Source organism: Vulcanibacillus modesticaldus (assembly GCF_001730235.1).
Taxonomy (GTDB): domain Bacteria; phylum Bacillota; class Bacilli; order Tepidibacillales; family Tepidibacillaceae; genus Vulcanibacillus; species Vulcanibacillus modesticaldus.
On the sequence record NZ_MIJF01000013.1, the window covers coordinates 1 to 57671 of the forward strand.

Below are 57671 nucleotides of genomic sequence, written 5' to 3' on the forward strand. Positions count from 1 at the left end.
AACATGAACACTGCGTATTTTATGACAAGAATTGCAGATAATACGTGGTAAACGAGCATGTATAATGGTTTCATACTGAAAGAAATTAAGATGACGCCATGTTCGATCCTTATCAACAATATCATGAACTGGATTATGAGCAGCCCCACAATGAGGGCAAGTAAACTTAGCTCCTCGTTTAAAATTTAAATAAATATGAAGTTGTTCTTGTTCTTTATTAAATTCTTTATAACTAACAAACCATGGATCTTTTATATCTAATGCTTCTTGAAACATATCTAAATCTTCTTGAGTGTGTAACATTGACCATACCTCCAATATTATTTTCATAGATTATTACCAGTATGGTCTATTAGATTTTTTTTAATCCAATATTATTTAGCGAGGAAGCAAGTTTTTTTATGCTTTCTATCTGGTAGTACTGGTACTATTTTCGTAGTTTGTTACGTTAATAATAATTTGTTGTTCGCCAGACGAATTACTTTCCTTTATTAACGAATCGATAAGGTCTTGTTGATTAGGTTGAAAAGAATAAAGACGATCGATTTTCTTTTTAGGATATAGTAAACGTTCTAAAATATCTAAAGTATCATCTTCTGAACCTAAATCAATTACAGTAATCCTAGTTTGTTTGCCTCTTATCCAACTCCAAAAATTAATCCATCTTATAACCCATTCAATATTAGCTTGGCTATTTTTTACTAGAATAAAGTAATGTAGTTTTGTTTTCTTTCTCATTTTAGGTCGAAAATGACTACCTCTAACCTTTAAGTACAAAAAAAGAGAAGTCAAAATTCCTAAATAAAAATAAAACATGGTGCATCCTCCTCATTAGAGCATATGCAACCATGTTTACTTTCGTTCATTCGAGATTAACCCACCCATTTTTTATAGCGGTAATAACAGCCTGGGTTCGGTCCTGAACATCCATCTTTTGTAATATGTTACTCACGTGATTTTTAACTGTCTTTTCACTGATAAACAATTTTTCACCAATCGAACGGTTACTATTTCCTTCAGCCATTAATTGTAATACTTCTATTTCTCTTGTAGTTAAAATTGCCCGCCAATCCACCGCATTTTTAATGAAAACCGGTTTTTCCGGTAATCCTTCATTTTGCTCCTTCAAACTTAAACGACGATATTCATTTATTACTTTCCCGGTTACTTCCGGATGGATATAGGCTTTACCTTCAGATATTTCACGAATCGCTTCAACTAACGTCTCTGCATCCATGTCCTTTAATAAATATCCAGAAGCTCCAGCTCGCAATGTTTCAAAAACATACCCCTCATCATCATGGATCGATAGGATCATAATTTTGGCTTCAGGATATAACTCTTTTACTTTCTTAGTCGTTTCCACACCATTTAAATGAGGCATATTGATATCCAAAAGGATAACATCTGGTTTAATACCGTTATAGTTATTGAGAACACCGGTTCCATCGGAAAATTCAGCAATGACTTCCATATCCTCTTCTAAGTTAATGATCCGTTTTACACCTTCTCGAAACAGCTGATGATCATCTGCTAAAATAATTCTAATCTTATCCTTTTGACTCATTGCTACTTTCCCCGCTTTCCTTTACTGGAATCTTAAATATAACTGTTGTACCCTGATTTAAAATTGATTTAATGTCTAATTCACCCTCAAGTAATTGGATTCTTTCCCTTATCCCTATTAAGCCAAAGTGGTTTTTATCTCTCATTACTTCATCTTCGATAAATCCTACACCATTATCCCTTATCATAACTTGGACAAAACTTTCAGCACACTCTACGTTTACTAGAACTTGGCTAGCATTGGCATGTTTAATAACATTATTGATGAGTTCTTGAATTAAACGAAATATCGCCACCTCTAATCCAGATGGAAATCTTCTCTCTCTTCCCGTAATTACCAGTTCAATCGGCAATCTCTCTCTTTTAGAGACCTCAGGGATGAATTTTCGTAATGTAGGAATTAATCCTAAATCATCTAGAACCATTGGTCTTAAATCGAAAATAATCTGTCGTACATCGGCTAAGCTCTGTCTGATCATTAGTTTTAAATCCTTTAATTCTCTTCTGGCCAACTCGATTTCATTGTTGTTCATCAGTCGTTCAGCGATTTCTGTCCTGAGTACTACATTTGCCATCGATTGTGCCGGACCATCATGGATGTCCCTCGCAACTCTTTTTCTTTCTTCCTCTTGAGCTTGGATAATCTTTAGCCCAAACATCTGCCTAAGTTGATTGGACTCTACCAACTCCGACATTTTGACAAAATCATTGGTTAAGTAATCATAAACAACGCTAATTTGGGTAATCAGAGATTCAGCACGCTCGATAGTTAATTCAATATTTTTTATCCTAACTTGAAGATCGTGTCGAACCGCCCGTAAATTCACTTCTCTTTCTCTAGCGATGAACAAATCTATCTGAAATTGATTGGCATCCTCATAAGCCTTTTGAATGTCACTTTCAGAATAAACTTTGAAGTTTTTACTAACTTTCACCAGTTGACTTCGGGATTTCTTATATTTTAATTCTAACTCGTCAACTTCTGAAATTACTTGTTTTATATCTTCATTAATTTGATCAAGCTTTTTTATTAAAGTTTCTTTTTCTGCTCTAGCATCTTCCGCAATCTCAAATATCTGTTCCTTACTCTTTTTAATAGATTCAATCGTCTTATTCAAGATCTCTTCTAATTCAATCTGTTCAGTTTTTTGCTCTACTCCCATTCTCTACACCTACATCTATTATTTATCTAATCTTAACATATATCTTCTTTCATCTCTTAATCTAACTGTACTAAAGAGGATTGATTTTATAGGTCTTTAGACCTATTTTGATGCAAACCTTGCTATCATTAGTATATAAAAAATAAAAAAGTCCTCATAGTAGAAGACTTTACCACCATTTCATAGATATAACATTTTATTGCATTTTTATAACTTGTTAAATAACTCTAATTTTAGGAACTACTTTTTCTAATATTTCTGTTATTACTTTACTACGGTTGGTCTCACTCTCTTTTGCTATCTGATCAATCTTCTGAATTAATTCAGGGTCTAGCCGAATACTTATCACTCTCTTTGGTACCGACTTTTCCTTGCTCTTACTTATAACTAACATCTTATCTTCCTCCATTCTCGATTTATTAACTTCTATCTTCACCGTAAATCTTTTTCTATCTGTATTTTACATGTATTACTTTAAAAATACTGTCGGATTGAGTCAGCATTTTAACACTAATTTTGTCGATAAAAAAATCTCCCCATCATTAGGATGGAGAGATATAATATTGATCACTATTTTATTTGGTATTTGCTAAAGCTTCCTGCTTTAATATTTCTGCCTTGTCTGTACGCTCCCATGGTAAGTCAAGATCGTTGCGACCAAAATGTCCGTATGCTGCTGTTTGACGATAGATTGGTCTACGAAGTTCTAGTTCTTTAATAATTCCCGCAGGACGTAAATCAAAATGTTTGCGAACTAGCTCTACAAGAACACTTTCCTCAACTTTACCTGTACCAAAGGTATCGACATTGATGGAAACTGGTTTTGCTACACCGATTGCATATGCCAATTGTACTTCACACTTATCTGCTAGACCTGCTGCAACGATGTTTTTAGCTACATAACGCGCCGCATATGCTGCAGAACGGTCAACTTTTGTTGGGTCTTTACCTGAAAAAGCTCCACCACCATGACGGGCATAGCCACCGTAAGTATCAACGATTATCTTACGACCTGTTAAACCTGCATCTCCTTGTGGACCACCGATAACAAAGCGACCTGTTGGATTGATTAAATACTTAGTGTTTTCATCAAGCAATTCAGCTGGCACAATTGGTTCCACTACATATTTAATTAAATCCTCTTTAATCTGTTCTAAGGACACTTCAGGATGATGTTGGGTGGAAATTACGATTGTATCAATACGTACTGGTTTATCTCCTTCGTACTCCACCGTTACTTGAGTCTTACCATCAGGACGCAAGTAATCTAATGTGCCATCCTTACGAACTTCTGTCAAACGACGAGCCAATTTATGAGCTAAAGAGATTGGCAATGGCATTAGTTCAGGAGTTTCATTACAAGCGAAACCAAACATTAATCCTTGGTCTCCAGCTCCAATCGCTTCAATCTCCTCATCGGTCATTTGTCCTTCACGTGCTTCTAAAGCTTGGTCAACCCCCATCGCAATATCTGGAGATTGTTCATCAATTGATGTTAATACAGCACATGTTTCAGCATCAAAACCGAATTTAGCACGTGTATAACCAATTTCTTTAATCGTTTCGCGAACAATCTTTGGAATATCAACATAACAACTGGTAGTAATTTCTCCAGCTACTAAAACTAATCCAGTTGTTACAGATGTTTCAGCTGCCACTCTAGCATTTGGATCCTTTTCTAGGATAGCATCTAAAATAGCATCAGATATTTGGTCACAAATCTTATCTGGATGACCTTCTGTAACGGATTCAGAAGTGAATAGGTGACGACCTTTAGCAAGTGTCATATTTTAAACTCCTCCTTATCTTTATTATACTCATCTATAGCAAACGGTACTCATTTCCCTCAATTCATTCTCAATCAGATCAAAACCTCTTGACTTAAAATATAAACGTTACTAAGAGGAGTTGCTTGATTAAAAAAAGCCTTTCCCTCAGAGGAAAGGCTTGAAATTTGAGCTTTACCTCTTATCTTCAGAATGAATCCAATTCATTCTACAGGTTAGCACCTTATCATCTTTTCTTGTGATGATGGTTGCCGGGCGTCATCGGGCCTGTCCCTTAGCCTACTCGGGATAAGAGTATCCGTACAAATAGATATATTAACTAAAAGAGATATCCTTGTCAATATAAAAATGTTAGTCATTAATAAAGATCAAGTTTGTTGCTGGATCATACTGAACATCTGCTCCTAAACTCTCACTCAAGAAACGCAACGGTACAACTGTACGATTATTAACAACCATTGCTGGTACATCTAGTTGGACAATTCGACCGTTAACTTTTGCTTTGTTATCACTGATAACAAATGAAATTGTTATATCACCTTTTTTAATTGAAACTGTTTTCGTTGTCGGATCATATGTAACTTCTGCTCCTAAAGTTTCCGAAATCGCTCTAAATGGTACCAAAGTACGGCCATTGAGAATTTGTGGAGGAACATCAAATACTGGCTCTTTACCATTAACATAGGCAGTTAATCGCTTTTTGTTCAATTTTTTGTACAACTCGATTAATTTCTTAGCCTCTTTTTTGTCACCTCTAGTAAAAGCAAAGATTTGTTCTTGTGATAGTAAAACATCTTCCTGACGGTCCATTAATTGATACACTTCTCTTAGCTTCCTAAATGCCTCAATTTTGTTTTGGATTTCCACTTTTATGTCTTCAACTTTTTCGACTTCTTCTTCAATTTCTTTTTGTTCAAGCTCTTCTTCAATCGTATCTTTAAATGAATCGATTAACTCTTCTAACTCTTCAATCTCGTCTTTAGATAATTTTCTTTCTGCTAAGCCCTCATTTAAATAACTGTAAACTCGCTGTATTGATTCATCAGTATTTTTAGTTGCATTCAACTCCTGTAATAAAGGTGCCCACTTCTTACTTACTCGACCTTTTAATTCTCTAATTTTCTTTTGTAGTTTTTCTCTTTGTTTCTCTAATTTACGTTGTTTTTTTTCTAATCTTTCGAGTAATTTCCTATTTTTCTCAAGTTCCTTCTTAATCTTTTTTGCTTCCCATTCTTTCCAGCGACCGTCTTTCATTTCATCCATATCATCTTCTTCAATTGCATCTTCATCTTCATCAGCGATTTCATCTTCTTCAATCGCATCTTCATCTTCATCAATAACTTCATCTTCTTCGATTGCTTCTTCATCCTCATCTACGATTTCATCTTCTTCGATCGCATCTTCGTCTTCATCGATAACTTCATCTTCTTCGATTGCTTCTTCATCCTCATCTATGATTTCATCTTCTTCAATTGCATCTTCATCTTCATCGACGATTTCATCTTCTTCGATTGCTTCTTCATCTTCATCGACGATTTCATCTTCTTCTATTGCTTCTTCATCTTCATCAATGATTTCATCTTCTTCGATCGCATCTACTTCTTCATCAACGACTTCATCTTCTCCTATTACGCTATCTTCACTTCCATTATCTAATATAACTTCATCTGCAGTTACTCTTGTTGTATCAGTATTAAGTTCTTCAGCTTGTCCAATAATCGAAATCGTTGGAGTAAAAACAATGACAAAACTCAGCAAAATCATAATAAATGATTTCTTCATTTTTTAATCAACTCCCTTACTTGTTTATTTTTCCTATAGTAACTAGTACTAATATTATAATAAATTTTAGGGGGTAATTAGCAGAATTTTGTCAAAATAATACTTATGTCCTACAAACATTTAGGATTATATGCATAATTTCTTCATAATTCCAACATAATAAGGGTAATTAGTATGCCCAAACTAATTACCCCAAGATTTTCGTGAAATTATTTATTCAATTTGAAAATATTTATTCAGTTATTCCGTTTAATAATTGCTCAGCGCTTTGAACAAGCTTTCTTGTCATATAGCCACCAACAGCTCCGCAGTCTCTAGAGGATATCTGTCCCCAATAGTCTTCGCTACCTTGGTATACAGGTATGCCTAATTCTGCTGCTATTTCGTATTTCATGTTATCCAAGGCTTGATGCGCTTCTGGGACCAATTGCTGTTTACCCCACTGTCCCTTTGCCAAAATGATCACCCCCTAATTATTTGCTAATCATATTTTTTGAAAATAAGTACTGATTTACCCTGCAAAGAATGTGGTATTATTGTTTAAATTAAGCATCTCCTATGTTATCCTATACGTAAGTAATTATTAATAAATAGGGGTGATTTGGGAATGCTAACACCTGAAGATATATTTGAGAAGGAGTTTAAACGTGCTTTACGTGGTTATGATATTGATGAAGTAAACGAATTTTTAGATCAAGTTATCCAAGATTATGCTCGTATAATTGAAGAAAATAAAACGTTAAAAAAGGAATTACAACAATTTAAAACTTCTACAACTCGCCAAAGCTTTCATTCCTCTGTCAATGAGAAGATCACTATTGATGATTTAGTGAAGAGAATTGAAGCTTTAGAAAAGAAAACAAGATTTTTATAAAAATAAACCTCTGTCTATATCTTTTTAGACAGAGGTTTTGGTAATTTATTGGTTTTCTAGATCACCTTGTAAAATTTCATAAGTCCCTCTAATCATTACATAAGAAGTACCTTCAACTACCCTGATCCCACGTCCATCGCTCCTGGGAATGATTAACTGATGATTTAGTGCAACTTGCTGACCGATAGCAATATCTTCTCCGGATGTTACATCTGGAATTCCATTTGAGCCATCACCAAAGGCAACGACCTTACCAGTGCGTACAATTATTTCCGTACCGGAATTACCGAGCAAAATATCTCCTGCTAATAACTTCTCAACCACTATCTGTGCTGTATTTCCAGAATTATTAAATTGAAGTTGAGAAATTTGCTGATCGACATAGCTTTTGGTTACTACCGGGTCATCTATTGATCCTGGTTCACCAATTCCTCCTGCAAATGCTGTTGTAACTAGTGACCCTGCGATCACGATGGCCGCTAATCCCAGTTTATGTGATTTTTTCATTGTTGCCCTCCTATCTTACCACATACACTTATTCTACTAATTCGATACGGATCTGTAATATCCTTTTTTTATTCATTCATTACGAATGCCCGTAAGGTCTTTTACAACTTCAGAAGCAATTATTAGTCCAGCAACCGAAGGTACAAAAGCTACGCTTCCAGGTATTTGATGCCTAACAACACAAGTTCGATCTTTCCTTGTGCAAATACAACTTGTTTTACAATCTCCATCATAAGTTTGTGGTTTAAGGGGCTTTTCTTTTGAGTAAACAACTTTTAAAGAAGGTATCCCGCGTTTACGAAGTTCACGACGCATAACTTTTGCTAGGGGGCAAATCGATGTTTCATATATATCTGCTACTTCAAGCATTGTTGGGTTAAGTTTATTTCCTGCTCCCATAGCACTTATGATCGGAATATTCCTCTTTGTACAGCGTTCAATTAAATCAAGTTTTGACGATACCATATCGATGGCATCGATAACATAATCATAATCATCAGCTAATAATTGTTCAGCACTCTCTGAATTATAAAGCATTTGAATGGCTTCAACTTTTGCTTTAGGATTGATTGATAAAATGCGTTCTTTCATCAATTGGACTTTTGATTTTCCAACTGTTCTTCTAGTTGCATGAATTTGTCGATTTAAGTTTGTTAAACATACATCGTCATCATCGACGAGAACGAATGAACCAACACCACTTCTTACAAGTCCTTCAACAACAAATGTGCCAACACCGCCGATGCCAAAAATCGCAACTTTACTATTAGCTAAAGTTTCTAATCCTTTTGGTCCGATAAGCATTTCTGTTCTAGAAAAAGCATGTAACATATAATCTCCCTCAATTTCAAAAATTTCGAATCTATTTTACAACATATAGAATATACCGTAATTTTTATCTATTTTCAATAATAAACCTCTGCCAAATAATAAGTTAAAGTAATATACACAGGACCAATTTACTATAAAATATTTTTTATAGGAATAATAATTAGCTCTCCCGATTTGAGACCACTTTTTACTTGAGTAAATGTACCATTACTGACCCCAACATCTACTTTCTTAATTATAACCTTGTCTCCCTCAATTACTTTTACTGCTTTACCATTCTCATAGTCAAAAATACTTATTGTGGGAACAAGAAGAGTATCTTCTACTACATCTACTAAAATTATTGTTTCAACCATCATTCCGATCTTAATTTCATCGTCTTGTGGAAAACTAATCTCTACATCATAAAAAGTATGACCATTCTTAGTTACTCCTTTTTCTGAAACATGAGTAACTTTACCTTCAATCTCTCCCTTGCTATATCCGGGTATTAATAGAGTTGTCTCCTGTCCAAGTCTAACTTTTGTAATATCTTGTTGGTCTAATTTAGTTACAGCTATCAAATTATCGTCAACAATTCTCAAAATTTTAGTATTAGGGGTGATATTTTGGGATGGCGCTACATTTAACTCTTTTATTACACCCTCAATGGGAGAAGTTATGACTAAATCATTTAACAGCATTTTCAATTCTTTTATCTTTAATTGAATACTGGTGATTACCTGTTTTTGAATCTCTACTTGGTTTAGCAATTGTATATCATCTATCTTTAATAGGGGGGTTCCTTTCTTTACAAAAACACCGTTATCTATATAAATTTCTTTAATTTTCCCTGTTACATTGGAATAGATTTTTATCTTTTTCGGTGGAACAAAACTACCTTTTTTAATCATGGTACCTAATTGTGTCTTGATATGGGCTGTTCCTTTCATTCCTGGTTTTAATAGCCCTGGATTTTTAACTTTAACTAACGTATTATGGACTATCATTCCACCTTTATTACTCGAGGTATTACTTATTTTTTCAATCGTACCAGTTACTGAACCAGAAAAATCGTGTAAATTAATTTCTACTTCTTGTCCTACCTTAATTCTATTAAGGTCTGAACTATATAAATCCATTTCAAAATAGATGTTTTGCTTATCTATAATCGTCAACATTTCCGTATTACCGTTAATATACACACCTTTTTCTAATGTGTATTCCACAATTCCATCAATTGGAGCTCTGATGTTTGTTAATTGGTCAATTGAGGTATTACCAATCTTATCAATGGTAGTTTGTAATAGATTAGCCAATTTTAATCTTTCTACTTTTAATTCACTATATGCTTGTTTGAGCCGCAACTGAAGGTTACTGTCATCTAGTTTTAAGATAGGATCACCTGCTTTTATCCTATCTCCTTGTTGAACATATATTTCCTCTATGATACCCGGGATTGACGATGTAATCTCTTTTTCTTTTGCATATTTTATTACTCCCATATTATCTAATGTTAGATAAAGATTATCCTTTGCAACCTTACTTACCAGAAAATTTCCTTGTTCTGCATTTGCTTGCAGATACCAGTAATATGAGGTGGTAAAACTTATACTAACTACTAAAAATAAAATGAGAAATAGATACCAACCTTTATTCACTCTCTTGTTCTTCCTGTCCATCCTATCTCCCCCAAATATTCGTATCTATTGATGTTATACCATAAGTATACACAACCATTCATTAGTAAATGTTTCTAGATCAAAAACAAAATACAATCTTTGACTTATCCATGTTTATTAAAATTCAAAAAAGCCCTCCTACGTTTGTAGAAGAGCTTTAACGATAATCGATAATAATTATTTTGTTTGATTCGATGTTATAAACTCTTGATAGTCCTCAATAGTTCCTCCTAGTACTTTCTCAAGATTGTTCTTAACAGACATTATCTGATACTTACCATCTAGAAGATTATTTTCAGCTTGGGTTAAAGCTGTTTGAGCTGATAGAACTTCGTAAATTGTCCCAAGACCAGCCTCATAACGTAATTGGGTAATATGTAAGGATTCCTCAGCTTGTTGAACACTCTTTTCTAAGCTTACCAATTGGTCACTTGCTTGATTAAGCCCAACTAATGCTTGATAGATTTGCAAATACATTGAACGTTCTAGCGCCAATAGGTTCAATTTTTCTTTTTGATATACGATTTCCTGGGCCCGAATTTTATCTTCTTTATTTCCGTAATAGGAATAATGTTCATCGTAGATTTCATATCTTTTTTTCTCAAAGTTTACTTGATCCTGCTTTATTAAGTAATCAATCCGATTTTCAAATGCAAAGGATAGTAAAGAATCCATTTGTTCAGTTGTAATTTTTGTATCTAGAAATTCTGGCTTTATCTGCTCAACTTCAAATCCATCAAAATCTTTGATACCTAACAAAACTAATAGACTCTCCTTAGCTGTATGGAGTTGCAACTTAGCACTTTCTAACCCATTCTTGGCCTGTGAAAGGGCTATTTCACTATCTAAAACAGAAGTTTTGGCTACTAATCCTTGAGCAAATTGCTCCTTTGTAGTCCTATAAAAATGTTCCGCTCTCTTCAAATTTTGTTCAGCAAGTTGAATACCTTCAAGGGCTTTAGTATAAGAGATCATTGAATCCGTTAGTTGATGGTAGAGGTTTTGTTTTTCTAATTTTATTCTTTTTTCAGCTAAATCTATCGCATTTTTTGCTTGATAGTAAGTAATTTCTTTATTAATCTTCATTTGGAGTTTGGTTTCTGGACTCCTAACCATCAGTATATTCCCCATACTATCCACATATGGAATCTCATCAGTAGGTTCTAAATCCTTAAGGTCCTCAACTTCTTCAAATTGCATTTTTGCCTGTTCTAAATCATATTCTGCTTTTTTAATATCTATACTGTTTAATAAAGCTAATTGATAAGCCTCCTCAAAAGATATGCCATCTAGGATGTTCAATCTCAAAGGCTGTGATTCTGCCGATTGGTCGTCATCTTCTTTAAGTTGATCTACTTGATCTGTATCTTCTACTACTAGTTCAACCTGATCGTCAATGATTGCATCGGAGCGAAAGAATATTTGTAATCCTCTTTCTTCAGCTTGTAAATACATAGGAAAAGAGAAAAATACTATCAGTAACCCGAGACCTACAAACTTTAGTGTCCCTCTCACCTTCAACCCTCCTTTACAATACTTTTATATAAATACTAATTCTCCCAATCACTGTAAATTCCTTTAATTATTTTATCTACACCCAAATCCTTACCCTGTTGGATTAACTTATTAGCTTTATCCAGATTGCCCATCTTCTGATAAATATAGGCACTCCATGCCAGTGAATCCCTTTTAATCCTAGCATCTTTTACTTTGGTCAATGGTAAAAGCATCTCTAAACCTTCCTTATATTTTCCTTCTACGACTTTTGTTTGGCCTACAAATAGACGCATGGTTAAAGAAGGCTTATAACCCTTATATTGCAACACGGGAACCTGTTGATCTAAATACTCTCTCCGATTTACTACTTCATTATAACGATCATAAATTCTAGAAATCATTTTCTCAAACTTATCTTGATTATTTTGCTGTTTATAATATTTAGCAAGATTGAAAGAATAGATTATATCTTGTTCGTACAACTGCCAACGCCATGGTCCATTTTTAATTCCAACATCTAAGACATCTAACGAGTTACCTAAAAATCCGATTTTAGCAAATACTTGAGATAGCTGTAACATGACGGTAGGATTCTTCTGCTTCATCGCATTTATTTTTAAAGCTTCAGCTAATATCCTTTGCTTTACCTTATTATTCTTTGTTTTTTCATAGACCTGCAGATATAGATTTATTTTTTCAAAACGGTATTTTGTTTCATATGGATTAGCATTAATTGCTTTAGCTATTAGAACTTCTGCCTCACTTATCGGTATATTAACAATTTTTTTGACTACTCTATCTGCATATATAAATCTACTAGCCATAACCGTACTGGTAAGTGACATTATTACTATCAATACTAAAACCGTATATGATACAGCTTTATCCCACTTAAATTGAAAATTCAAAGGATAAGTTAGTAATCCTAACAATATCATTACTAATACCAGAACATATGCATATGACATGTTAAAGTCGATATAACTATGCACTAAAATCAATCCCACCATAAAGCCAAATGCTAACACCCGATTATATTCTTCATCGTTCATAGACTTACGTGCTTTAATTATTGATAATAGAATCAATAGAAGTAATCCTAAAAATAATATTAACCCTACAATGCCTATTTCTACAGTAAGCTGATAATAAAAATTATGGGCTTGGCGAGAGATATATGGATAGGATTGATAACGTTCAAACTGCTCTTTCCATGCTCCACCACCAGCACCGAAGAATGGCCGATCTTTGATCATCGTAGTAGCATCAGTTACAAAATTATTTCGTTCAACCACACTTCGTGTTTCAAGATTAATATCTGAGATTCTTTTTTGTAGTTGGTCTGGTAATTTCTCGATTACCTGAGGACTGGTAATGGAACTAACACCAATTATCATCACTACGAAAATTATAATTGGGAATATAAATCTATTAGCTGATCTAGTAGAATTAAGTATTTCTGCTTTATTAATTATCATCGAAATAAGTGAATAAATTATTCCAACAACTAATGAACCAGTTATCAATATTAGAAAACCTTTAAAATAATTACTTTCTTTAATAGTTACATTCAAGATTGTTAAGGTTAAAATACTAGTTAAACCAATCAATAAAGAATGAAATATGTATAAGATCTGTTGTTTAAATCGTAAAAATAATAATCCAACAAACCAAACAAGTGCAAAAACTAACCATGCCCCTCGTGAATATGTAAAGATTAAAGTAATTAATAATAGATAAGCAGTAAACGAATCAAAAATAAATGCTTTTTTCTTCCCTGTCGAGCGTATTAATACAGCAATTAACACAGCTGCTAAGATTACAGCATATGTATTGGGATATTGGAATACTGAACTAATCCGATAGCCTAAAAAAGCATCCTTAAAATCTGTTAATTTATATGCTGCCAGCCAACCAAACACTGCTGTCCAAGTACCCATCAATAAGATAGAATACCAAAGAAAATCTTGCATCCTTCTATATTCCTTAATTAATAAAACAAGAATAAAGAATTGAGTAGCCATCAGCCATCTGAAAAATTGCTGATATGCCAGTAATTGATTTTCTGCAAAAAGTGCTGTTATTAAATATAAAAATGTAACTAAAGAAAGCAACCATACTACAGGTTGTTTAAACACTCTTCTGATCTGCTCCCAATTAAGGAACATGAAAAATAGAAAGATTATAGCTACTCCCGTTTCAATCCAATAAAAATCTTGATCAAAAAACATTCCTCTATAAAGGTTCGATATTAAAATGAAAATAGCTATAAGGGTTGCAGGTATTAAAAGACTAATTTTTTTGGAATAAGTCACTTCAGTCCACCTCATTTATCTAAAACATAAGAAAACTATACGATAATTTTACCATAATCACTCCTTAAATTAACCCATTCATTAAAAAAACTCCCCTCATAAATAGAGGGGAGTTTTGATAATTGTTAGTTATTACTTAGTACGCTCAATTACGATAACGTCAGCTACTTCTTTACCACCGAATAAATCTCCGGAAGAAACTACAGTTCCCTTATAGCTGAACTCTGGAGTTTGTAAATCTTGATCGTACTTAGCATCTTGTACGTTGAAGTACGCACCTAACTCATAAGTTGTAACAGTTTCATCACCAGTTGTATCTACTGTCTTAACTAGTACCTTAGTAGTACCATCAACAAATACGTATTCATTAGCACCATTGTCTAAGGAGAACACGTTACCATCAAATGTTACAGTAGCATCACTTAATGGAAGAACAGTAACCATATCGAATGTGCCATCAACTGTTACTTCATCAGTTAACTTAACAAATGGAGTAGCAGATGAAAGATCTGGTAATGTAGTATCATTATCAACTGTATAAGTTACTTCTGTTCCATCAACATTTAATGTTAGATAAGTGTATGTTACAGTATCTTCTCCCTCAAGAACTTGCTCTTGAGATGTAGCTACTGCAAAACCGTATACTGGATCAAGTTGATCATCAGAAGTTGAAACAACTTCAGCTGTTAAGAAGATATAAGCTAAGCTGAATGCATCATCTGCATCTACTACGTATTGTACTTCATCGTATTCAGATAGATCAGCTAAAGTTAAAGTCTTAACTACAACTTCATTAGTCTCATCGTCAAATGAGATTTGCCAAATCTTAGTATCAGATGTTACGTTAAACTTACCATAAGTATCAAATGTTACAGAAGATGTACCTACACCATCTTCAGCAATTGTAGCTGTTTGTTCAAATGTAAAGTCAGCTGCTGAACCGTAAACAGAATCTACAACAGCTTTTCCGTCAGCATCAATTGTAAATGTGTATAGACCATTTAGAGCATAGCCAGTATCAATATTATCAACGTCTGAAACAGTTGCACGGTAAGTAACTACGTCTCCATCAAGATTTGCAACTTTGATGTCTACAACTTGAGTGATCTTGTTGTTTTCATCTAATACATTGTACTCTTCACTGCTTAAGTAGTATCCTACTACAGTTGTGTTTTCAGTTGTTTCTTCAGTTACTTCTACAGCTTTAACAATTACATCATCTTTATCTAAAGTAACTGTGTATTCAGTACCCAAGCTAAGTACAACATTTGATTTATAAGCTACACCATTAATAGTGTACTCAGAATCCTTAATACGAGTTACTTTACCAGTAACACTCTTCTCTACTAAATCAACCTTAATAGCTGTTTTAGAAGTGTCGCCACCTGGGAAACTTACATAAAGAACTTGACCTTCTTTGATATCATCAAATGTAGCTGATGCACCATTTAAGGTAATAACAGTATCTTCATCTACATAGAATCCACCATCAGTGTAATCAACATACTGATAACGGCTAGTTTCAGTAGTTGATGCTACGAACTTACCTTCTAAGTCATAACCATCTACTACTGCAAAACGTACAGCAGTACCATCTTCAGTGCTTAAGAAAGCTTTAACATTGTCACCTTCAACTAAAGTGTAAGAATCATCTTGTACACCATTATAGAAGATTGTTGCACCACTGAAAGTGTACTCAACGTCATCAACGATTAACTTACCATTTTCGTCAACAGTACCATTTACTACATAGTTTGTAGCAGGTGCTAAGTAAGTAATCTCATTATCATCATTCAATAGATAATTAACGTTTTGACCTAGAGCCCAAGCACCTACATAAGCATCAGTAGCAAATGCAGTAGCTGTTCCGTCAAGAAGAATCTTACCATCAGCATCTAATTCTGGCTCAGTTACTACAGCAGTTTTAAAGTCAGCACCTAACTTATCGTTTACAAAGATTACATCATTTGAATTAGCATCTTTAACTACGTCAAACTTATCAGCATCAGCATCATAAGCTACTACTTTTTGATCTAGTGTTGCTGAAGTTAATTGAGCAACAAGACCACGATTAGCATTAACTGCTGCTGCGAAGTCTGTACCTTCAAATAATCCTAATTCATTAGCTTTGATTAAGTAATCAAAAGGCCAGTTACCTGGTAACTCATCGTTGTAACCTAATGCACGAAGTAATACAGTTACAACTTCTTGACCAGTAATGTTCTTCTTTGGTTGGAATGTTCCATCTGGATAACCTTTAATGTATCCGTAGCTTGCTGCTGCTGCTACATATCCAGCGTACCACTCATCTCCATCAATATCAGAGAAAGCTGAAGTACCTTTTAAAAGATCAGCAGCTGCTTCCTTTCCAGTTGCGATAACGATAATTTTTGCGAACTCAGCACGAGTGATGTCGTTAGCAGGTCTAAAGGTTCCATCTGGATAACCATTTAGAACGCCAAGTGCTGTTAATTTAGCAACAGCATCTTCGTAATCAGTACCTGCTACATCACTAGGCGCTGCAGCCATTGCAGGCATAGCTAATGCAAATACTAATACGAATGCTAATAAAGCATTAACAAATTTTTTCATAACCTTTATTTCTCCTCCTCTAGAATTGTTTGGTTGAGAGTTATTTGCATATTTATTGCTCTTTCCTCCCAAGCCAGTCACCCCCTCTCTTGAGTTGAGCGTTTATTTCTTTATATTTATGTCTACGGTGTTAACCGTAGAAACTTGTAAACTATGTAATGGAAACTGATAAAACAACGGATAATTGGAAAACTATGTATATTATAAAAAACCTACTTTTCTGATTATACAATGAGATATCGCCTTCGTAAAGGGTAAATATTCCATAAATGTGGTCCAACTTTCCATAAAAGTAGGACAAGCTATCTATAAGATTACTATGTTTTTTTACAACTAATTAGACGTATTTTTTATAAAAAAGTTTCGCAGACTATAATTTTTTTTAAAATTTTATCGTTGAAAATTTTACTTTCTCAAAATGTTAAGGACCCGTTGCATCGGGTGATAGTTTTCGATAGGATTAATTACATAGAAATGAGGTGTTGAAGTTGTTAGAAAGATATCTGACGGTTAATGAATATGGCGAAAAAGCGATCATTATTCGTAAATCTGAATTTATCGGTTATGTTAAAAATGTAACTACTGAAGAAGAAGCGATTAAGTTTATAGATTCGATCAAAAAAAAGCATTGGAATGCTACACATAATTGTTCAGCTTATGTTATTGGAGAAAACGATGAGATCCAAAAGGCTAACGATGATGGTGAACCTAGCGGGACAGCTGGTAAGCCGATATTAGAGGTCATCAAAAAGAATGGACTAAAAGACACTGTAATAGTTGTAACAAGATATTTTGGTGGGATTATGTTGGGAGCCGGAGGCTTAATTCGTGCATATGGACAAGCTGCTAATGAAGCAATTCATGAAGCTGGGATTATCGAGCGAATTTTGCACACTGTAATTTCAATCACTGTAGATTATACCTGGTTAGGCAAAATAGAGAACGAGCTAAATAATAAAAAATATCAAATTGAAAAAATAGATTATCTAGAAAATGTCACTATTTATGTTTTAGCGGAAGCAGGTAAAGAAGAACAACTTGAAAAATTAATTACTAATCTCACCAGTGGTCAAGCTAAAATAGCAAGAATAGAACAAAAATATGTCGATATCCCTTATTCCAAAAAAGGAGCCTAGAATTATCTAGACTCCATTTTCATTACATTTATTATAATATATTACCTAGTTTACTTAGGTATTTTTTTCTGTTGTTTTAAGACATTTATTACAATCCTAGCTGCTTCAGAACGTTTTAATTCAAAGGTTGGATCAAAACGATATGTTTGCTTCTTCTGCCCTTCTAATAATACGTTAGGCTTACCATTCATTAGCCCAGCCTTAACAACTGCTTCAACAGAAGGAGCTGCATATAAGTTTATGAGATTGGCATCAGTAAATAATTTTTGTAATTTACTTCTGGTGCGTCCTATTTGTTTTTCATCAAGAACTGAACTGGTTTTCAAATTAGCAGCCCTAGCAATCATTACTGCCGCATCCTGCCTTGAGATAGGTTCATTCGGAGCAAAGGTACCTTCCAATTGCCCTCTTACAATTCCATACCTAGCAGCTGTTTCTATATATTTGTATTCCCATAGAGCATTTCCAACGAAACTTGGATTTTTGAAAACATCATAGAATGTCCCTTCACCTTCATAATCAAGTGGCAACTCAAACACCTTTACAAGCAGGGTAACAAATTCTCCCCTGGTAATGTTTTCTTCAGGAACAAATTGATCAGAGAATTTATTCACCATAACACCCTTTGAATATAAGATATCCAGGTCAATTCTGGCCCAACTGTGACCTACTACATCGTCGAAACTCTGATTCATATACATGACACGGAAATATCCAAAACTATCAATTGGGGCTGTTATCGTTTGTTTTTTGGTATCAACGACACCACCAATGTTTTGCCACTCGTAGATATTTTTATCCGGATTATATGTGTAATGGTAAATGGTCAGATATGGCCACGCATCAGCGCGAATATTAGCATCATATTTTAAGGTAATGGTTCCTCTAGCTGTTGGTACAATTTGATCAGCATAATATCTTTCATAGAAAATATCATCAGAGTCGTAAGGTAATTTTCCACTACCATAAATGATGTCATCAACATCTGAAGCATTTTCTCTTAATGTACCTGCATCAATCCAGATTAATTCACTTGCTGGTCTAAATCTTCCAGTTGGCTCTGCTAAATAGTTTTTACCGATTTTGGCTTTACTTGATATTGATGGATAAAAGTTATCGATCCTATTACCATCATCATCGTAATCCTTTTCTAACTCGGAAGAGATTGGATGACGGAACTTATCTACACGACCATAGGTATCCTCAGCAATACCAAATAATATCTGTCTTTGATCACTTAAATAAGGATTAATCGTACTATCATCATTTCTTCGTAACATGGTACCTTTAGGAAATTCTAGCTGAACCAGACCATCAAATACTTTTACTCTTTTAGCAATCTTTGTCTTGTACTGGGCACCTTCAAAGATCGTATCAGCATAATAAACCTCTATTTCACCATCTACAGATTGCTCCCCACGAAGAACTGAAAACTTGATCTTGTTTCTACCCGGCTTTAAGTTTCTAACCTCGTAAACAAATCCTTCCACACTATTACCAGTACGATCGATTATCCAATCCTTCTTAGCTGGTTCTTTTTTGAAGTAAACAGCATCTGCTCCTTCGGCTAACATTTCTATCCGTACAAAGTTACTATTAATAACATTGGAACGTCTTAAGTTTGGATAAATAATTTCATAAGGTAATGGTTCCCTAACTATCTCATAAGTTTTGCTACTAATAATACCTGAAGCATTTGTTACTTGAACCTGAATAGTAGTAGTGCCTAATGTAGATAAATCTACTGTTAAGTCAAAGTTTCCTTCGGATGCAGTTCCGTTTAAGTTTTGTTTCACATTATAATCATAGAATTCATCTTTATTGTTGTTAAAGTTTGATGAGTCATTAAAATTAGGATGTAACCAAGTTCCGATTTTCTCTGTAGAAACACCATTTTCGTCTTTGCGATATATTTTTACAGTTATTTTTGATGCTTCAACGAAAGTACCTAAGAATTTTACAGACTTCTCTCTTGTTGAATATTGACCTTCCTTCATTTCCTCAGTATTTACAAAGAGGTCAGCAATAGAAGGCTCGATATCCAATATAAGCTGTGGTGCTTTAGTAGTGAAAACAAAGATTTCCCAGTTTGATTCAGCAATAATATCATTGTTTTCATCTACGATTTTAAATATTATTACATTTTTACCTTCAACCAACTTTCCACTGATATCCACAGAGAAGGTATTGTCAGTGTTTCTGGTAAAAGGTACTGGAGTATCTCCCATATACGCTTTTACTTGGTTGTTAATAGGAACATTTACTAATCTTCCGTAAATCGTATTTAGAGAGTAATCAGTTAATATCTGTCCGTTGTAAATATTATCTACGATAATATATTGCATTGGTATATAAGTTAAATACCTGGTAACACTACCGATTAGCTGTTCATTGCCATTTATATCAACTGGCACAAATGTTAACGAGTGTGTACCTTCAGGAAGCCAAGAGATTATAAATTTATCATCATAAGAAAATGTGACTACATCGTCAGCTGTCAACGGATTAACAAAGGTAATAGTCTTACTATCAATCTCATTATAATCAGTACCTTCTATCTGCGGTACACCATTAAGGTATACATTTAATGAACCATTACCAACCGTATATTCTGTTGATAGATTTACAACAGTTTGGCCCGTGGTTGCTCGATAGTTTTCTACTACTTTGTTGGTGTCATATATTAAAGTAACTTGCTCTCCACCTGCTAGAGGATTTACAAACGTTATGGTATTATTATCTGTCTCATTATAATCAACACCATTTGTTTGTAAGGATCCATTTACATATACTTTGAGAGAATTCGTATTAACTGCATAACCTGAAACAACATTGAAGTTGGTCTGTCCAGCAGTTGCAGTATATGTTTCAAATAGGGAGTTAGCATCATAGATAAAGACAACTTGATCATTTGCCGCTAAAGGATTGATAAAGGTTACAGTTTTATTATCTGTTTCATTATAATCTACACCTAGTTTCTTTAAGGCACCGTTAACGATAACTATCAAAGAACCATTACCTACTGTGTAGCCTTTTGATAAAGTAAATACTGTTTGACCTGCAGTTGCTGTATAGTATTCTGCCTTATTATTATCATTTGGTAATAACTTAGTAGAATCATAATAGATATGAACATCTGAAAAGCTTGCAGAAGTAGTATTTGGTACCATCTGTAATCTGATTGGTAATTCATTTACCTGTGTATCATCAATTAGAGCGATTCCAGAATCGGCAAACTTCACTTCTTCAATAAAAGGTAATGTTGTATTTACATAATCAAAATAATATGTAGGCTTAATAACTTGTCCTGTCGCATTATTAAACTCGGTGATAATACTTTGTTTTTGCTTTGAAGTATCGATTGTAATGTTTTTAATCGTATAATTGTACACTTTATAGTTACTAGTTGACCTTGTATTATCTAATGCAATAGTTGCACTTAATGAAGGATTTCCACTTGTAGTTACTGTCAATGCATCTAAAGAGAAGGTAACAGAATCACTACCACTTTGATTAGGAATCTTGATTACGGCATCGGTAAATAATAGATTGCTAGGATTTACAGGATCAACGTCCACTTTTATATTTCCTTGCAAATATACTTCATTGGTGTCCCCTACAATTACTGGTTGCGTAACCAAATCTTTTAATTCACCAAAAGTACCATCTGCATTCATATTAGCTATTTTATTTTCAAAAGTAAAAGGTGTGCCATCGTTATAGACAAATGTCCTACTTAAAGTCATCCTTTGGGTATCATTGGTAGCAATAATTTCAAATTGTTGGTCTCCACTATCAATTTTGATATCTGCTAACCTCGTAGAATCAACTGAATCTACTTTAAACTGAAAATATCCCGTTTGGGAATTAAAATACCCTGAATATGGTGCAGAACTTCCTAATACTTGGATTTCTACGCTGTCAGCATTTGGTGCAGTACCCGTAATTACTAAGTTAGTTCCATCGTTAATCGGATCTTGTGGAACAATCATCCCATCAACAAATATTTCATCATTAACTTTTAAATCAGTAATGGTTGTCACCGGATAATAGTACACCCATCCCGGTCTAGAAGAAGTATCCGCATTTACTGAATAGATGATTATCTTATTTAATCCTTCATTTAAGATAACATTCCTAAATTCAAAAGAATTATTTCCAGTTATAAATGGAGTGTTCTTATCATACACTACGGTGATCTGTTCCCCATTTGGTTTAACACTGGTAACCGTATAATAGAACTTCTCCACTTGAGCTGGATCGAAGTTATAAAACTTTCCTTGAAGTGTTATACTCTGTGATGTCTTCCTAGTTACCAAACTTAGGTCTTTTAAGTCATTATCAATATCATTGTTGACATATCCGCTAGCATCAGGCGCATATAAACCGATGATTTCTATTGTCGGAGTTGATGCAGCTTGCGATTTTATTGGAGGCATTAAACCAACCATCAATACAATAATAAGCATCACAGATAATAATTTTTTTACCGAATTCACCTTTTTCTCTCCCCTCGTTGTCAACTGATTGTTCGTATCTTTTTCCCGAACTATTGTATATGTATCCTAATAGTAATATCGGCGATAGTTATTTAAAAGTTTATAGTGTTATAAAAAAACATCCTGCCAAATGTTGGACAGGACGTATAGAAACTTAATGATTAAAGATTTTCTTGTTTTTGCTCGTTCTTGATAAATATTTTCCGAATACTATCCAAAATCGGACGGTATGACTTACTCACCAAACCAATAGCTTCAACAAAAAGTTCTAAAGCTAACAGTAACAATCCTAAGATCAATAGTGCCCCCCAAAGGGTAGCCTGGCTAAAATAGATGGCACTAGCACCAAACAGCATACTTACAAAATAGATAAAGATAACCGCTTGACGATGAGATAAACCCAATTGCAGTAAACGATGATGTAAATGGTTTTTATCGGCTTCGGAAATCGGCTTATTATGCACCATTCTTCTAACGATTGCAAAGAAGGTATCTGAGATCGGTACTCCTAAAATCAAGATTGGCATTACAAAAGCAAATAAAGTAACATATTTAAAGCCTAAGATAGACATTGAAGCCAGCATGAAACCTAAAAACAATGCTCCTGTATCACCCATGAAAATCTTGGCTGGATGAAAGTTAAAAAAGAGAAAACCAATGATCGCTCCCAACAACGCTACACTAAGTAAGGATACAGTATTGTTAGCAATTAATAACGACATGATTAAAATCGTTGCCGTAGCTATTGCAGATACTCCTGCAGCCAAACCATCTAATCCATCTATTAAATTAATGGCATTGGATATACCAACAATCCAAACAATCGTAATCGGAATACTTAGCCAGCCAAAGATGAAGATACCATCAAAAGGTAGATTAATAAACTCAACTTTTAATCCCGATGCTACCACTACAATTGCCGCAATTAGCTGACCTAATAACTTCACTTTGGGTGATAATTGATACCTATCATCCAAAGCTCCGGTTAAGACAATGATCGTACCACCAGCTAAAATACCCCACGTCAAAATGTTTTTGGGACCTATCAGCAGGAAGGAGATTAAAAAAGCTAAATAAATTGCTAAACCTCCCAAACGCGGCATGATTCTACTATGAACCTTGCGATGATTAGGTTGATCTACTGCTCCCCAATATATCGCTATTTTTTTTACAAACGGTGTAATAAACAATGCGGATAATAATGAAATGATAAATCCGATTGATAATATAATGCTAATAGTATTTCACCCCTATCTCACAGATTTTATCTTGTAGATCTATACAAACGTTAATTTTTTAGTTTCCTAAGAACTTCTTTTATTAAAAACTGGGGAAGAACCATCATTCTTCGCCATCTAGAAGGCATAGAAATTAAACGATACAACCATTCTAATCCTAACTTTTGCCAAATTACTGGAGCGCGTTTTACCTTTCCAGATAAAACATCGAAGCTTCCTCCAACTCCCATGACTAAAGGAATCTTTAGCTGTGGCTGATGCTTACTGATCCATAGTTCCTGTCTAGGGAAACCTAAGGCAACGAATAGGATATCTGGCTTTTTCTCTGCAATGTCATTTAAGATCATCGCTTCAATATCTGAACCATCCTTAAAGTAACCATGATGTCTACCAACAAAGATGGCATTAGGATAATCATTAGCAAGCCTTTCAAATGCTAACCTATTGACCTCATCATTAGCTCCAAGTAAATATACTTTAAGCTGGTGTTGGTCTGCTTGAGACATCAAACGATGCAATAGGTCGTAACCGGCCACTCTTTCCGTAACAGGGTCATTACGAAGTCTTGAAGCATAAACCACACCAATCCCATCCGGAACTACCATATCAGCAGATTGTAAAATCCCTTTATATTCTGGTGAATTATTGGCATACATTAAGATTTCTGGATTAGCTGTAACAACATGTGTAGTCTTTCCAGATAAAATTCTTCTAGTTAAATACTCTTCTGTTTCCGTTAAACTAAGTTTGGAAAATGGAACATCCATGATAACAGAAACAGGAAAATCTCGATACTTCAGTTGTTTTTCTTGCATAATTTAACACCATACTCTCTTTATTTAGACGTATTGCTTCGAAAAAAGTTGCAGATAGTTCATTTTAATTGTTTTTTGTGTAAAATTGAGCAATCATTTTAGCAGGACGCCAGGCCAGCTCTTTTAAAGCTGGTAACCTTTTCTCTACTTCTTGACGATTGTCTTCTATATGGGCTAGTACATATTTTACCTGATCTAATAATGTTTTGAAATCTAAATCGTCAGTTGTACCTACTGGAGTCTGATTTAGCTGAGCTAAAAACTGATCGATTTTGGGATCATATGAAATACCAATACTAGGAATACCCATAGCCGTAGCGATAATTAAAGCATGTAACCTCATTCCAATCATCAATTTACTTTCCCCAATAATCCCCATTAAAGTACGAACATCATACTCATTCAGGATTTGTGCTTCTTGGGCCATTTTGCTTAACACATATTGGGAAGCTTCACGGTCCACCGGCTCATGCATTGGAACAAAGACCACCTGTTCCCCCGCTTTAACTAACTCATCGGCAACTTGAGCTATTATGTCCAAGTATTTGGTGTTATTTTTCCAAAAACGCACCGATATTAACACAGGTGAGGCTGCAATCTTTTCCTTCTGCAATATTTTTTGCACTTTTTGCTTAGTAATCGGTGATAAATTTAAAACCGGATCTACTACCACATCTATTTTATCCGCTGAAATCTTCATTTCTTGTAATAATTTTGCCGATTCCCGATCTCTAGTTGAAATGTATTTAGCCTTATTAAATCCTGAACGGATTACTGGATAAAAACCCTTCCGATGAACCGGACCAATTCCTTGAGCATAAATAAAAGTCGGCTTTCCCAATAACTGTGCCAATTGAATTATTCCCATATAATAGGGAATTGTCAACTTACCCGTTGCATCTTGCAAAAGACTTCCTCCACCACTGATTAGTCCATCTGCTTGCCTCATAGATTTCCAAATATCTATTAGACGAAAGCGGTGAACAGCCTCAACTTTATATAATTTTGCAGTTTTTTCAGGATTGGCCGATAAAACAACTGGTTTTATAAAGGGTGCTTCCTTTTTTAAAGCCTCAATAATCGACTGTAATACAGCTTCATCTCCCGCATTATCAAATCCATAATATCCAGATATCAATACTCTTTTCACAACGAGTTTACCTCCGAAACCAATTTAATCCACAATGGTTTTATGATATTCCAGCCGATGATTAGAATTATTCCCACAACCAATCCAAGTCCTAACCCAAGGAACGTACGAATTACTGAAACAACAAACGGTGTATGAAGGTGGGTAAAGGTACTTACAATAGATAGTTGACCCATAGCTGCTGCGACCAATAGGTAAGCAGCACGTTTATAATAATATGATAAGTAAAGACCAAATAGCAATAAAGGATACCCGATAAGAAATTCCTTCGTCCTAGGACGAATATCTAAATAGGTTTGTAACATTTTTCTAAAACTTAATTCTAATGATGATACAGTAGCACTATTACCAGAACGTGCTAAATAATAAAGAATCATTCCGCCCAATATTCCTAGAATCAATAAATAATAATTTTTAAAATTACCTTTCAACCAGGTAATTAATGGCTCATTAAAGGACCACATCACCAATATTAATGTAAGCAATAATGGGGCTAAATAAAGGACAGAAACCCCTCTAAACTGATCTAAATAAAGTGAATATTTAACATGACTGAACATCGCAGCAACAATCCATGCTCCAAAAAAGCTGATTAGTGATGTGATTAAATATACCTTTAATATATGAATAAAGGAAACCTTTTTATTATACACCTTTGATTGTTGTAAGCTATAGTAGATAGCTATTACAGGAACAGCTACTGCAGTAGCCAAAGCAACAAATTTGAAATATAGTGATTCTAACCCTAAAACCTTAGCTATTACTATTCCAAGCATTCCCAAGATAAATACTGGCCACTTCATAAACGAGAAAAATATAGCAACCATTACACTGATTATGGCTATACCTGCAATAAGCGTCAGCCAACGGGCAGTACCCATCCAACTTTTCTCCTGATAACTAAATCCAGAGGCTTTTCCCAATGTAAAACCTTCTTGTTGCAAACGATTTGCTATATTTTCGATAACAAACACCGTTTTATCAATAATCTTTTCTGGAGATTCTTTAAGAGTTATATAATCAAAACTTTGTAAAGGAACGTGGTTACTATAAGTCATCACGGCATGGATATAAATCAACCGAATATTTCTCTCGGTTACCGCTAACTCCACCTGTTCCTGTAAATCCATAGGATTATTTACAAGTTTCATCGTACCTTCTGACAGGGAATGAACCCTAGAGATATTAGACCAAGCTAAATCAAAGGCTAGACTTTTAATTCCGGCTTGTTCCTTGATTAATTCCACATTCCCTAACCCAACTTGATTTAGATTCAATATCTTTGCTACATCATTTAAGTAGGAAGGAAAACCAGTTACCTCTTCCCCTTGAAATATGATATAGGTAGGTTTAAACTGTACAACCTGTTCTATTAAAGCTAATGTTCTTTCTTTATCTGAGTAACTATTAGAGATTCTAGGTACAACATTGAAACCATAGGATTTAACCTTTTCCACCAATGTTGGGTCTATCCCCAAAGAAAGCTGCTTTACTTGACGATATGGTACAGCAAGTTCCAAACCATTGAAGCCATTCCAAGTAAATTCAGTAACCTCTCCCTCTTTAGCGAGAAATTGTTTTATTAATGGAGTCCAAACATTTTCTAACTCTTTATTCTTAAATAATATATATGTGTGATAAGGATTAATATCAAAGTCGAATTGAATGGTGTTTAATGGGGATAGCAATTCTTTTCCACTATACACCCAAACATCACCAGTATATTCACCTCTTAACTTTAATCGTTCTAAAGTTGTTTCATAGATGGCAATACTTTTTACATCACCATTGATTTCAGATAAAATCCCGTCCTCAACCTGCTCTGGATTTTCAGAGTTATTTGCTAAGATAAAGATATCATCATAATCCATTACAAGCTCGACTTGGTTTGCAGTTTTTTCCCAAGTTATTCTTTCATTAATCAAGAGGATCGATGCTATAAATCCAATTATAACAACAACGATTAATGCTTTATTTAATAGCTTCTCCATAAGTCCTCCTATCCTTCACTATTCTCCTTGACCTTTTGATAATTTTTCAGAAAGTAGATCATGTAATCTTGCCCTTTCTTGGTCACTTACAACATAATACCACAAGTTAAGTTCGCCAAAACGCTTAGACTCTCCATTTACCTTAAGAGAACTAAGATTATTACTTGTAGCATCTCGATAGGTTGTAAGTATTTTAATCATATCCGCTTTAGGAATATCTGTTTTTAAATGATCTCCCACTATATTCATTAACTCAAAAATATATTTTGTAGTACGAATATCTAAAGTTTTGTCTAAGACAGCTTTGATAACTTTTTTCTGTCTTTCAATCCGTCCTAAATCCCCAAGCTTATCATGTCGGAATCTAGCATACCCTAATGCTTGTTCACCATTTAATACTTGAAGTCCAGGCTGTAGGTCTATATATAGATTACCAGCCACATCGGTATATTTCATCCTCTTATCAACATTTATTTCGATGCCACCAATGGTATCGATCACCTTTTCAAAACCTTTGAAATCAATTGTAACATAATAATCGATAGGAATATTGAAGAAATTCTCGACAGTTGCGATAACTGTTGGAATCCCATACTGCATTGAATGATTAACCTTATCCTTATATCCTTTACCAACGATTTCAGTATAAGTGTCTCGTGGCAAAGAAACCTCGGTAATTGATTTGTCCTTTGGATTTAAAACCATAAGCATAATCGTATCGGTACGGCCAACCTCAGTTCTATTACCATCCACTCCTAATAATAGGATAGATAGGGGTTCTTCTAATACATTTTTATCTACGTTAGAAACAACATTTTTTTCATTATTGTTAGGTATTCTTTCAACCTCTTGGTAAGAATTATCTAATGTATTCCACAAATAAACAACTACTACAGCAAAAACGGTCATAATAGCTAAAATAACGATCAAAAAAGATTTTAATACTCTTTCTAAACGTTGTTTATTTTGAGAGTCCATATCTTCTCCACCTTCGCCTTAAACAATTAGTACATTATATATTAGACTTTTTTTTAATCCAAAAGTTTCTAATTACCATTATTCTTCTCAAATTAATCAATCTATACTTAATATTACATTAAATATCTTGATATTTCTTCTTTCTTTTTTTGGAATTTTTATTTGAGCTAAGTGGTTTAAATTTTTTCGAGGTGTTAATAATGAAAAATAAAAAAGGTAGGGATCATTTATGAAATGGCTAATTTCTTGGGGACCGGTTATATTATGGATGGCTTTTATCTACTTCCTTTCTTCGTTACCAATATAATAGAAAGGTAGGTGATATTGTGGATACAATGTTTCTAATAAGAAAATTAGGACATGTCACAGTTTATCTAATACTAACTTTACTTATCCTTAGAGCAATGAAAAAAAGAAAGCAATCACATATGCCTAAAAGCACATATGTAATTGCTTTTGTGATCGCCATTATGTATGCTATCTCTGATGAATATCACCAATCCTTGACGGGTTTTAGAGATGGGAGATTGATGGATGTTGGTATTGATGGAATTGGTGTGTTGTTGGGGATGTGGGTGTATAGTAGGTTTATTCAGAAAGTCTATTTTCGGTGAATAACATTAACCTCGGGTGTAATGTTCAGTAGCTATTTCTTTAATATATCTAAATAATCCCTTTTTAGAACTTGGCTTAACTATCGATCCTTTGTTCATTAAAAATCTAGCTAAGTATAATCCACCAAAGTATATTAAAATCGCAATTATCACAGAGTTAATTGTAGAATCGATAACTTCTTTTCCCCAGAATATGTAATATACAAAGTATATAAGAAATACATAACTTAAGTGAATAACTTTGTAAAGATTCCCCACATCTGTCTTGACTTCTAGTTTAGCTCTTTCCCAATCCTCTTTCAAAAGTTCAGAAATCTTATAAATAAACTCTTTTTCTTCCATTTCAACAATATTTTCATTTTCACTATTTTTCTTACAATTATTATCTGCACACTTCTTAATGATATTTTTCATTAATTCGATTATCTCATTATCATGTTTATCATGTGGGTTCAAACGCACTTGTAATTCATACATTATTTTTTCCTTATTACATGGCTCTGCTTCGATAAACTTAACAGACTTTTCTCTGATATCTTTTCGCCAGTTTTGACGTTCTTCAACTATATACCTTGCAATATGCTCCTTGTCTTTAACTTTTATAGTATATAAAGCTGTTACTAAAGATGCCAGTACAGAAGAACCTAGGGCTATTGAAATTGTTTCTATATTCATTTATTTCTCACTCCATGTCGAATATATTCATAAATTAGTTTTCTTCACTTATAGCTACTTCTTTATGTACAGGAGCTTTTACTTCTCTTTCAATAACTCTTACTAAATAATTGAGAAAATCCTCTCTTAAATCTTCTCTTCTCAACGCAAACTCCACTGTGGCCTCTAAAAAACCTAATTTATTCCCTACATCATATCTCTTTCCTTCAAAGTTATATGCATACATCGCTTCTCTGTGTGCTAACTCTTTCAAGGCATCAGTGAGTTGAATCTCCCCACCTTTACCAGGTTTCGTATGTTCAAGTATCTCAAAAATAGCAGGGTTTAAAATATATCTTCCAAGGATCGCTACATTTGATGGAGCTTCTTCTACAGATGGTTTCTCTACTAAATCATTTACTTTATAAACCCTTCCTTCTATGTGCTTTCCTTCAACAATACCATATTTACTTACATCTTCCTTGGCTACTTCCTGTACTCCTAGGATAGTTGTTTTATATTCGTCATAAGCTTCAATCAGCTGTTTCAAACATGGTTTATCTCCATGAACAATGTCATCACCCAAAAGAACAGCAAAAGGTTCATTACCTATAAAACTCTTAGCACAGTAAATAGCATGTCCTAAGCCTTTTGGTTCCTTCTGACGGATATAGTGAATATTCACCATATCTGAGATTTTTCTTACTTCAGCTAATAAATCATGTTTACCTTTATTTTCTAATTCAAGTTCTAATTCTATAGATTTATCGAAATGATCTTCTATGGATTTTTTATTTCTACCAGTTACAATAAGTATCTCTTCAATGCCTGATGCTACTGCTTCTTCTATAATATATTGCAATGTAGGTTTATCAACAATTGGTAGCATTTCTTTAGGCTGAGCTTTTGTTGCGGGTAGAAATCTTGTACCTAGTCCCGCTGCTGGTATTATAGCTTTGCGTACTTTCATTGGTATTTACCCCCTAACCAAATCCTAATAATTTTACATTATCAATTAATCACTATACCCATTGGGATTATTACTGTGCCAGTTCCAAGCATCAGTAATAATTTTTTCTAATGAATCAAATCGAGGATTCCATCCTAAGATAATTTTAGCCTTTTCTGATGAAGCAATTAATATCGCTGGATCTCCAGGTCTTCTTTCTTTTACTTCAGCAGGTATAGGATGTCCTGTTACTTTTCTTGCTGTTTCTATTACTTCTTTTACTGAATATCCATTACCATTACCAAGATTAAAAATATCACTTTTATTTCCTTCTCTTAGATATTCCAATGCTAAATAATGGGCCTTTGCTAAATCCATTACATGAATATAATCTCTGATGCAAGTACCATCATTTGTAGGATAATCATCACCAAAAATATATATTTTTTCTCTTTTTCCTAACGGTACTTGAAGAATAAGTGGTATCAAATGTGTTTCAAGGTTATGAGCTTCCCCTATTGCTCCACTTTCATGGGCACCTGCTGCATTAAAATATCTGAGTGAAACATATTTAATCCCATAGGCTCTATCAAACCACTTCATCATCTTTTCAATAGCCAATTTGGTTTCACCATAAGTATTAGTTGGATTTGTTTCATCATATTCAAGTATAGGAATGTTTTTGGGTTCTCCATATGTAGCAGCAGTTGATGAAAATACTATTTTATTTACATGATTTTTCTTCATAACTTCCAATAAACACATCATACCGTACACATTATTATGGTAATATTCAAAAGGTTTTTCCATACTTTCTCCAACTAAAGAATTGGCTGCAAAATGAATAACAGCTTCCACATTATGAGTCTTAAACACTTTATCTAATTCTTCTTTATTCCTTATATCTATTTGATAATAATTATTAACTTGAGCAGCTTCTCTATGTCCACTTTGTAAGTTATCTACTACTATTACATCTTCATTATTATCTAAAAAATACCTTAATGTATGAGAGCCGATATAACCTGCTCCGCCTGTTATTAGTATTGACATATAAATTTATCCTCCATCTTAAAATTATTTATTTAGCTAATTACAGACTTTAAAATTTAATTTATCTTCTTCATCTATTAGGATAATGTCTCTATTTAACATAGCTTTTTGGTCAAAGATATATGGTCATTTCACAGGTAAGATACTTCTTTGCTAGGATAAGCATAATTCCTTCCCTTGATATTGGATTAGTTCCACTAAAAATTTTAGTTTCTATGAATTTTATAAACAAAACTAACCCCTATTCTAAACAAACTATTACCTTTTAACTATAAACCAAGGATTTAGTAGGTTCTCTTTGTTGTATTCTAATTTTTCATTTGTTTCAACATCGACAACAATACCATTTGCTTGTTCAACGATGGCTTGTCCTGCAGCCGTATCCCACTCCATTGTTGGAGCGAACCTAGGATAAACATCTGCTTTTCCTTCGGCAATATAACATAGTTTCAGAGAACTTCCAGCCGAAATAATTTCTACTTCACCAACTTCTTTTCGTAATTTATTAATGTAATCCTCAGTTTCTTTTGACATATGAGAACGACTAGCAATTACAGTGGTTATTGCTTTTTCTTTTGAAATAGGAAGTTTCATAGAATGGCTGACTAATCCTTTATCACTTAATATATCTCTACCATTTAGCAAAAACTCTTTACAATTAGTTAACTTATATGAGCCTAAATCCTTCTTTGCAAAGTAAACTGTATCTAATACAGGTGCGTATATAACACCTATAACGGGTTTGTTTCTATGTATAAGTGCAATATTTACTGTAAATTCTCCATTACGCTTAATGAATTCCTTAGTTCCGTCCAACGGATCTACTAGCCAAAAATAATCCCAGTTTTTTCTTTCATCATAAGAGATACCCTTGCCCTCTTCACTTAATAATGGTATTTCTGGATATAATCGTTTTAATTCACTAGCTATCAACTCATGTGAACGTTTATCTGCTAAAGTCAATGGTGATTTATCTTGTTTACTTTCAATATTGAAATCTGTATTATAAATTTTTATGATCTCATTACCTGCTTTTATCGAGATTTGAACAATATTAAATATATTAATTTTCTCTAACATTCTTTACCCTGCCTTAGTTTTATTATAATTTCAACACTAAATAACACCATACACTTTTACTTTAAATTCTCTAGATACTAATAAATACCCTAAAATGTTAACGAATCCTATTGCAATCATACTTGCAAATGCTGCTCCATTTATACCGTACCTCGGGATGAGTAAAAAATTTAAAACAATATTTATTACACTTGCAGTAAAGTTCCCATACATCTGTAATTTAGGTTTACCTGTCATGGCAAGCATTAACCATACACTTCCTACTGCAGCATTAATAAATTGACCTATACTCCTTAATACTAAAGCAAATTGCCCTGCTACGATATCTTCACCAAATACTAGCAAAATATATTTACTAAAAATCACTATGAAAATTAACGCTACCAAAGATATTAAACTTAATATACGTGTGGATTGCATATAAATTTTTCTTAATTCTTCAAGTTTTCCCTTATGATAAAGTGAAGAGATTTGAGGAGCAAAAACAGTATTAAATATGACTAAAATTACCGAAGTAAGGTTAGCAACTTGTACTGCTATTTGGTAGATCCCAACGCTTTTCTTATCTATCATCGTTCCAAGCATTATAATATCTATTCGATCCATCATAACTCCCATAATAGCAGCAATAACCAGAGGGAACGAATATCGTAAAAAAGTCTTATCATAAACAATTTTATTAAATCTATCTTTATTCTGGTAAAAATAAATAGCAATTGAAAAGATAAATGAAAAATAAACACCTAAAGCTATACTTTTAGCATTTTTTCCAATAAAAAAATAAAAGACTATTACTAATAAGATTCGTAACAATATAGAAATAAATCCATTAACAAAATAATATTCTTTAATTTTTCCTGTTGCGCGATAAACACCAAAATAAATCTGTTCCATTGAAAGCAACCATACTAATGGTAACATCAATCGAACAAAACTATCTGTAATAAAATAAAATGTTAATACTACTAACAGAAGCGATAAAATTGCGTTGATAAAAAAACTCAGACTCACATACTTATTCCCATTCTTAGGGATATAATAGATCAGACCATTATCCAATCCAGCTTTTGCGAAAATCATAATAAAAGATACTAGTGTAAAAGCATATGTGTATTCACCAAACGCTTCTACACCATATAATCTAGTAGCAACTAACGAAAAAATCATAGTAAACAATACATATGATACTTTTCCGAAAAAAGATTCTATTATTTTTTTTATAAAGTGATTATTTATAAGAAACTTTTCAAATAAATTTACTCTAATCAAATCCTTAACCCCTACCACAAAATATATTTTATCTAATACAACTAGTTACTTTTATTATTTTTTAACCACTTATTTCTAAAATGATTTATTTCTTCTTCACTATAAAAATGCTTCATATACCTAGAATTATATAGGGTATCTATATATTCTTCACTAGGAGAAAATTTCTTCTTAAAATCTTTATATAGATCAGCATACCATTTTTTACTTGAAATGTTTACATTTTTAAGTTTAAAATCTTCTATTTCTAAAAAATCACCAATCTGTTTTTCCAATTCATTTAATTTTTCCATTTTAATGACCAGTAAATTTATATTATCTTTTTTTATGATAGAAAAACCTTTTTCTTTATCGAAATTATAATCATATATATCAATATTAAATGCTCTTTTAAGTTCTTTATCAAACCAATCTACCCCATATTCATGATTAAATTTATCTATATACATTTTGTAAATCATTTCATTATTAACATTTTCCTCATATCTATTATCAAAAAACTTAGCAATCTCAAATATCGGAATATGAATGTCTTGAAAAAACATAGATATATTTCTTGATATGGGTTCTCTAACCAAAGTAATTATTTTTATACGTTTATTTCTCCTTAATATATACCTTTTTAAATACGCAAATATCTTATATCTAATTCTTTCTTTTAAAGAAACATAGAATTTTATTGATTGATAATTTTTAAAATGGTCATATGCATTTTGAGAATATAAACTATGAATATGTATTACATTTTTCGAATAATTTTTAATGCTTTCTTCTATGCTCGTTGAACCTACCTTTCCCATCTGGTAAATGATAATTGCATCATCACTTAAATATTTTGATAATCTTTTCAGTGTTTTTATCATTTATATCCCTCATTACTTAAAATTCTTCGATAAAATTACCAATTACACCACTACACTTTGGTACATGATTTTTCAACGGACACCTATATGGCTCCTTGATTTTAATATTTTTTTCTTTACTCCCACATATTAAATATTATTTGATCTTCTTGTAACATAGTTTTTAGTTTTAAATACATAGAATCAAAGCTTTCATCATCTAAATGAAGATTAATATTTGTCTCTTTTCCTTCATAATCCCCAAGCCATATCACCTTAATTTCATCTGGTTTCATCACATTTTTTAGAATATCTATGTCATTATTATTAATATCAGTAGCTGAAACTATTACAATATGGCCCGCATCTAACATAATATGTGAAATTTCTGCTAATCTCCTTATATGTTCCTGCCTGTTTTCCATGCTATTTTCAACTTTGATATCTGCACCTAATCCATAAAGTAAATTACTCATCCCTAAATAATAAACTAATCTGCCTTCTGCAAACATTCTACTTTCAACATACTTAGCAAATTCTTTTTTATTTACATCTTTATTTCCTGTAATTAATACCAAGGTTGGTTTTTGACCAAAACGTTCCGCTCTTTGACGCTTTGAAATATGACTATTTTCCCACTTATAATTTCTTGTTAATACTTTTTCTCTTATCCACGTTTGTTCATCTTCTAGGGTTTCTTGAATAATTCCTCCACCCGAGATTTCATAGTCATCTATTATGACAAAACGACTAGTATTAGCTAAATCTTTAGTTAAATCAAAAGCAATTGGTTTGATCGTTTCAATAATAACTTCAGCTACTTCATGGCGTTTTACACGATTACTTTCTTTACTAACTAATGAAGAAGCATCTAATACTCTAACAACTTTTTCAATTTTTGCTTGTACCTTAGCAGTACCATTTTTTAAAAAATATTGCCTTCCTTCTACTAAATCGTTTACACCTAACCAAAATAATTTCGTACTGATACGTGTTGCTACTTGAGGTTTCAACTCATTAGATTTGCAGGCAAGTTCGCCTCGAGTAATGTATATTTGTTCTGTGAGAGTAAATCCAGTAGCACTCCCTGCATAATCTTCAGTTTTAACCGGTCCATTAAAATATTCAATAGATTTAATAGATGATTTCTTGCCGGAAGGATAAAATATTATTTCATCACCAACTGAAATCTTACCGGTTTCAATTGTACCAGCAACAATCCGACGATTATCTCCATTATTTGTAAACTTGTATATATCTTGAACAGGCATTCTAAACACTTCATCAATTGGAAGCTTACTATTATCCATAGCATCTAATACTTCTAATACAGTCTCACCATCAAACCAAGAAAGATTATCAGTTTTCTTTACTATGAAATCTCCATGGTACCCACTTACTGGGATGAACTTATCTACATTAACGCCTATTTCCTTTAAAAAGGCATTATATTCTTTTACTATTTCGTAATAACGTTCTTCGTCATAACCAATTAAGTCCATTTTATTTACTAACACAACTATTTGTCTAATGCCTAACATAGATAATAAATATCCATGTCGCTTGGAGTTTTCTTGAACTCCTTCATTTGCATCTATCACTAACAGCGCTGCCTCTGCTCTAGATGCTCCAGTCACCATGTTTTTCAAAAATTCTATGTGACCAGGAGCATCAATAATGATATATTTTCTTTTTTTTGTTTTAAAAAATACTCGAGCTGAATCAATTGTGATCCCTTGGGCTTGTTCATCCTTTAATGCATCCAATAAAAATGAATATTCGAATGGTTTTGAGTTTCTTCGACAAGTTTCTTTTACTTGCTCTAATTTACCTTTAGGCAAAGAATTTGTATCAGCTAAGAGTCTTCCAATGATCGTACTCTTCCCATGATCAACATGTCCTACGATAACTATATTCATATTTTCTTCAGATAGTTTATCTGCACTCTCTTCTGTTAATACTTCCTTTTCAAGATCAACTATTTTAGTCATTTATTATTCTGCCCCCTATATCACATATATCCATCTTTTCTTAGTTCCTCTAATCCACCGCCATCTTCTTTGTCCTGTTCTCTTCCTGATCTTTCGGCAATATTAGCAAATTTTCCGGTTTTTAACTCTTTTACTATGTCATCAACTGTTCTAGATTCTGAATCCACAGGACTTGTACATGGCCAACATCCTAGAGAGCGGTATCTTTTGTTATTGCCTTGATTAAAATATAAAGAAACTACAGGTATGTTTTCTCTTTGAATATATTCCCATATATCTAACTCAGTCCAGTCTAATAAAGGATGAATGCGTACATGCGTCCCTGGAGCAAAATCTGTTTTGTAATAATTCCAAAATTCTGGAGGTTGCTCTCCTATGTTCCAATCATTTTGTTTATCACGAGGAGAAAAATACCGTTCTTTAGAACGACTGCCTTCTTCATCTGCACGCACACCCACAATGACACCAGTAAATGGTTTGGGGTTTTCTTCCAATTCATATTCTCCGGTGTCTTGATTCAGACGGTAACGTTTACCTGTGCCACTTAGGGTATCTTTTAAGGCTTGTGATTTTAAGTTTCTACAACATTCTATTCTTGAAACATTCCCATCCGGAAAAGTTAACTTCTTTGCTAATGCATCTTCGTTTTGTCCTACAATCATATCAATATTCCACTCTCTAGCAAATCTATCACGATACTCTATCATTTCTTTAATTTTGTAATTTGTATCTACATGAATTAACGGGAATGGTATATGACCATAAAATGCTTTACGTGTTAGCCAAACCAGTACAGTACTATCTTTTCCTATTGACCATAACATTCCTAAATCTTTAAATTGACTATACGCTTCCCTAATGATATGAATACTTTTATTTTCTAGTTTTGTTAAATGATCCATAATTAATATCACTCCAAGATAATATTAAAATCTAAACTTATCCCATACTCTTTCATGAGCATAATATAATACCATTTTTAATATAACTTCTATTCCAGCTACAGCACCGGCGATTTCTAATTTACCCGTAGCGGAATAAACTAATCCTAAAGTAGTTAAAGTGGCAACGACTCGCCACGATATTGTTTTTAAAACACTTCTTTTTCTACTAGATATACTTTCATGTTCTTTTACATGTAAGTCTTTTGATAATTCCATAATTTCTCCTTTACATCCACCTTATTTGTTTGTTTAAGTAATTCAAAACTAGTTGAGTACTTTCTTCAATGGACAACATTTCCGTATCAATAACAAGATCAGGATTATTAGGTTCTTCAAATTTATCTGATATTCCGGTGAAATGTTTAATTTCACCATTAAATGCTTTTTTATATAAACCTTTTGGGTCTCTTTTAGCACAAACTTCAATATCAGCTTTAACATATACTTCAATAACATTTTCTTTTCCAATTATTCCTCTGTATAATTCCCGCATTTTTTCTAAAGGTGTAATAAAAGAGACTAATGTAATAATACCTGCATCATGAAATAATTTTGCAACCTCACTAATTCTACGTATATTTTCTATTCTATCTTCTTCTTTAAAACCTAAATCCTTGTTTAAACCAAATCGAATATTGTCACCATCTAAGCGATAAATTAATTTATTTTCCTTAAATAATTGCTTTTCGACCTCAACAGCAATGGTTGACTTCCCGGAACCAGATAACCCTGTAAACCATACTACTTTTGGGTTTTGACTCAGTAATCTATATCTATCTTCTTTTGTAATATTACCCGAGTGCCAAGTAATATTTTTATCTATCAAAATGTCCACATCCTTAACTTAAAATGAATTTGAATTTGTATATTATTGTAGATATATGTCTGTGGATAATAGTTCAGACATATTTTACGTATATAAATCATATAATCTATCTTTTGTATCATTCATCATCTAATAACTACTAGTTTTGTATTAAAATTCAACTGAAAAACATTATGATATTAATTCAACAATTTATTATAAACAGCTAATGTTAATTCAATCGTAGAATTTATATCAAAATCCTCGGCTCGCTTAGTACATTTAAAGCTTATATCTTCGTAAAAATCAGGATTATTTAATAGTTTTTCTAATATATTGCCAAGTTCATCTGAATTCCCAGACTCAAAGAGCAGACCGTGACCACCAACAATTTCTTTAAGTCCTTCTACCTTACTAGCAACAAACGGCTTTCCTGATGCCAGTCCCTCTATAGGAAGCTAGACTCAACCCTTCCCAATTCGAAGAGAGTACCACTATATCACATGTTTTAAGTATTCTATCCACATCATTCCTAAAACCCAAAAAATGAACTCTACGATCAATTTCTATTTTTTGTAAAAATTTCAGTTTTGCTGCTTTAATGATCCTTCAAAGTCATTATTAGATGGAATAATAGATTTACTCAGTTCATATTCTTTAATCCAGTTATTAATAGCATTAACATGTAAGCCCATTGTTCTCACTACTTCTGCCTGTTTTAAACCTTGTTCTTTCACCATTGAAATTACATTCAGCTTAAAATCCTTGGTATATCGCTTTCTTTTGCTAATTTTTTACACTCTCCTTGATTTTATTAAATTATCACATCAAGGTCGTGTCCACTATCTATGCTAGCAAAATCTATTTTCAATTTGCTATACCTTTCTTCCTTGCTTTTTTCCTATGATAATATCTCATAATCATATTTGGTACTATCATAGCAATCAGTGGTTTCAAAGCAAGTATCCTTTGAAGATAAGGAATATTCAATCTCTTGCATGCATATAATCTTGCTCTAGTTTCAGCAATTCTAAATTTTTTCTTTCTTCGATTGTATGAATTTCTATCTTCTCTGTAGTAAATTAATGGTTCTTGAATGTTATGTAAAATATAATTACGCTCAAAAAATTTAATCCATAAATCATAGTCTTCAAGTCTTTGTCTTGTTAATTCATTAACTGAATAACCTCTTACTTGATTTAGTTTATCTTTTTTCATAATTACAGTAGGATGGATAAAAGGCGCTCCAGTAACCATACATTTTCTGTCAGGTATCGCTGAAGGTTGAAGAAGTCCCCATATGCCTGTTTCATCAAATAAATAGGCACCTGAACCACATGCATCGCAATTATGAGTATTCATATAACCCACTTGCTTTTCAATTCTATCTTTTACCATGATGTCATCTCCATCATGGCGCATTATATAATCTCCAGTACTTATTTCTAAACAATTATTTAATGTCTTAGCTAAACCTATGTTTTTTTTATTCTTAATTAATTTTATTCGATTATCTTTTTCAGCATATTTAAGTGCAATTTCATATGTCCTATCTGTAGAACCATCATCGCACATAATTAATTCCCAGTTATCATAAGATTGATTTATTATTGAGTCAATAGATTCAGTCAATGTTTTTTCACAATTGTAAATTCCCATAATAATTGAGACTTTTTTTGTCATTATTACCACCTCACATAAGATGAGTTTTATATGGAATTAAATCAGAATAGTACATTAAAGATAAAATAAATACTACTAAGAAAACTACCGTAAAACAGTATTGATATAATAATCTTTCTTTTTTTTCCATTTGAGTTAAAATATTAGGTAATAACAGAACCAGAACTATACTAAAATAATATTCAATCCTCGCTATAAAAACATTAGTAAATCCAATAATCATAAAAAATGATGATACTATTAGCAAAGTTTTATCATACTGATATTCTGTTTTTTTAGTAAGTATTAAAACAAATAATATTATTATAATCCTTAATACAAACAAGAGTTTTAATCCTTTTCCAGCAGGTCGAGATTCAAAATAATTAATATATCTAGGATTCAAATTATCTAACATACTAAATATAAAAGACATTCTTTCAAAAATTATTGTAGATATGATACCTAAAACAATTATAAAAACAAAAAATTTAAATGTTGGCTTTATCTTTTTAACCACTAACTGAATAAGCATAGCTATAATAGAAGTTGAATGAAAAAATGATCCTATTATATTAAGCAAAACAAATTTTTTTCTGTTTTCTTCTATATACTGATTAGCATAAAAATTAATAGCAATTGCTATCCATTGCCTAATTATATTAAAGGCTCCTGTATAAAATCCTAAAAGAATAAAAAGTAATATTGAAAAAGTAAAATTTTTAGATTCTTTTTTTATTCTTGAATAAATCGGAATATACGTTATAATTGCACTCGTCCAAAAAATCCCATAACTACTACTCGATATGTTTTTTGTTATCCAACTTAATAAATAGTAACCAAACTCTTGCTTAGTAGAATAGTAATCTTTTAGACTAAATACCTTTGATATATAAGTATTATAAATATGATAGTACATTCCATAATCAGTACCTACATTAAATCTAATTCCTGAAAAAATTATAAGAACTAATAATATAAATATATCTAAAACTGTCCATTTTTTTGTTAAACTTTTAGTTTTGATTATTAAAGCTATAGAATAAACTATTAAAACAATAAAAAAATATAATGACATTTTCCCCTCCATCTGGATTTGAGTCAATATTTTGGACAGGAAAAAGTTAAATCCTGTACTAAATGTTTTAATTGATCTTCAATGGCTTGACATTTTAAACTAGTATGATAATTCTTGGTTAGAAGTATATGATGAATTTTAGGATCACCATATCGTTTCTTACTATCTTGATAGATTTGTTTGATTCTTTCCGTCCGTTAATTTTTTATTTTCATGATCACGCTTTGACTGTGATTTATGTAATAATTGGTAACATCTACTTCTTGAAACCCTAAGTACTTCACATATCATTTTAACTTGGTGTTCCAATTCCTTAATTAAAACATTACTTAAATACATCTTCATTTATTTTAAATCTATTTCTTGTTTAGATAGCTCAAATATATATCTTTCATCTCTTTTGTTACCTGCTCAAGCGAATACGATTTAATAAGTTCTAAACTATTTCGACCAAAATTCTCTCTTAATTCTTCTAATAAATAAAATTCCTCAACTGCATTAGCAAACCCATCTACATCGTCTATACCGACAACATACCCATTTTCACCATTTCTAACTAAATCTCGATTCCCTCTACAGTTTGTAACTACAAGGGGCAATCCTGTTGCCATTGCTTCCATAACATTAACTGGTAGGCCTTCTTGTCTTGATGATGAAACAGCAATGTCAGCAATAGTCATAAGATATGGTACATCCTTTCGATATCCTAAAAAATGAATATATTGTTCTAAATCTAATTTTTTAGTATGTTCCTTATATTTATCTATTAAATCTCCTGTACCTACTAGCAATAATTTTAAATCGGGAATTTTCTTTCTTAATATATTAACTGCATTTATAAGTAAATCTTGGTGTTTTCTATAGCTCATTTCAGCAACATAAATTAAAATAAAATCATTTTCATCATATCCGTACTGTTTTCTCAACTCTTTCTTCTCTTCAAATGTTGGAGGGGTAAATTTATTTAAATCAATACCGACACCGGGTATATATCTTACGTCATTTATTTTTAATCGTTTCTGAGCTAAAGTGTAGTCCTCATTATTTATTGTAATAATACAATCGGTAAAACGACCTAACCATTTTTCAATATTATAATAAATTAGCCAGTTTTTAAGTGGTGCTCCTTCAAAAAAATGTAAGCCATGAGCTGTATATAACACTTTAGAACCATTTTTTCTTGTTTTTCTAGCTGCCAAACGAGTTATAGCCCCGCCAGAAGGTGACTGACAATGAATAATATCAAAATGAATATCATTAAATAATTCTTCAAGCTGTTTTAGAGCTTTTATATTACCAATACTAAAAGGATTCCTATCAAAATCAATTTGATGTTTTATTACATTTGGATCTTCAAAATTGTCTATTTTATCATTAAAGTTTGCTGCAATATGTACTTCATGTCCCATATTTAATAAAACCTTATAATCATAGTGCCCAAAAATTCTGAAATGCCGACCAAGATGTGCAGTAACCAATACTCTTGCCATTGTAATATTCTCCTTTAATATGTATTAAGTAATGTCATAAAACTTTAATATCGAAACCAATTTTAATACGATAAAAATTAATTTTTCTTAAATTCATAAAATCTTCTGCTCATTCAAATTTTATTTGTTTGGCCAGTAATGATATACTGAATTAATACTTACATACTGAAATCCACTTGCATTATAAAATTTAATAGCTAACACATTATCAACTTGAGTTCCTACTTTTATTAATTTTATTCCTTTTTCATGTGCAAAAAACTCTAATCCGGCTATTAGTAATTTACCAATATTCTGACCTCTAAATTTATCGTCAACGGCAATCAGTTCAATAGTTGCAAATGAATATTCTAAATTCATGGAAAATAATAAGTAACCTGCAATTTCACCATTTCTCTGAACAATTACAAAGTATTTTTCAGGTTTATCGAAAGCACACTCAGTCCAATGAACATATATATTTCGTGCCTGTTCTTTTGGTAAATAAGGATCATTAAAAAATCGTGAATATAAAAAGGCCTTTTGTGCTATATTTAATATATTTTCATTTCTCGGAAAAGAATTATAAACATTCGTAAATTCATCTACTATGCTTGATTGTTTATTAATTGGCTTAACAAATTGAATATTCATATCGGTTAAAAAAGCTTTTGTTTTTTCACCTATCCAAATATTATTTTGGTTGATATTACCTAAATTAGTGATTGTAACAAAATCATATTTATTACAATAATCTAAAATTTCATATTGTTCTACTTCAGATATACTATCATTTAGAACAACCTTTGCTGATTTAATACCAAAATATTTTGTGTCCCAATTTAAAGGAAATGCTTCAAAAGATTTGCTATTAAGCTTTGCTATATTGTTCATTTTCATTAATGCTCACCTTTTACACTGTCAGATTGGGAAGTAACATATACCCCTTTCCGCAATATAACTCCCTCTATTGTTTTGAAAAATATTTTAAAGTCAAGACAAAGTGAAATATTATCAACATAATAAATATCGTTTTTTAATCTTTGCTTCCATTCCACAGTATTTCTGAAATATGCTTGGTTATATCCAGTAATACCTGGTAGTACTTCAAGTTTTTTTCCTTCATCTCTTTCATAATAATTGATATGTTCTGGTAAATCAGGTCTTGGACCAATAAAACTCATATCTCCTTTAATTACATTAATTAATTGAGGTAATTCATCTAAACTTGTTTTTCTAAGTATTCTACCTACTTTTGTTAATCTTGGATCGTCATCTGAGTTATACGTAGATCCATCTGCATTTCTCAAATCTGGTGCATTTACCTTCATAGAACGTAATTTATACATTTTGAAAACTTGTCCATCTTTCCCAAGTCTATTGCCACAATAAAATATTGGTCCCCTATCTTCTAATTTGATGAAAATTCCACAAATTAAAATTACTAATGAAACTGGAGGTAATAACATCAACGAAAATATAATATCCAATATCCTCTTAACATATTTTTTATACATACATAATGAACCCCCAAAAGGAAAATGTTGAACGTATTTCTTCTACAAATCGCCAAAATTAACTCTAAAGTACAATGGACTTAAAAGTTTTTAGAACATACTCCACCTGCTCGTCAGTAAGCAATGTATGTAATGGCAGCGTTATTTCATTTTTATACATATCAAAAGCATTAGGATAGTCTTTTATATCAAATCCTAAATTCTTATACGCAGTATGCATTGGTAATGGTTTATAATGAACGTTTGTCGCAATCCCTTTTTCAGCCATTTTTTCTATTATTTTATTTCTATATTTTTCATCTTTACCAAGTAGTCTCACAAGGTATAAATGACCACTTGATGAAAAATCTTCACCATAATGCTTTAAAGTATCTACTTCATCACTTAATAATGCTTTATCATACATTTCTATAATTTGTTTTCTTCTCTTTAGAATTTCAGGATATCTTTGTAATTGTGCAAGACCTAAAGATGCCATAATATCAGTCATATTACATTTATAAGCAGGATAAACTATATCGTACTCCCACGCACCAAGCTTTGTTTTGGCTAATGCATCCTTTGATTGTCCGTGAAGAGATAGTAGCATAAACTTTTTGTAAACCTCATCATTATCAATCTCAGGTATATCTCTCCAAGTGACAGCTCCACCCTCAGCAGTGGTTATGTTTTTTACAGCATGGAATGAAAAACATGTAAAATCTGCAACTTCTCCACTTTTTTTCCCTTTATACATAGCTCCAAAGGAATGGGCTGCATCTGCTAATACAATAACTCTACCTATTGCTTTTTGAATTTCGTTTGAGGGATCAAAAAGATTTTGCTTTCTATTAATTATTTCAAATATCTTATCATAATCAGACATCACTCCTGCTATATCTACAGAAATAATTGCTTTTGTCTTTTCTGTTATGGCTTGTTCTAATTGTTCATAATCCATTTGAAATGAATCTTTAGCAGTGTCAACAAGTATAATTTTTGCTCCGACATGATGAATAACACTCGCTGATGCTGTATATGTATAAGCAGAAGTTATTACTTCATCTCCTTCACCTATTCCCAAAAGTCTTAGTGTCATTTCCATCGCTGCCGTAGCTGAATTTAAACAAACTGTCCTTGAGGTATTACAATACTCTGCTATTTTCTTTTCAAATAATTTTGTCTTAGGTCCAGTTGTAATCCAACCTGATTTTAATGTATCAACAACCTCATCTATCTCAAGCTGAGAAATATCTGGAGGCGAAAATGGTATTTTCATGAACAAAATCTCCTCCTGTTATCGAAAAACATAACTATTACTCCCCCTTGGCCGATGCCAATTCTATCTTAGCTAATTTCATTTCTTGCTTTGCTAGTTCACCTGCTAGATTGAAAGTTTCTGTATGTTTAGATTCATCTGTTGAAATATTTTTTTGATTATCATATTTATATGAAGGAACTATTTGTTTTAGCAATCCCTTTATTTCATCGTTGTCAGCGGGATAATCATCATTGTAAACAAGTTTTTCAAGTTTCCTCAACATAAAGTGAAAATCATCTCTAGAAATTGTTAATTGTTTTCCTATAAAGATCCGGTCATGTTTTGTAGCTTTAGTTCCCTCTTCATCAGTCAATATTTCTTCATACAGTTTCTCTCCAGGTCGAATACCGGTATAGAATATTTCAATATCTTTATCTGGTTCAAACCCAGATAAGCGGATTAAGTCCCTGGCCAAGTCTGCTATCTTAACCGGTTTACCCATATCAAGAATAAAGATTTCTCCACCTTGAGCAAAAGCACCTGCTTGTATAACTAGTTGAACAGCTTCTGGTATCGTCATAAAATAACGAACCATTTCTGGATGAGTAACAGTAACTGGTCCACCTTGCTTAATTTGTTGTTTAAAGATTGGGATAACACTACCTCTACTTCCTAACACATTACCAAAGCGAACGGTAACGAACTTGGTTTCACTTATCTGATTCTTATCTTGAACAATCATTTCAGCAATACGTTTAGTCGTACCCATAACACTTGTTGGATTTACCGCTTTATCTGTAGAAATCATTACAAAATGAGAGGCCCCATACTCATGGGCACAATCCACAACGTTTTTGGTTCCAAAAATATTATTTTTAACTGCTTCGCTAGGGTTACGTTCCATTAATGGAACATGTTTATGGGCCGCAGCATGAAAAACGACATTTGGTTTATATGTATCAAACACGTATCTCAATCTATTTCGATCCTGAATATCTGCTATTACCGTTTCGATTCTTAGATCCGGATAATCCTTCCTTAATTCCAATTCAATCTCATAAATACTATTTTCACCGTGACCCAATAATAATAATTGTTTTGGATCAAATGGAGCTATCTGACGACAAAGTTCAGAGCCTATTGAACCACCTGCGCCGGTAACTAACACTATTTGACCTTTTACATAATCAGCAATTCCCCTCAAATCAATCTTAACAGGCTCACGCCCAAGTAAGTCCTCAACATTCACTTCACGAATCGTATTTATAGAAACTTTGCCATTAACTAAATCCGATACACGAGGTAGAATCTTGATATTAGCTGTCGTAGATTTACAAATATTAATTATCTCCGCTACCTCTGATTTGGGAGCTGATGGCATTGCAATAATAATCTCGTCAATATTATACTCCTTAACAACAAGTGAAATATCTTTTCTATTACCTACTATTGGTAACCCCATAACCTCTAAAGATTGTTTAGTAGGATCGTCATCGATAAAAGCTACCGGATAAAATTCACTATCCGCTGTATGTTTTAATTCCTTGGCAATTAAAGCTCCGGCATCACCTGCACCAACAATTAAAGCTCTCTTATGATACGGTTGGATCTTCAAGTAATTATCACGGAATATTCTCCATGCAAACCTTGAACCACCGATTCCCAATATAATTAACGTCCATGATAATAAATATATTGAACGTGGAACTAGAAATTCTGGATTGAATTTTTGAACTATATAATGGAAAATAAAAAATATAATTTCAGAAGTGGTAACAGCTTTTATAATTGCAATTAATTCACCTACACTAGCATATTGCCAAACCCTTTTATAAAGTTTCGCTCTCTTAAAAGCTATCAAAATTATAGATAAATGCATCAAGATAACGTATGGTATAAAAACAAAAATTTTACTATTCACCTGAAAATCAAAACGTAACAAATATGCTAGATTAATAGCAATAGCAATAATACCAATATCTATTAGGCTTAGGAGCACAACTCTTCGTCGATAGTCCAAATCCTTCACCTTCTTATATTAAGTATAGTTATTTCTCTGTATTTCTCCAATACTCCATCATAAACACAACAAATACACTAATCATTAATCCTAATACACCTGCTATAGCAATATTAAGCATTTTATTTGGCTTTACAGGTTGCCCTGGTTCAACAACATCTCTTACAATAGATGCTTTCATCCCTGTTTCTTTAGCGATTTCTTTTAATTGTCCTTCAGCCTTAACTAATTCAGCATACTGACTTTTCAGATTACTTAAAGCCAGTTTATTAGCTGTAATGCTATCTAATACTTTTAGGTAAGCTGGATTAGGCTCTTCATTTTCGATCGATAATTCACTTAGATTTATTACAGTAGTACTAGCCAATTTAGCAGCCAACTCTTGTAAATAGGAATCATCAACAATCGATTTCTTATACACTAGTACCTCATCTAGCTCTGCTAGTTGTTGTTCTGCTTTAGCAATCTTATTGTTTAGTAATTCTATATCTATTTCCATCTGTCTCTTAACAGATTTTACTTTTGCAACTAAGGTATCATAGTTCTGTTCTTCAACAAACTGCTGGAAGCTATTAGTTACAATATTGGCCAATGCCACCGTATCCTTTGCAGAATGTGCACTTACAATAATGTTAACTTGGGTAGTATCTTTAACCAGTTCTATCTTGATCATATTCTTTAATGCATTAGCCTGAATATTTTCCCACTCTGGAGAAATTATTCTAAGTTGTTCTAACATATCTGGCCCTGCAATCGTACTTTTAAAAGCGCTTATTAAAGTCTGAAGCGGAATTACCTCACTATCCATGATTGAACCGATAACAGAGCTGCTTTTTTCTCCTTTAATATCCTTAACAATAACTGAAGCTGTCACTTCATATGTAGGTGCAATCATAAAAAAGCTTACGAAAGCACTAATTATCATTGCAATAATGGTGGTCCAAATAATGATTTTCTTACCCTTTAATAAAATCTCTATTAGTTCTCTCAACGAAATTTCTTCATAGCTTTGTTCCATGATGTTACCCGCCTTTATCTAATTTTTAAGTCAATTTTTTTGAATTCGACAAAAAGTCTCATAATCCTGCTTAATTCTACAATCATCATAGATAATAAGACGAAAGTAACATCAATTTCCTAAATTTACTATTAAGTTTATTTATATTTTTGCACCATGCCATAAATAATGGCATATTCTTCTTCAGTAAGTCGAGATTGCAATATTGACTTTATTTGTTGTTTTTCTTCGGCTGAAAAACCATCTTTAGCCATTGTTTTAATCTTTTCAATATCCTCTTTTGTCAAACTGGATAGTAGAATTTGTGCTGCTAATATTTTGTCTTGTGTTGTGACAAGTTCACTTTTGGCCTTTATTTCTTCTTGGCTGATCTCCACTCCCATCACTTGATTATCTATATCTTTGTCGTTGGATGTTGCATCTTCCAATTTTTCCGCTTCGTTTTTTTCTTCTGTAATCTTCTCTGTTTCTACTGCCATGTTTTCATCCTTTGAAGCTGATTCATTACTATCTTGCTTATTATTTATTTCTTCTTTCTGTTTACTTTCTGACTGTTGTTCTACTTGTTTATTTTTGTCTTCCTTTATTTTTATATTTTCCTCTAGACTTTCTCTATTGGGTGTTTCATCAACTGATGGATTTTCTGGAATCTTTTCCTTTACTTCTTCTACTTGTTCTAGTGAAAAATCCATATTGTTTGCAAGTTCTTCAATCATACGGTCTGTATAATAATTAAATAAATACCAGCTAAAACCAGTAATTATAATTAACATTGTCAGTAGGCCAACTAACCAACGTTTCATCTTATCCTCCAAAAAAATGATAACCTCCCTCCTGAATTAAAATGTACCCTTTGTAAAGGACATTTTAAAAAAGAGGGAGGCTGTTTTTAATGATGATTACTCACTGAGTAAATTGGTTATCTTCATGAAACGTTTCAACATCGCCACGCTTTCTGCCCGTGTAGTATTAGCTGCGGGATTGAAGTTTTGCTTATCATCACCTAAAATAATTCCTACTTTGGCACTCTTGGCAACGTAATCTACAGCCCAAGCCTTAATCTGAGAACTATCGTTAAACTTCGCTAGTTGTTTTGTTTTCTCTTCATCACTTAGAGTAATATTACCACCAAGGTATTCTATAGTACGAATGATCATTGTCGCAGCTTGTTCACGAGTTATTTCTAGATTAGGCTTAAATGTACCGTCACCCATGCCATTTACTATTCCTGCTTTACTTGCTGCACCAATATACCCAGTAAACCAAGCATTTGCCTTTACATCTTTATAATCAGTTGTCATCGTTTTATTTAATCCTAGCGCTCTTACAATCATTGTCGCAAACTCTGCCCGTGTAATTTTTCCATTTGGCTCAAAACGATCTTCTGCTCTACCTTTAACAATCATTTTCGATGCTAGTAGATTGATATCATCTTTACCCCAGAAAGAATCACTTACATCACTAAAGGTTTTATCATTTTCGACTACCATAATTGGTGCAAATGTACGCTGCTTAACGGTAATGATCGTCTTACCTTCGCTAATTTCAACTAATGTTGGTACAGAAGTTAATTCACCATCGGGGCTAGCCATTCTGATAATAGACTTACTTACATTATCATCTTTGTGCTTCCACTCGACAGCTACAACCTTCTTAATATCGACCATTTGATCAATGGTTATTTTTGACTTTATATAATTAGTAACATTTTTGACTGGATAACTTTCCTCGTCTACTACCACCATTACTTTTGTTTCTAAAGCTTCGGATAGTACTTTTGCTCCATTTGATGTTATCTGATCAGAGATTGCTTGTTTTATAGTGGCTGATGCTTTACCAAATGAAATTGTAACCTTACCTTGTTCAAGATCTATTCCTTTATCTTTAAGCGCTGTTAAAGTTGCATTTATATCTTTTACTGATACTGTCGTACTACCTAATTTGGAAATTACGGATAAGCGATTGTTCGTATTATCTGCATCTGTTTTAGCAATAAAATCTGAACTAAATTCAACATTAAATAGATCAGAATCATTTGTTATTTCCACTCTAATATCCGCAGGTTGATCAGTACCAGCTATTTGTGATAGAACATTTTCTTCATTTACAGTAGCTGAAGTGATTGTTAAGCCTGTTTCATCATCCTCGGTTATCGTAACACTTTCAGCTACATCAATTGGTTGTGTTGTTGGTTCACTAATAATTCCCTCATCCACAGGTTCTTGCGGTTCAGTGACTGGTTCCTCGTCCTCATCAGAACCTCCTGGTATGGATATTATTCCCCCTCCACCTCCACTGCTTGGAGGAGCGGTTACTGTTATTTCCTTTAAACCAACAATAATACCTTTTGCGGCAACTGTTATTGTTGTCGTTCCTTCAGAGACGGCTTGAAAAAAGCCATCTAATGTTACTGTTGCTACACTTGAATCTGAAGAATAATAGTCTAATCCTTCATTTAAGGTAACAGCAAATGGATAAGACACACTATAACTTAGTTGTTGTGTGCTGCCAATGGTTGGCTGTTCATTTGTAAATACAATATCAGAATTAACTCTAGCAAAACCTCCAATTACAGCATTGCGTGCTTCTATTACGGGAACACCCTCATCGATTAATGCTGTCTGGAAATTATCTTTGATTCTAATTAAATCTGTTACAGATAAACCTAGTTCACTTAATTTCCCTTCAAAAAGATCATAATTTCCAGTTGCAAAAGTATCAGTAATAGCATCGGTTATAGCATCATTTACAGTATAACTGTCGTTAAAGAGACTACCGATAAAAAAGTTTAATGCTGCCTGGTTCTGTAATTCACCGAAAAAGTCCAGTAAATCATCGAAAGTAAAATCACTACCAAATAAGGTTTGGAACGTTGCTGTGTGCTTAGCCTTTGTACTATCAACTGTCGCCTGTAAATCATCAGCGGTATAAAATAGTTGAACAAAATCGCTAATCATGGTATATACCGGTGTTTCATCTGTCGGATATAACTGAGTTAATTTGGTATTAAATTCCTCATCAGCAATCACTGTATCTTTCCACCATGACCAATCTTTTTGTTTGATTGCATCTCTAACAGCTCTTACTTGGGCTAATTCTTCATCAGATAATGCCCCGTAAGCACTGATTACCTGATTGACGTAATCTTCCGCTGCAGCATTAACAACATATGTACTTGATAGACTTCCCAAACTTAGCGGTAGAGCTAAAATAATTGCTAAAAAGATTGTTAATAACTTTCTACCTGGCCCCATATCCATCCTCCTTAAATAGTTTAAACACCAAAATGAATAACCCTAATAGAGTTACTCATTTTGATACTTAGACATTTTATTTTAAGAGATTTGGGCATCTAACCCTCCCTCACATCACACCATCGACGACCCGCGTCTAAGGTTGCCTTCCCCACAGCGTGACCGAGTGCCTCCATTGATAATGGTTAGGAGACATCACCAATATCAGCTAAAACAAACCTAAAATCCGCTTCTTTTTCATAATCTTTTCTGGCATATCTACATAAATATCTTTACCTTCGATTACCGCTCTTGCATTCTGTTTAAATTGCTCTACTAAATTTTCCCCAGCGAAATCTTCTAAAGCCTGATACCCGGCTTTTAACATTACTCCCCGATGCCCTCTAGAACTATGGGCATCCGTCGCTAGGAAGTGTGTTAAATTGCCATCTATTAATTCCAAAGTGAACTTTTGTACTTCTTTGCCAAATTTACCTAATAGACTAGCAGCTGTTATCTGTGTAAGTGCACCTTTTTTAACTAATTGATAAATTTTAATCGGGTTTTCTCTGATTTCACGATTACGTTCCGGATGAGGAATAATTGGTATGTAACCTGCTAGTTGAATTTCAAAAACTAGCTGTTCAGCACCTACCGGTACGCGGTCATACGGAAACTCCAAAAAGACATACTTATGGTCGTTAATAGTTAATAGATTCCCTTTCTTCAAATCTATTACATAGTCTTCATAGACTTGAATCTCTGATCCGGGTAAAATCGTAACTTCAAGACCTTCCTCTTTGATTCGTTCATTGAGTAAGGTTACTTTAGCCATAATATCAACAGGGTCAACGACATATGTGTCCTTTTTATGATGAGGTGTGACCACAATTGTCTGAATTCCATCTCTAGCAGCCTGTTTAACCATTGCCAAAGACTCCTCCCAGTCTTTAGCCCCATCATCAACCGGTAAGATATGACTGTGTAAATCGACCATATTATCCCTCCAAAGAATCATTAATTCCAATAATACCAAATTAAACTAGTTCTATATTACTACTATCCGGAAAAAAAATAAACTATTTTTTATTAATTTATTTAATATTCTTTCAATAATGTAAATTTATGTAGAATTATGTCGAATTATAGCGAAAAAAATAATCTCGTCATCTGACGAGATAGGATCATAATCTATGAAGGTTTTAATTTTCGCCGTAATAGTAGTAGTAATAATTTTCTCCTTTTACTTCTTTATGATTTAATACAACTCCAATCACATTGGCTCGAACATTTTCTAATAGCTCCTTTGATTTAATTGCCATCTCACGATGAGTTTTACCACTATGTACTACCAATAAAACCCCATCAATTATCCGTGAAAGGACTTGAGCATCTGTTACAGCAATAACCGGAGGAGCATCAAATAAAACAATATCATAAGTTGACGACACTTCATCTACTAGCTGTGACATTCTATTGGAACCTAATAGTTCTGCAGGGTTAGGAGGAATGGGACCGGAAGTTAAAATATTTAAATTATTGACTGTAGTTTCTTGAATTGCATCCTCTAACACTTCGTTCCCAACAAGTACATTGGTCAATCCTACAAGATTAGGTAGACGAAAAGTATGGTGAACTGTTGGCTTTCGCATATCAGCATCAACAAGCAACACCTTCTTTTCTTGTTGTGCTAAGACAACTGCTAGGTTGGCGATGATAGTAGATTTTCCTTCCCCTGGCCCTGTACTAGTTACCATCAACGTCTTTAATGATTGATCAATACTGGCAAATTGAATATTGGTCCGTAAGGTACGGAAAGATTCGGAAATTGGTGATTTAGGACTATAAATTGTGATCAACTTGCGTTCTCGTTTTGTTTTTCCTTTCGTCTTAAATTTCACGTACCTCACCCCTCTTTTGTAAAGTTCCATTTACTTGCCTAACTATCTTATGTTTCTCTTTACTTATTTCAAAGGTTGAAATACTTCCTAATACAGGATAACCTAGTAATCTTTCGATGTCTGCTTCTGACCGAATACTATTATCCAGATACTCTAATAGAAACGTTAATCCAATTCCTAACATCAAACTTAAGACAAGGGCGATCATAATATTCAACATTGGCTTTGGTTTGATAGGTGCTGGATTTTGTACCGCCTTGGCTTTAGTTAGGATTTGTACATTATCTACTTTCATAATATTAACTATTTCTTTCTCAAAGGTGTCAGCTATTGCATTAGCTAACATCACCGCTTTGGTATAATCGGGATCAGTAACGGTTATTGACATCACCTGGGAGTTCTTAACCGTATTCACCGAAATCTTATTGATTAATTCTTGAGCTGTTAGGTCTAGGTTATAATTAGCAATTACTAAATCGATAATCCGTGGACTTTTGATGATTACGTTATAGGTTTCAATCAACTTTAAGTTAGTTTGGATATCGGAATATGAATAAATGCTATTCATATCTTGATCACTCTTATTAACCAATAACTCTGTCGATGCTTGGTAAATAGGAGTTAAAAAGAAAAAACTAATGATCCCACTAACAAGAGTCGCAACTAAAACTATAACCAAAATCATTCCCAGTCGTTTTTTAATGATTTGCAATAACTCTCTTAAATCGATTTCAACGTCTTCGTTCCGTCTAATTTCCTCCATATCTTCCTCCTATTTCATTGGTGATATTTAGCTAGTTTTATCTATTCGTCATTTAATAACAAATTCCTTCACGTATTGTCAAAAAATGTTCTCTTTTATTACAAGATATACCAACCAACCACTAATTAACTTTTTTGTGTAAGTAGTATTTTGTATAAGTGCGACTTTTGGTAGTGTAACGGACAAGGTGAGCACGTTACAAAATACTACTTTGGTTTCAAGAAAAAACCAAGAACCATTAGATTCTTGGTCATAATAGTATCTTTTATTAAACTACTTGCTTCACTTGTTGTGCCACATCAATTAACTGCAACACTGCTTCTTTAATACCTTGTAGTTTTTCTTTTGCATCTTTTGCAGTTTTTCCTCGAGTAGCTAAGTAGATCTTTATCTTTGGCTCCGTACCTGAAGGTCTTACCGCAATCCAAGATTGATCATTTAAGATATATTTTAAAACATTGGATTTTGGTAGCGTTATATCTTCCTCTAAATCTTCTTTTGTATATCTCCTTTTACTAATTAGATAGTCTTCTATGATTGTTACACCCTGTTTAGCAATGGTTGTAGGTGAATTTTTCCGTAAATATTGCATGATGTTTTTAATCGTTTGCATTCCCTCAATTCCTTGCATCGTGAACGAAACTAATTCTTCCTTATAATACCCATACTGTTCATATAACTCAATTAACACATCAAGTAATGTCTTACCTTGATTCAAATAATATGCGGTCATTTCAGCTGTTAAAACACAGGCTTGGATTGCGCTCTTGTCGCGCACGAAACCTTTTACCAAATATCCATAGCTTTCTTCATAGCCAAACAGAAATGTATGCTCATTTGTTTCTTCAAATTCTTTAATCTTTTCCCCAATATATTTAAATCCAGTTAGGGTATCGATAGTTTCTATACCAAATGATTTAGCAATTACCCTACCCAATTCTGAGGTTACAATCGTTTTAATAACAACTCCATTTGCAGGCAACTCATTTTTTTCTTTAAGCTGTGATAAAACGTAGTAAAGCTGTAGAACCCCTAATTGATTACCATTTAAAGCAACGTAGTTATCATTATCCTTAACAAATACTCCGAGACGATCCGCATCAGGGTCTGTTGCCATAATTAGATCAGCGGCTTTTTCTTTAGCTAATTCCAAAGCTAAGGTAAAAGCATTTGGATCCTCAGGATTTGGTACTTTAACAGTTGAAAAATCAGGGTCTGGGCTTGCTTGTTCTTCAACTACCTCAACATCAAAACCTAGTTCCGTTAATGCCCGACGAACAGGAATATTTCCCGTTCCATGTAGTGGCGAATAGACGATCTTTGGCGATTTGATTTTTAATTCCGCTAATGGATTAAGGGATATTTGTTTAACTTTTTCGATGTATTTATTATCTAATTCTTTATCAAGATATTCTAATAACCCGGCTTCGATCGCCTTCTCTTTATCAGCAACTTTAATGCTCAATTCATCATTTACTTGTTTGATTTCATTGATCAAAGCCATGGCTAATTTTTCGGTGATCTGGCCACCGTCGGAGTTATATACCTTATATCCGTTATATTCTGGTGGATTGTGACTTGCCGTGATAACAACTCCAAATAAAGCTTTCAATTCTCTTACAGCAAAAGAAAGTTCCGGAGTCGGACGTAAATCTTCAAATAGATAAGCCTTAATTCCATCGTTCGCCAAAACTAAGGCAACTTGTTCTGCAAACTCTTTAGAGAAGCGCCTGGAGTCATGGGCAATGACAACTCCTTGCTGTTTTTCATTTGGATAATTTTTTAAAATATAATTAGCTATCCCTTTAGTTGCCTTTCGTACGGTATAGATATTTATCCGATTTGTTCCGGCACCAATAATTCCCCGTAAACCACCAGTACCAAATTCTAAATTCTGATAAAAACGTTCCTCAATTTCTTTCGGTTCATTAGCTATAGCTTCTAGTTCTGCTTTTAGGCTTTTAGTTAAATTAGGATGATTAACCCATTTAAGATACATTTCAAGATGACTCATATAAATATACTCCCTTCCAATCTTTCCTACCCTTGCAATCTATTATTTTATTCACATCTTAGCACATTTAAAAGTGGAAAACTAGCTATCAAGAGCCTCATTATCCAATATCAGGGTTTTAGACGATGAGACAAGACAGATATTAAAACCAAAGGCTTTAATATTATTTCTCTAGGTGATAAATTTACAGTAGATGAACAAGGACTAGTAAAATTCTGAATAATTTATTCTAAGGAGAGAGCTTCGTGAAAATAGTTATTGCTAGTGACTCTTTTAAGGGTAGTCTAAATTCACTTGAAGTAGCTAAAGCGATTGAATCAGGGATAAAAAAAGTTTATCCCCGGGCGGATATTATCAAGTTCCCGATTGCTGACGGCGGGGAAGGAACTGTACAAGCCTTTATCAGTTCAATTGGCGGAGAACTTGTTACCACCAACGTTACCGGACCATTAGGAACAAAAGTTACCGCAACATACGGGATTCTTACCGATAAAAAAACAGCAGTGATCGAAATGGCAGCTGCTGCAGGTATTACATTAGTCCCGCAAGATCAATTAAATCCTTTAATTACAACTACTTACGGTGTTGGTGAATTAATTAGACACGCATTAGATCGTGGTTGTACTGAATTTATCATTGGCTTGGGCGGTAGTGCAACTAATGATGGCGGTGCAGGACTAGCTCAAGCGCTTGGCTATAAACTATTAGATGCCGATGACCAGGAAATAGCTTTTGGTGGCGGTTCATTACAAAATTTACGACGAATTGATGCAACTAACGTCGATCACCGCATCTTTAAAGCTAATTTTATCGTAGCAAGTGATGTTACAAACCCCCTTTACGGACCAAATGGCGCTACTTATATATATGGGCCTCAAAAAGGGGCAACACCTAAGATGTTAAATGAACTAGATAATGGACTTAAAAACTTTGCCAAAATTATCTATCGCGATTTAAAAAAAGACATTCATAACTTACCAGCGGCTGGTGCTGCAGGTGGTTTAGGTGGAGGATTGTTTGCCTTTGTTAACGCAACCTTAAAAAGAGGCATTGATATCATTATTGAAAAAGCAAACTTAAAAAAATATTTACATGACGCCGATTACGTCATTACTGGTGAAGGCAAAATCGATAGCCAAACAATTAACGGTAAAGTCCCAGTAGGGGTAGCAA

Annotated in this window: 51 protein-coding genes, 1 pseudogene and 1 riboswitch (1 of these 53 running past the window's edge); of the genes and pseudogenes, 4 read left to right on the top strand and 48 right to left on the bottom strand. The window is 33.1% G+C overall.

Annotated features, from left to right (window positions below):
* The 8 genes from BHF71_RS03265 to BHF71_RS03295 all read right to left on the bottom strand — a co-directional run.
* On the bottom strand, positions 1–303 hold a 303-nt coding region (locus BHF71_RS03265; protein WP_176717295.1), incomplete at its 3' end, for a transposase family protein.
* Between the two features lie 105 nt (positions 304–408).
* Positions 409–816, bottom strand: coding sequence for a hypothetical protein (locus BHF71_RS03270; RefSeq protein WP_069656243.1), 408 nt, complete (start codon positions 814–816; stop codon positions 409–411).
* 46 nt (positions 817–862) lie between these two features.
* Positions 863–1567 (bottom strand): response regulator, encoded by a 705-nt coding sequence (locus BHF71_RS03275; RefSeq protein WP_069656244.1) that lies wholly within the window; start codon positions 1565–1567, stop codon positions 863–865.
* Positions 1551–2729: a sensor histidine kinase gene (locus BHF71_RS03280; RefSeq protein ID WP_069656245.1), complete on the bottom strand. Its 1179-nt coding sequence runs from the start codon at positions 2727–2729 to the stop codon at positions 1551–1553. Before BHF71_RS03280 ends, BHF71_RS03275 begins: the two co-directional genes overlap by 17 nt.
* A 217-nt stretch (positions 2730–2946) precedes the next feature.
* A complete protein-coding gene (locus tag BHF71_RS11450; protein WP_176717296.1) occupies positions 2947–3123 on the bottom strand; it encodes a ribbon-helix-helix protein, CopG family in 177 nt (58 codons plus the stop codon).
* A gap of 181 nt (positions 3124–3304) precedes the next feature.
* The gene (gene metK / locus BHF71_RS03285) at positions 3305–4516 is read right to left on the bottom strand and encodes a methionine adenosyltransferase (RefSeq protein WP_069656246.1); all 1212 of its coding nucleotides are present in this window, start codon (positions 4514–4516) and stop codon (positions 3305–3307) included.
* Positions 4517–4694: 178 nt separating this feature from the next.
* Positions 4695–4811, bottom strand: a riboswitch (SAM riboswitch).
* Positions 4812–4867: 56 nt separating this feature from the next.
* Positions 4868–6298 carry a copper amine oxidase N-terminal domain-containing protein gene (locus tag BHF71_RS03290; protein WP_069656247.1) on the bottom strand — a complete coding sequence of 477 codons (1431 nt, stop codon included), beginning with the start codon at positions 6296–6298 and terminating at the stop codon, positions 4868–4870.
* A gap of 232 nt (positions 6299–6530) precedes the next feature.
* Complete coding sequence (locus BHF71_RS03295) at positions 6531–6755, bottom strand: alpha/beta-type small acid-soluble spore protein (protein ID WP_069656248.1); 225 nt, start codon at positions 6753–6755, stop codon at positions 6531–6533.
* A gap of 150 nt (positions 6756–6905) precedes the next feature.
* On the opposite strand from BHF71_RS03295, the gene BHF71_RS03300 reads away from it, so the two are divergent.
* Positions 6906–7172 carry a DivIVA domain-containing protein gene (locus BHF71_RS03300; RefSeq protein ID WP_069656249.1) on the top strand — a complete coding sequence of 89 codons (267 nt, stop codon included), beginning with the start codon at positions 6906–6908 and terminating at the stop codon, positions 7170–7172.
* Positions 7173–7217: 45 nt separating this feature from the next.
* Here the strand turns inward: BHF71_RS03300 and BHF71_RS03305 are convergent, their stop codons facing one another.
* The 6 genes from BHF71_RS03305 to BHF71_RS03330 all read right to left on the bottom strand — a co-directional run bounded on the left by BHF71_RS03305 (position 7218) and on the right by BHF71_RS03330 (position 16647).
* Positions 7218–7679: a hypothetical protein gene (locus BHF71_RS03305; protein ID WP_069656250.1), complete on the bottom strand. Its 462-nt coding sequence runs from the start codon at positions 7677–7679 to the stop codon at positions 7218–7220.
* 72 nt (positions 7680–7751) lie between these two features.
* Positions 7752–8510, bottom strand: a complete 759-nt coding sequence (locus tag BHF71_RS03310; RefSeq protein WP_069656251.1) for a tRNA threonylcarbamoyladenosine dehydratase — start codon at positions 8508–8510, stop codon at positions 7752–7754.
* A 131-nt stretch (positions 8511–8641) separates the two neighbouring features.
* Positions 8642–10171, bottom strand: coding sequence for an efflux RND transporter periplasmic adaptor subunit (locus tag BHF71_RS03315; RefSeq protein WP_069656252.1), 1530 nt, complete (start codon positions 10169–10171; stop codon positions 8642–8644).
* A gap of 177 nt (positions 10172–10348) precedes the next feature.
* Entirely contained in the window at positions 10349–11686 is a 1338-nt protein-coding gene (locus BHF71_RS03320; protein ID WP_069656253.1) for a TolC family protein, read from the bottom strand.
* Between the two features lie 35 nt (positions 11687–11721).
* Complete coding sequence (locus BHF71_RS03325) at positions 11722–13899, bottom strand: O-antigen ligase family protein (RefSeq protein WP_176717297.1); 2178 nt, start codon at positions 13897–13899, stop codon at positions 11722–11724.
* Positions 13900–14115: 216 nt separating this feature from the next.
* Positions 14116–16647 (bottom strand): S-layer homology domain-containing protein, encoded by a 2532-nt coding sequence (locus tag BHF71_RS03330; protein WP_069656255.1) that lies wholly within the window; start codon positions 16645–16647, stop codon positions 14116–14118.
* Positions 16648–17063: 416 nt separating this feature from the next.
* Between BHF71_RS03330 and BHF71_RS03335 the strand changes: the two genes are divergently transcribed.
* Positions 17064–17711, top strand: a complete 648-nt coding sequence (locus BHF71_RS03335) for a YigZ family protein (protein ID WP_069656256.1) — start codon at positions 17064–17066, stop codon at positions 17709–17711.
* 50 nt (positions 17712–17761) lie between these two features.
* Here BHF71_RS03335 and BHF71_RS03340 read toward each other — a convergent pair whose 3' ends face one another.
* The 6 genes from BHF71_RS03340 to BHF71_RS03365 all read right to left on the bottom strand — a co-directional run bounded on the left by BHF71_RS03340 (position 17762) and on the right by BHF71_RS03365 (position 28382).
* Positions 17762–22210: an S-layer homology domain-containing protein gene (locus BHF71_RS03340; RefSeq protein WP_069656257.1), complete on the bottom strand. Its 4449-nt coding sequence runs from the start codon at positions 22208–22210 to the stop codon at positions 17762–17764.
* Between the two features lie 161 nt (positions 22211–22371).
* The gene (locus tag BHF71_RS03345) at positions 22372–23439 is read right to left on the bottom strand and encodes a glycosyltransferase family 4 protein (RefSeq protein ID WP_069656258.1); all 1068 of its coding nucleotides are present in this window, start codon (positions 23437–23439) and stop codon (positions 22372–22374) included.
* 59 nt (positions 23440–23498) lie between these two features.
* Positions 23499–24263 carry a WecB/TagA/CpsF family glycosyltransferase gene (locus BHF71_RS03350; RefSeq protein ID WP_069656259.1) on the bottom strand — a complete coding sequence of 255 codons (765 nt, stop codon included), beginning with the start codon at positions 24261–24263 and terminating at the stop codon, positions 23499–23501.
* Between the two features lie 64 nt (positions 24264–24327).
* Positions 24328–25413, bottom strand: coding sequence for a polysaccharide pyruvyl transferase CsaB (csaB, locus tag BHF71_RS03355; RefSeq protein ID WP_176717298.1), 1086 nt, complete (start codon positions 25411–25413; stop codon positions 24328–24330).
* A complete protein-coding gene (locus BHF71_RS03360) occupies positions 25410–27404 on the bottom strand; it encodes a DUF5693 family protein (protein ID WP_069656261.1) in 1995 nt (664 codons plus the stop codon). Before BHF71_RS03360 ends, csaB begins: the two co-directional genes overlap by 4 nt.
* Positions 27405–27422: 18 nt before the next feature.
* Complete coding sequence (locus tag BHF71_RS03365; protein WP_069656262.1) at positions 27423–28382, bottom strand: LCP family protein; 960 nt, start codon at positions 28380–28382, stop codon at positions 27423–27425.
* A gap of 320 nt (positions 28383–28702) precedes the next feature.
* Between BHF71_RS03365 and BHF71_RS03370 the strand changes: the two are divergent.
* Positions 28703–28996, top strand: a pseudogene (locus BHF71_RS03370) (VanZ family protein); the annotation flags it as partial.
* A gap of 6 nt (positions 28997–29002) precedes the next feature.
* On the opposite strand, the gene BHF71_RS03375 reads toward BHF71_RS03370, so the two are convergent.
* The 28 genes from BHF71_RS03375 to BHF71_RS03490 all read right to left on the bottom strand — a co-directional run bounded on the left by BHF71_RS03375 (position 29003) and on the right by BHF71_RS03490 (position 56498).
* Entirely contained in the window at positions 29003–29671 is a 669-nt protein-coding gene (locus tag BHF71_RS03375) for a hypothetical protein (RefSeq protein WP_069656264.1), read from the bottom strand.
* Between the two features lie 34 nt (positions 29672–29705).
* Entirely contained in the window at positions 29706–30620 is a 915-nt protein-coding gene (galU, locus tag BHF71_RS03380) for a UTP--glucose-1-phosphate uridylyltransferase GalU (RefSeq protein ID WP_069656265.1), read from the bottom strand.
* Positions 30621–30665: 45 nt separating this feature from the next.
* Entirely contained in the window at positions 30666–31652 is a 987-nt protein-coding gene (gene galE, locus BHF71_RS03385) for a UDP-glucose 4-epimerase GalE (protein ID WP_069656266.1), read from the bottom strand.
* A gap of 258 nt (positions 31653–31910) precedes the next feature.
* A complete protein-coding gene (cysQ, locus tag BHF71_RS03390; RefSeq protein ID WP_069656267.1) occupies positions 31911–32732 on the bottom strand; it encodes a 3'(2'),5'-bisphosphate nucleotidase CysQ in 822 nt (273 codons plus the stop codon).
* A gap of 36 nt (positions 32733–32768) precedes the next feature.
* Complete coding sequence (locus tag BHF71_RS03395) at positions 32769–34001, bottom strand: flippase (RefSeq protein ID WP_069656268.1); 1233 nt, start codon at positions 33999–34001, stop codon at positions 32769–32771.
* A 41-nt stretch (positions 34002–34042) separates the two neighbouring features.
* Positions 34043–34864: a putative capsular polysaccharide synthesis family protein gene (locus BHF71_RS03400; RefSeq protein ID WP_069656269.1), complete on the bottom strand. Its 822-nt coding sequence runs from the start codon at positions 34862–34864 to the stop codon at positions 34043–34045.
* Positions 34865–34980: 116 nt separating this feature from the next.
* Entirely contained in the window at positions 34981–36834 is a 1854-nt protein-coding gene (locus tag BHF71_RS03405; RefSeq protein ID WP_069656270.1) for a GTP-binding protein, read from the bottom strand.
* Positions 36835–36854: 20 nt separating this feature from the next.
* Positions 36855–37736: a sulfate adenylyltransferase subunit CysD gene (gene cysD / locus BHF71_RS03410; protein WP_069656271.1), complete on the bottom strand. Its 882-nt coding sequence runs from the start codon at positions 37734–37736 to the stop codon at positions 36855–36857.
* Between the two features lie 24 nt (positions 37737–37760).
* The gene (locus BHF71_RS03415) at positions 37761–37994 is read right to left on the bottom strand and encodes a DUF2061 domain-containing protein (protein WP_069656272.1); all 234 of its coding nucleotides are present in this window, start codon (positions 37992–37994) and stop codon (positions 37761–37763) included.
* A 10-nt stretch (positions 37995–38004) separates the two neighbouring features.
* Positions 38005–38607, bottom strand: coding sequence for an adenylyl-sulfate kinase (cysC, locus tag BHF71_RS03420; RefSeq protein ID WP_069656369.1), 603 nt, complete (start codon positions 38605–38607; stop codon positions 38005–38007).
* A gap of 176 nt (positions 38608–38783) precedes the next feature.
* A complete protein-coding gene (locus BHF71_RS12550; protein WP_084024196.1) occupies positions 38784–39035 on the bottom strand; it encodes a glycosyltransferase in 252 nt (83 codons plus the stop codon).
* Complete coding sequence (locus BHF71_RS12555) at positions 38998–39189, bottom strand: glycosyltransferase (protein WP_425425376.1); 192 nt, start codon at positions 39187–39189, stop codon at positions 38998–39000. Before BHF71_RS12555 ends, BHF71_RS12550 begins: the two co-directional genes overlap by 38 nt.
* A complete protein-coding gene (locus BHF71_RS11460; protein WP_281179252.1) occupies positions 39168–39374 on the bottom strand; it encodes a transposase in 207 nt (68 codons plus the stop codon). The genes BHF71_RS12555 and BHF71_RS11460 overlap by 22 nt, the downstream gene beginning before the upstream one ends.
* A 76-nt stretch (positions 39375–39450) precedes the next feature.
* Positions 39451–40266: a glycosyltransferase family 2 protein gene (locus tag BHF71_RS03425; protein ID WP_069656273.1), complete on the bottom strand. Its 816-nt coding sequence runs from the start codon at positions 40264–40266 to the stop codon at positions 39451–39453.
* Between the two features lie 10 nt (positions 40267–40276).
* The gene (locus BHF71_RS03430; RefSeq protein WP_069656274.1) at positions 40277–41323 is read right to left on the bottom strand and encodes an EpsG family protein; all 1047 of its coding nucleotides are present in this window, start codon (positions 41321–41323) and stop codon (positions 40277–40279) included.
* Between the two features lie 162 nt (positions 41324–41485).
* Complete coding sequence (locus BHF71_RS11795) at positions 41486–41668, bottom strand: hypothetical protein (RefSeq protein ID WP_141705324.1); 183 nt, start codon at positions 41666–41668, stop codon at positions 41486–41488.
* A gap of 11 nt (positions 41669–41679) precedes the next feature.
* Positions 41680–42813 (bottom strand): glycosyltransferase family 4 protein, encoded by a 1134-nt coding sequence (locus BHF71_RS03435; RefSeq protein ID WP_069656275.1) that lies wholly within the window; start codon positions 42811–42813, stop codon positions 41680–41682.
* Positions 42814–42933: 120 nt separating this feature from the next.
* Positions 42934–43692 carry a GNAT family N-acetyltransferase gene (locus BHF71_RS03440; protein WP_084024177.1) on the bottom strand — a complete coding sequence of 253 codons (759 nt, stop codon included), beginning with the start codon at positions 43690–43692 and terminating at the stop codon, positions 42934–42936.
* Positions 43692–44309 carry a sugar transferase gene (locus tag BHF71_RS03445; RefSeq protein ID WP_069656276.1) on the bottom strand — a complete coding sequence of 206 codons (618 nt, stop codon included), beginning with the start codon at positions 44307–44309 and terminating at the stop codon, positions 43692–43694. The genes BHF71_RS03440 and BHF71_RS03445 overlap by 1 nt, the downstream gene beginning before the upstream one ends.
* Before the next feature lie 64 nt (positions 44310–44373).
* Complete coding sequence (locus tag BHF71_RS03450; RefSeq protein ID WP_069656277.1) at positions 44374–45567, bottom strand: DegT/DnrJ/EryC1/StrS family aminotransferase; 1194 nt, start codon at positions 45565–45567, stop codon at positions 44374–44376.
* Positions 45568–45604: 37 nt separating this feature from the next.
* A complete protein-coding gene (locus BHF71_RS03455; RefSeq protein WP_069656278.1) occupies positions 45605–47569 on the bottom strand; it encodes a polysaccharide biosynthesis protein in 1965 nt (654 codons plus the stop codon).
* 28 nt (positions 47570–47597) lie between these two features.
* Positions 47598–48587: a Wzz/FepE/Etk N-terminal domain-containing protein gene (locus BHF71_RS03460; RefSeq protein WP_069656279.1), complete on the bottom strand. Its 990-nt coding sequence runs from the start codon at positions 48585–48587 to the stop codon at positions 47598–47600.
* A 137-nt stretch (positions 48588–48724) separates the two neighbouring features.
* Entirely contained in the window at positions 48725–49390 is a 666-nt protein-coding gene (locus BHF71_RS03465) for a hypothetical protein (protein ID WP_141705325.1), read from the bottom strand.
* A gap of 96 nt (positions 49391–49486) precedes the next feature.
* Positions 49487–51841, bottom strand: a complete 2355-nt coding sequence (locus BHF71_RS03470; protein WP_069656281.1) for an S-layer homology domain-containing protein — start codon at positions 51839–51841, stop codon at positions 49487–49489.
* A gap of 208 nt (positions 51842–52049) precedes the next feature.
* Complete coding sequence (locus tag BHF71_RS03475; protein ID WP_069656282.1) at positions 52050–52817, bottom strand: tyrosine-protein phosphatase; 768 nt, start codon at positions 52815–52817, stop codon at positions 52050–52052.
* A 205-nt stretch (positions 52818–53022) separates the two neighbouring features.
* Positions 53023–53721 (bottom strand): CpsD/CapB family tyrosine-protein kinase, encoded by a 699-nt coding sequence (locus BHF71_RS03480; protein WP_245683811.1) that lies wholly within the window; start codon positions 53719–53721, stop codon positions 53023–53025.
* Entirely contained in the window at positions 53711–54484 is a 774-nt protein-coding gene (locus BHF71_RS03485) for a YveK family protein (RefSeq protein WP_069656284.1), read from the bottom strand. Before BHF71_RS03485 ends, BHF71_RS03480 begins: the two co-directional genes overlap by 11 nt.
* Before the next feature lie 268 nt (positions 54485–54752).
* The gene (locus BHF71_RS03490) at positions 54753–56498 is read right to left on the bottom strand and encodes a phospho-sugar mutase (RefSeq protein WP_069656285.1); all 1746 of its coding nucleotides are present in this window, start codon (positions 56496–56498) and stop codon (positions 54753–54755) included.
* Positions 56499–56743: 245 nt separating this feature from the next.
* Here BHF71_RS03490 and BHF71_RS03495 point away from each other — a divergent pair, with 245 nt between their 5' ends.
* A protein-coding gene (locus BHF71_RS03495) for a glycerate kinase (protein ID WP_069656286.1) crosses the window boundary here: on the top strand, positions 56744–57671 show its 5' portion. It continues 230 nt past the right edge of the window; only the first 928 of its 1158 coding nucleotides appear in the window; it begins with the start codon at positions 56744–56746; its stop codon lies off the right edge, out of view.

Bases quoted from the DNA above. Each gene is read 5' to 3' on its own strand.
- BHF71_RS03270 (WP_069656243.1), bottom strand. From the start codon at position 816: ATGTTTTATTTTTATTTAGGAATTTTGACTTCTCTTTTTTTGTACTTA.
- BHF71_RS03275 (WP_069656244.1), bottom strand. From the start codon at position 1,567: ATGAGTCAAAAGGATAAGATTAGAATTATTTTAGCAGATGATCATCAG.
- BHF71_RS03280 (WP_069656245.1), bottom strand. From the start codon at position 2,729: ATGGGAGTAGAGCAAAAAACTGAACAGATTGAATTAGAAGAGATCTTG.
- BHF71_RS11450 (WP_176717296.1), bottom strand. From the start codon at position 3,123: ATGTTAGTTATAAGTAAGAGCAAGGAAAAGTCGGTACCAAAGAGAGTG.
- metK (WP_069656246.1), bottom strand. From the start codon at position 4,516: ATGACACTTGCTAAAGGTCGTCACCTATTCACTTCTGAATCCGTTACA.
- BHF71_RS03290 (WP_069656247.1), bottom strand. From the start codon at position 6,298: ATGAAGAAATCATTTATTATGATTTTGCTGAGTTTTGTCATTGTTTTT.
- BHF71_RS03300 (WP_069656249.1), top strand. From the start codon at position 6,906: ATGCTAACACCTGAAGATATATTTGAGAAGGAGTTTAAACGTGCTTTA.
- BHF71_RS03305 (WP_069656250.1), bottom strand. From the start codon at position 7,679: ATGAAAAAATCACATAAACTGGGATTAGCGGCCATCGTGATCGCAGGG.
- BHF71_RS03310 (WP_069656251.1), bottom strand. From the start codon at position 8,510: ATGTTACATGCTTTTTCTAGAACAGAAATGCTTATCGGACCAAAAGGA.
- BHF71_RS03315 (WP_069656252.1), bottom strand. From the start codon at position 10,171: ATGGACAGGAAGAACAAGAGAGTGAATAAAGGTTGGTATCTATTTCTC.
- BHF71_RS03325 (WP_176717297.1), bottom strand. From the start codon at position 13,899: ATGTTTTTTGATCAAGATTTTTATTGGATTGAAACGGGAGTAGCTATA.
- BHF71_RS03350 (WP_069656259.1), bottom strand. From the start codon at position 24,263: ATGCAAGAAAAACAACTGAAGTATCGAGATTTTCCTGTTTCTGTTATC.
- BHF71_RS03360 (WP_069656261.1), bottom strand. From the start codon at position 27,404: ATGGAGAAGCTATTAAATAAAGCATTAATCGTTGTTGTTATAATTGGA.
- BHF71_RS03365 (WP_069656262.1), bottom strand. From the start codon at position 28,382: ATGGACTCTCAAAATAAACAACGTTTAGAAAGAGTATTAAAATCTTTT.
- BHF71_RS03375 (WP_069656264.1), bottom strand. From the start codon at position 29,671: ATGAATATAGAAACAATTTCAATAGCCCTAGGTTCTTCTGTACTGGCA.
- galU (WP_069656265.1), bottom strand. From the start codon at position 30,620: ATGAAAGTACGCAAAGCTATAATACCAGCAGCGGGACTAGGTACAAGA.
- galE (WP_069656266.1), bottom strand. From the start codon at position 31,652: ATGTCAATACTAATAACAGGCGGAGCAGGTTATATCGGCTCTCATACA.
- cysQ (WP_069656267.1), bottom strand. From the start codon at position 32,732: ATGTTAGAGAAAATTAATATATTTAATATTGTTCAAATCTCGATAAAA.
- BHF71_RS03400 (WP_069656269.1), bottom strand. From the start codon at position 34,864: ATGATAAAAACACTGAAAAGATTATCAAAATATTTAAGTGATGATGCA.
- BHF71_RS03405 (WP_069656270.1), bottom strand. From the start codon at position 36,834: ATGACTAAAATAGTTGATCTTGAAAAGGAAGTATTAACAGAAGAGAGT.
- cysD (WP_069656271.1), bottom strand. From the start codon at position 37,736: ATGGATCATTTAACAAAACTAGAAAATAAAAGTATTCATATCATTAGG.
- BHF71_RS03415 (WP_069656272.1), bottom strand. From the start codon at position 37,994: ATGGAATTATCAAAAGACTTACATGTAAAAGAACATGAAAGTATATCT.
- BHF71_RS03425 (WP_069656273.1), bottom strand. From the start codon at position 40,266: ATGACAAAAAAAGTCTCAATTATTATGGGAATTTACAATTGTGAAAAA.
- BHF71_RS03430 (WP_069656274.1), bottom strand. From the start codon at position 41,323: ATGTCATTATATTTTTTTATTGTTTTAATAGTTTATTCTATAGCTTTA.
- BHF71_RS11795 (WP_141705324.1), bottom strand. From the start codon at position 41,668: ATGAAGATGTATTTAAGTAATGTTTTAATTAAGGAATTGGAACACCAA.
- BHF71_RS03435 (WP_069656275.1), bottom strand. From the start codon at position 42,813: ATGGCAAGAGTATTGGTTACTGCACATCTTGGTCGGCATTTCAGAATT.
- BHF71_RS03440 (WP_084024177.1), bottom strand. From the start codon at position 43,692: ATGAAAATGAACAATATAGCAAAGCTTAATAGCAAATCTTTTGAAGCA.
- BHF71_RS03445 (WP_069656276.1), bottom strand. From the start codon at position 44,309: ATGTATAAAAAATATGTTAAGAGGATATTGGATATTATATTTTCGTTG.
- BHF71_RS03450 (WP_069656277.1), bottom strand. From the start codon at position 45,567: ATGAAAATACCATTTTCGCCTCCAGATATTTCTCAGCTTGAGATAGAT.
- BHF71_RS03460 (WP_069656279.1), bottom strand. From the start codon at position 48,587: ATGGAACAAAGCTATGAAGAAATTTCGTTGAGAGAACTAATAGAGATT.
- BHF71_RS03465 (WP_141705325.1), bottom strand. From the start codon at position 49,390: ATGAAACGTTGGTTAGTTGGCCTACTGACAATGTTAATTATAATTACT.
- BHF71_RS03470 (WP_069656281.1), bottom strand. From the start codon at position 51,841: ATGGGGCCAGGTAGAAAGTTATTAACAATCTTTTTAGCAATTATTTTA.
- BHF71_RS03475 (WP_069656282.1), bottom strand. From the start codon at position 52,817: ATGGTCGATTTACACAGTCATATCTTACCGGTTGATGATGGGGCTAAA.
- BHF71_RS03485 (WP_069656284.1), bottom strand. From the start codon at position 54,484: ATGGAGGAAATTAGACGGAACGAAGACGTTGAAATCGATTTAAGAGAG.
- BHF71_RS03490 (WP_069656285.1), bottom strand. From the start codon at position 56,498: ATGAGTCATCTTGAAATGTATCTTAAATGGGTTAATCATCCTAATTTA.